Consider the following 56,138-nt stretch of genomic DNA (forward strand, 5'->3'; position numbering starts at 1 on the left):
ATGAATAAGCCCGCACCTAAAATCTACCGCACAACCAATTGGCCCGCATATAACCGAGCACTCATGAGTCGCGGAAATATTGCCATTTGGTTTGATCCTGCTACGCAATGGTATGCGCCATCAAAAGGCAAACAAGGGCGAAATCAAACCTACTCCGACGCAGCCATCCAATGCTGCTTAATGATTAAATCCTTATTTCGTCTGTCTTTACGTATGGTTACTGGCTTTGTGCAAAGTCTGATTAAACTTTGCGGATTAAATTGGATAGCTCCAGATTACACTACGCTTTGTAGAAGACAAAAGCATATTGATATTGTAATCAGCTACCAAAAAAGTAGAGATGGGCTGCATCTACTCATGGGCTCTACAGGCATGGAGTTTCTAGGTGAGGGTGAATGGAAGCGCAAGAAACATGGACCTGAATATCGTCGCCAATGGCGTAAACTACATATTGGTATAGATGCCAAAACCCTGCAAATACGAGCATTTCAGCTTACAACCAATAATGTCAGTGATTCACAGGTGCTTGGTGATTTACTTAATCAGATTCCACAAGATGAGCGGATTGACTCTGTTTATACCGATGGAGCTTATGACACCAAGCAATGCCGTCAGGTCATTGCAATTGCAGATCGGCAAGCGCATGCGGTGATTCCACCTAGAAAAAATGCGAAACCATGGAAAGATACAAAGAGTAGCTCGCTAGAACGAAATGAATTACTTCGAACAGTTAAACGTTTAGGCAGGATACTATGGAAAAAATGGTCAGGCTATCATTGGCGAAGTTGGTTGAAACTAAGATGCATTGCATCAAATTATTAGGAGATAAACTCAGTGCAAGGAGTTTTGATAGCCAAGTCAATGAGATTCATGCACGTGTAGCAGTGCTCAACAGATTTACGGAATCAGGTCGACCATTTACCCAAGTTACGCCTTAAATTTGGCTCAATTAGGGGCGCTTTGCATTTCAAATCTTTGTGCAACAAAGCCCTTAAAAACAAGAAAAAGAGGATTGATAAAATGATGATAAAAAATAAAAAAGCGCCTGATGGCGCTTTCCTTTAATCATATTTATGGCGTCAGAATTACTTTACGACAGTCTTCTTCTTTTTTATCAAAAATACGGTAACCTTCCGCAGCATCTTCCAGTTTCATGCGATGGGTAATAATCAGATCTGGAGACAGATCTCCATTTTCGATATGTTCTAGCAACTGCGGCAAGTAATTATGCACATGAGTTTGTCCCATTTTAAAGGTTAAACCTTTGTCAAAGGCATCACCAAACAGGAAGCCGTGAATTGGACCGGCATAAACTCCAGGTACACTCACCACACCGCCGCGGCGGACCGCTGCAATACATTGTCTTAACGCTGAACCACTCGAACCTTCTAATTTCAGGTTAGTCATTACAGTTTCCAGCATGCTGCCTTTGGCTTCAAAACCGACCGCATCAATGACGGCATCGACTCCACGATAACCCGTGGTATTTTGAATGATAAATTCAGCGGCATCGACTTCATCAAAATTGACCGGAATCACCCCATAGGTTTGATGTGCGAAACTCAGACGATAAGGATGGTGATCGACCATAAAAATCTGCTCGGCACCGAGCATCCGCGCACAGGCAGCAGCCAGCAGACCGACTGGGCCAGCACCATAAATCGCCACACTGGAACCTCGACCAACTTGGGCATTGTTCACTGCTTGCCAGGCGGTTGGCAGAATATCAGTCAGGAATAATACTTTTTCATCAGGCAGGGAACCTGGCACTTTAAATGGTCCGATATTGCCCTTGGGAATCCGTACATATTCAGCCTGACCACCCGGTATACCACCATACAGATGGCTAAAGCCAAATAAAGCTGCCCCTGGTGGAATCTGTTTTTTATTGAGAATTGCACCACGGCCGGTATTGGTATTTTCACAGGCAGCCATTAGTTCATGTTCACAGAAAAAACAGTGACCACATGCAATCACGAAAGGAATAATTACCCGGTCGCCTTTTTTGACTTCTGTGACTTCAGGGCCGACTTCTTCTACAATTCCCATAAATTCATGGCCGAAAATATCGCCATCTTCAGTGGCCGGAATTTTACCCCGGTATAGGTGCAGATCTGAGCCACAGATGGCAGTCGCTGTCACCCTTAAAATGACGTCATCTGGTTCCTGAATCACTGGATCTGGAACGGATTCAACTCGTACATCCCGAGCACCATGATAGGTAAGAGCACGCATGCGGATTTCCTCTTTCTAGTTCAACATTAAACAGACTCGTATCAAGGCTGCCAAAAATAAAAAACACTTTTATTAGAGCCTTATGCACCAAGAAATCGCTGTAAATTAATGTATGAAATAAGACATCCGAGTGTTTAAAAAATAAACTTATATAGGGTTTACGTAATTAGTGACCTTATGTGTCGAATGAATAGAAAAGAACAGAATTAAAGAAACATCTAGTAATTTCTATAACTTATAGATTGTTAATTCTGTGCTATCTATTATTTTTAGAAATAAATGTCCCTAACATAATCATAGAGGTACTAACTCCCCCTATTACTAAACTCATGAGTATTATTTCTATACTTAATATCTCTGTCCAATGGCTATGGTCACTCCACGGAATATATATGCCATGTCCAAATAAAAAATTTATAGTGCATAAAATAAGGAAGCTAATGAGAGTGGATATTATCAAGGTAACTATAAGATTTTTCCAAACCTCCTTATTTTTAGAAAGAGTTATTACTTTAATCGTTATACTCTGTAAATAAATATCGTAGATTTCAGCTCTAAAAATTTGATTTATTTAACAATATTTTAGTATTTGGCGTATTTTGCCAGTGAATATTATTTGATTAGTACACAAAATAGTGAACAGAAACTAGCTGTGGTTTCTTGTTGGCTTTCAAAGATCTTTAGTTTATAAGCCCACCTCACTTTCCTTGAGTGGGCTTTTTTTATGCTATTGCTTCGCTCGGCAAATATTTTTTAAACAAAAAAATGATAAAGAAGCCTTTTAGATACATCTTTTAAACATTTTGATTCATATTGCATTTATAATAAATATGCTAACTAGTTGTTCCATTCCCTCAGAGGTTAGTAAAAACTATTGTTTCAGCATGAAATAATGATTTGGCCCACTTCTGTGGGTTTTTTAATGCCTTAAAACGCTCTCGTTTGCCCTCTAAGGTCTTTTTCATTTCATATTTTTTACAATTATCATTAGTCAAGAAATGGATCAGATATGAAGTTAACGCGCTTAAATGGTTTAATCACTTATAATTGATTCATGAATCCTTTGTTTTTCCTTGTCATTTTCTATCTTAACGGCTAAGGCTAATACAATTATCATTGTGATGAGACAGATTATTTTGATCTTCATTTTTCTGCCTCCACTTAGAAATAACTTAATGAATATTAGCATTTTAACTCGATACTTTGAAGTATGATTAAGCCTTGTTTCAAAGTCGAGTTATTTTGCGAGGCGGTGATCTCATTAGTAATGATAAAAAATAAGTAAAGTACCACTCACCTGATATTTTTTAGGGTCGATTAGGCACCAGTCATAGGTTTTTTCTTTAATGTTATTCGGTTCAAATAAGTACACAGCTTTTTAGTCATAATTCTGATTAATATTTTTCCATTACACTCTTTGATTTGTAGCGGATATTTTTAAGTATAGTCATATCAACTCTATGTTCGTCTAGTTCATCTTTGCTTGGTACATACAGGAATATTGCCAAAAAGAACACCATAAGAGAGCTTGTAATCAGAGAAAAGGTAGGGGCAAAATTTTAATGCCAGTTGATCGCTCGTAGATACTCGCTCGGTTCGGCACTGTTGCAAATAGGGATCTGAGTCGATGATTTTCCCTTCAAAAAAGCTTAGAGACCGAAAACTTTATTTACTAGCCAAACTTCTCCTAGAATATTACCGTTATAAAATAATGAAGCTTGTGCTTTGCGTAGAGCACGCATAACCTCAATACCTTTAATTGTGGCATAAGCCGTTTTCATAGACTTGAATCCCAACGTAGCCTTGATGATCCGTTTAAGCTTGCCATGATCACATTCAATCACGTTATTCTTGTATTTAATCTGTCGATGCTCCAGATCTTCAGGACACTTTCCTTCGTGTTTTAGTCGCGACAAAGCACGGCCATAGGTATGAGGCTTATCAGTGTTTATGACTCGTGGAATCTGCCATTTTTTGACATGATTCAAAATCTTACCAAGAAAACAATAAGCTGAATGGGTATTTCGTCTAGCAGAAAGATAGAAATCAAGAGTATGGCCACGTTGGTCAACTGCTCGGTATAGATATGCCCATTTGCCATTCACTTTTACGTAAGTTTCATCCAGATGCCATAAATGTCGATCTTTAGGATTACGCCAATACCAACGTAAACGTTTTTCCATTTCAGGAGCATAACGCTGAACCCAACGATAAATCGTGGTGTAATCGACATTTACTCCCCGTTCAGCGAGCATTTCCTGAAGTTCACGATAGCTGATGCCATATTTACAGTACCAACGGACGGCCCAAAGAATGATTTCGCCCTGAAAATGACGACCATGGAAAGCATTCATCTGCTGATCCTTTAGCTAAAAGAGTATTTAGCTTACCATCAGCAGCTATTTGCAACAGTGCCACAATTGCCAATAAAGGGACAATCAACAAGTCTTCAAACAGCAGAATCGAGACAATTTTTTGTCCGCGTGGTTGAGCAATGTCTCCACGATCTCCCAAAAGTTGCATTACAATTGCAGTCGAGGTGAGTACAAAGCCTGCAGCACACACAAAACTCACTTGCCAAGAATAGCCATAGACCAAGCCTACAGCCGTTAGCCCCAATGAACAGGCACTAATTTGTAATGTACCTAATCCAAAAATTTCTTTTCTTAAACTCCATAAATACGATGGACGCATTTCTAGTCCAATCACAAACAGATACATCACAATACCAAGCTCAGCGATATGCAGAATAGACGCAGAATCGTAGAAAAATGCCAGTCCAAATGGACCAATAATTAATCCTGCAATTAAATATCCCAATACCGAGTTTAATCCTAGGCGCTTGATTAAGGGGGACTGCGATCACTGCAGCCGTGAGCAATATGACAGGGGATAGAAGGCTGATTGAAACGTACCGGGTTTGTCGGAGACTTTTTTATTTAAGTTAGGCCACCTGACCTAACGGGTTAATCTTATCATAGTACATTGCTTCAAACTCAAAAGGCGATACATAACCCAGTGCACTGTGTACACGCTTTTTATTGAACCAATCTACCCAGTTTAGTGTCGCAAGTTGTACATCTGCTAAACCTTGCCAAACTGCTTTTAGATATTCAATCACCTATGTTTTGTATAAGCCATTCACCGTTTCAGCCAAAGCATTATCGTATGAATCGCCTGTCGTACCGACTGATGCTCGTAAATTTGCTGCTTCTAAACGATTGGTATAGCGAATGGAAAGATATTGCACACCTCTGTCGGAATGATGAATCACATTCTTTGGCATGCCTCGATCATGCAATGCTTGCTCCAATGCATCGAGCACCATATCTGTATTCATCCGTGTAGATACTTTCCATCCAACAATTGCTCGTGAAAACACATCAATAATAAAGGCGGTATAGACCCAGCCTGAATGAGTTTGAATATACGTAAAAAGTCACCGACCCATAGTTGGTTTGGATGATCAGCACTAAAATTACGTTTCACTAAATCATCTGCCCGTTTTTGGTCATCTCGGCTACGGGTAGTTTGTTTATTCTTACCACGCCAAACACCTTGTATACCTAGCTTCTGCATCAATCGAGCAACTGTACAACGTGCAATCACATAGCCTTCACGTTTCAGTTGTTGCCAGACCTTACGCACACCGTATCGACCTGAACTTTCTTTCCAAATTCGCTTGATCTCCTCAGCATGATGCAAGTCATGTAAATCTCGTTTCGCTCGATGTTCTGGATTTACTGTGAGATCTAAAGTCCGGTAATAGGTTGAAGGTGCGATCGGTAAAATTCTACAAATCGCCTCGACTCCGTACAGCTGTTTATTATTATGGATAAAATCCACCATTATTTGTGTGGGCGGTCGAGCTCCGCGTGGGCGAAAAAAGCGGCTGCTTTACGTAGAATCTCATTGGCGCGTTGCAGTTCTTTATTTTCGCGTTCGAGTTGTTTGATACGTTCTTGGTCTGAAAGCTGCTGTACTTTAACTGGATTTTGTTTATCTAAATATTTTTGATACCAAACACGTAGTGTTTCAGGACTACAACCTATCTTGGGAGCAATAGCGGTGATCGCAGCCCAATTCGATGGATAATCTTTTTCAGATTCAATCAATAATTGAACCGCTCTTTCTCTGATTTCAGGGGTATATTTTAATTTTGTCATCGGGATAGTCTCTCAGAATATTGACTCTCCGACAAACCCGGTACCGTTCACTACGTTGAAAAGTGATATGTGCTGAAAAAAACAGGAGAAATTGTTACTTATGTTTGGGGTAAAAGAGATATAGCTATAGTCCAACGACTAAAGGAAAAGTTGAAACAGTTAAGTATTCACTATACCCGAATTTCAAGTAATCAATGGGATAGTTTTATCACTGCATTTAAAGACTGTCAGCAAAGTATTGGTAAGTTTTTCACTATAGGTATTGAGGGAAATAATTGCAAAATAAGGTATCGGATTAGATGTGTTAGTTCAGTATTGAGTGTGGCTTTAGCAAGAATACGGATATTAATGCTTCTCGCAATATTCTAGCGGTAGGACATACCACTTTGTCTGTGGAGGAAAGATGCGGTAAAGGTCGCTTTGTGAAGCAGAAAGCATGCCTAAATCCGTGAGGAAGTCGCCTAAGAGCTTTTGCTTTTAAAATCCCTGAGAAACATGTTTCGTAAAGAGTTAGTTGAAAGTGGGGGGAGTATGTTAGAAGTTTAATTTTATAAGCTATTGTAAAGATCCGGAAAGTTAATTATAGCATCCAGTTGCAGAGCCAATAGTGACTTCATTTAATCTCAGCATACTTTTTGAAACACTACCTAAATTTTTAAGGTTTATAAAAAATATTGTTCTTTTTTATACTATGGGGTACTATAGTATCAATGCTAGCAAATAAGGAGGTCTGATGCCTAATCAGGTCGAAGACAAAAAAAAGATTCTTCTACGCGTCAGAAAGATCAAAGGTCAGACACAAGCGATTGAAAAAGCGCTAGAAGACAATGTGGAATGTGGTGCGATTCTGCAACAAATATGCTCTGTGCGTGGTGCTATTAATGGTCTAATGAATGAGATGTTAGAGGTTCATTTAAAGGACACTTTAGTATCAGGTGAAACCACAGAACAACAACGAAAAGAAGAATTGGCTGAAATCGCCAAGATTCTAAAATCATATTTAAAATAGATCTGTATAAGGAATTATTCCATGAAGTCACGTGCTGCCGTTGCGTTTGGTCCTGGTCAACCTCTTCAAATTGTTGAAGTTGATGTTGCACCACCGAAGAAAGGTGAAGTATTAATCAAGATTTCCCATACCGGTGTGTGTCATACAGACGCATTTACTTTATCTGGCGATGATCCTGAAGGCGTTTTTCCGGCTATTCTCGGGCATGAAGGTGCTGGTGTCGTAGTTGAGGTTGGTGAAGGCGTGACTAGCGTCAAACCAGGTGATCATGTAATTCCACTTTACACCGCTGAATGTGGCGAGTGCCTATTCTGTAAATCTGGAAAATCGAACTTGTGTATTTCCGTTCGAGAAACTCAAGGTAGAGGCGTAATGCCAGATGGCACCACTCGTTTTTCCTACAATGGTCAACCGATTTACCACTATATGGGCTGCTCAACGTTCAGTGAATACACGGTAGTGGCAGAAGTATCATTGGCTAAAATCAATCCTGAAGCCAATCACGAACATGTCTGCTTACTAGGTTGTGGTGTAACAACGGGTATCGGTGCAGTACACAACACGGCTAAAGTACAAGAAGGTGATAGTGTTGCGGTCTTTGGTTTAGGTGGTATTGGTCTAGCAGTCGTACAAGCCGCACGTCAAGCTAAAGCAGGACGTATTATTGTGGTTGACATGAATCCAGATAAATTTGTGCTGGCAAAAGAGTTTGGCGCAACGGACTTCTTGAACCCTAAAGACTACGATAAACCAATCCAGCAAGTCATTGTCGAAATGACTGGTTGGGGTGTAGATCATTCATTTGAATGTATTGGCAACGTGAATGTAATGCGTGCAGCCCTTGAAAGTGCACACCGTGGCTGGGGACAATCTGTAATTATTGGTGTAGCTGGCGCAGGTCAAGAAATCTCTACCCGTCCATTCCAACTGGTTACTGGTCGTAAATGGCTAGGTTCTGCGTTTGGTGGCGTAAAAGGTCGTACGCAACTTCCAGGAATGGTTGAAGATGCCATGAAAGGTAAAATTCAATTAGAACCATTTGTGACACATACGATGGGCTTGGATCAGATCAATGAAGCCTTTGATCTAATGCATGAAGGTAAGTCAATTCGTACTGTAATTCATTACGAATAATTCCGTCAGACCTTATAGTTTTCCATGCATGTGCATCATGAATGACATGCATGGAATCCTCTAAAACGGCACATTATCTGTAAAACCCATCTATCTGTGTAGGCATCGTGTATAGGTTCAACAAACCTGCCTACATTTTAAATCTTAATCACTATTCTCTGTGGAGAATGACAGACTCTTTGTTTACTCGATTTCTCATGAAGTCTTGCTCAACATAGGTAATTGATTATGGAAATAATTGAGAAACATGCTTCTTTTGGTGGATCGCAAGAAGTGTATTGCCATCAGTCAACAGCATTAAACTGTTCAATGAAATTCTCAATATATCTGCCACCTCATGACAAAGATGAGCGGTTGCCAGTTTTATATTGGTTATCAGGGCTGACTTGCAACGAACAGAACTTTATTACTAAAGCCGGAGCACAAAAGTATGCGGCTGAACATAAAGTCATTATTGTTGCACCAGATACCAGCCCACGTGGAGAAGATGTACCAGATCATGCAGATTATGATTTAGGCCAAGGTGCAGGATTCTATGTGAATGCAACACAAGCACCCTGGTCACAGCATTTCAAAATGTATGATTATATTGTGGAAGAGCTCAGAAATCTGATTGACCTGAATTTTCCGACCAACCAAGTCCAAAGCATTATGGGGCATAGCATGGGTGGTCATGGTGCATTAGTCATTGGGTTAAAAAACCCTGAGCTGTATAAAAGTATTTCTGCTTTTGCACCAATTGTTGCACCTAGCCAAGTACCTTGGGGGAAAAAGGCTTTCACACACTACCTAGGTGAAAACGAAACTTTATGGAAAAGCTATGATGCGATTGAATTAATCAAAAACGCGGAAGTTCATTTACCTATTTTAGTCGATCAGGGAACAGCTGATGATTTTCTTGAAGAACAGTTAAGACCTAAGCTGCTTAGTGATATTTGTTTGGAACAAGAATATCCTCTTACACTTAACCTAAGAGAAGGGTATGACCATAGCTATTACTTCATTGCGAGCTTTATAGAGAAACATATAGAGTTTCACAGCAAATTCCTAGCAAAAAAACTTTCATAGATATGAGGATATACATGTTGTTCTTGAATGCTTCTTGAGCAATATAATCTCCAGATGAAGAGGTCAGCTTATAAATCTAAGGTAGAGTCAATTGATCCTTATATAACTAAGATTGAATTTAATCATCTCATATCTTGATTTTTGATTCAAATGTTAATGATATTAACTTGAATAAATTCATAGCATTATGTCGAAATAAAAATCTAAATTTTGGCTCAGCTATGGGAAATTTTTTTAACTTTTATACAACAAAACTTTCTGACATGCATACATTAGCAATGTCAGAATCAGTTTGAATTCTAATCAATTGTGGAGTTTTAGTCATGCTTAAAACAGCTTTATATGTGCGTCTTGAAGCTAAACCGGGTAAAGAAGAAGAAGTGGAAGCTTTCCTTAAAGCCGGTTTACCTATTGTAATGGAAGAACCTGCGACCGTTGCGTGGTTTGGCCTACGTCTTGGACCTACAACATTTGGTATTTTTGATGCATTTCCTGATGAGGCGGGTCGCCAAGCGCATTTATCTGGCAAGGTTGCAGCTGCTTTGATGGCTCAGGCCGAAGAGCTATTTTCAGAGCCACCGTCTATTGAAAAAGTAGATGTTTTGGCGAGTAAACTACCAGCTTAAACCGACGCTTAAATGTATGAGTGTGCTGCCTGAAATTTTGAATGAAAGGCAGCACTTCAACACTGTGAGGTTTGTCAGAGGCTTTTTATTCAAGTTGGGCTACTTTATTTATTGGCTTAATCTCATCGTTTACATGGGTCAATATCCAAAACAGGGTAAATAAACGAATGAATCCACATGCCTTATATTGAACCAATCTATCTAATTTAGCGCTGCATTTGTACATCTGCTAAACCTTGCCAATCTGCTTTTAAAATATTTAATCATTGCTATTTTCTATGAGCCATTCACTGTTTCAGCCAATGCGTTCATGACCATGTCAATAGTCATACGTGTTGATATCTTCCATCCAACAATCGCTCGTGAAAATACATCAATAATAAAAGTGGTATAGAACAAGCCTGAATTTGTTTAAGCATCACTCAAGTTGGCAAGCTGAAATAATTTTTTTAAAAAAATAGACGACTGGTCTATTTTTATGTATAGTTAGCACATGGTGTAGGCAAAAGCCACAGTATTGTCCAATTTTTTAAAGTTTATTTGATGAATAACGGTGGCTTTTCAAATCAATTAGCTGATCATCCTAGGATAAAAATATGCTGAATTTTAACTTTTATAATCCGACCCGCATTATTTTTGGTGGCGATACAATAGCTGAAATCAATGACTATGTGCCTACAGAAGCAAAAGTGTTAATGTTATTTGGTGGTGAAAGTGCACGTAAGAATGGTACTTTAGCTGAAGTGCGTGAAGCATTAGGTGCAAGAGAAATTCATGAATTTGGCGGAATTGAGCCGAATCCGAGTTATGAAACCCTCATGAAAGCTGTAGAGCTGATTCGAGAACAAAAGATTGATTTCTTGATGGCTGTCGGTGGTGGATCGGTAATTGATGGTACTAAATTTATTGCAGCAGCAGTCAATTATACAGGGGATACATGGGAGATTTTAGAAACCCATGGTACTAAAATTACTCAAGCTTTGCCTTTTGCGAGTGTACTCACCCTTCCGGCAACTGGTTCAGAAATGAATAGCGGTGGTGTAGTAACCAGAAAATCGACCCAAGCCAAATTGTCATTTAGCAGTCCCTATGTTTTTCCGCAATTTTCCGTACTAGATCCGAATAAAAGCTTTAGCTTGCCGACGCGCCAGTTGGCTAATGGCGTGGTGGATGCATTTGTTCATGTCATTGAACAGTACTTAACTTACCCTGTGAATGCACAAGTACAAGATCGTTTTGCCGAAGGTCTATTGCAAACTCTGATTGAGATTGGACCGAAAATCTTGGAAGATTCAGCAGATTATGACACGCGTGCGAATTTGATGTGGTCTGCTAGCATGGCACTGAATGGGCTGATTGGAGCTGGTGTACCACAAGATTGGTCAACCCATTTGATTGGACATGAGCTCACGGCTTTACATGGTATTGATCATGCTCGTACCTTGGCCATTGTGTTGCCGGCCAATCTACAAGTGCGTCGTCAAGAGAAGCGAGAAAAATTACTACAGTATGCAGCTCGTGTCTGGCAGATTGTCGAAGGTGATGAAGAACAACGTATTGATACGGCTATTGCTCGTACTCGAGCCTTCTTTGAGCAACTTGGATTGCCGACTCGTCTTAGCGATTATGGACTGGGGGAGACAGATATTGAGATCATCATTACGCAACTTAAATCACACAATCTGACACGGCTAGGCGAACACAAAAATGTTTCATTAGAGATCAGTCGCCAAATTCTTGCGACGAGCATCTAAATAAGCTATCTGGCATGCTCACGCCACACAGCAAGTGATCATGCAACAATGCTCCTCAATCATGAAAATTATCGGAGAAATAACATGAAAATTTTAGTCGTTTTAACCTCACATGATCAACTTGGCAATACTGGTAAGAAAACAGGTTTCTGGCTAGAAGAACTTGCTGCACCGTATTACACCTTTATTGACTCTGGTGCTGAAGTTACGCTGGCGTCGCCTCAAGGTGGGCAGCCACCACTAGATCCTAAAAGTAATTTAGCCGATGCGCAAACTGAAGCCACTCATCGTTTTGAAGCTGATCCAACTGCAATGCAAGCATTGGCACAGACGCATAAACTTAGCGAAATTTCTGTAGCTGATTATGATGCGGTGTTTTATCCAGGCGGGCATGGTCCATTGTGGGATTTAGCAGAAGATCCGATTTCAATTTCTCTGATTGAACAGGCGATTCAGTCTGGCAAACCTGTTGCAGCAGTGTGTCATGCCCCAGGTGTTCTTCGTCATGTGAAAGCGAGTAATGGAGCGCCTTTAGTCAGCGGTAAATTAGTCACTGGTTTTAGCAATACTGAGGAGGCTGCTGTAGGCTTGACTGAAATTGTACCATTTTTAGTCGAAGACATGCTTAAAGAAAATGGTGGTCATTATTCTAAAGTAGATGATTGGCAAGTACATGTTCAAGTAGATGGCTTGCTGGTTACTGGACAAAATCCAGCCTCTTCTGCTGCAACTGCTACAGCATTACTTCAATTGTTGAAATAAAGAGTAGCTAGCGTCTGTTGTGGTGCTTAGCAGTGAATAACTTCTGACTCTGAGCAACGGGTGCAATAAGCAAAATAACCCTCACTTAATGGTGGAGGGTCTGAGTTAATAGCTTTCTTTCCTTTATTTTTCTATATACAGGAAGGAAGGGTATTTTTTAATTTAGATCAATTAAGTCATGATTACTTGGATACAATGAAATGAAAGACAGCATACTTTTTCAAAACTTAAGCTTAGGCCCTTATGTTTTGCGAAACCGTATTGTATTGCCACCATTAACGCGGTCGCGCAGTACTCAGCCAGGGAATATTCCAAATGAACTGATGGCAACCTATTATCAACAGCGTGCCGGGGCAGGATTTATGGTCACCGAAGGTACGCAAATCGAGCCACGTGGTCAAGGCTATGCTTGGACTCCCGGTATTTACAGCCCTGAACAGATTGCTGGATGGCGTAAAGTGACTGAAGCAGTGCATGCTAAAGGAGGCATTATTTTTGCACAACTTTGGCATGTTGGGCGTGTTTCACATACATCTTTGCAACCTAATCATGCATCACCGGTCGCACCCTCGGCTATTAGGGCTGATAGTAATGTTAAAGTGTTTATTGAGACCGGGCCTAATGCTGGGACCTTGGCTGATCCTTCAATGCCACGTGCTTTAAGCAATGCAGAAGTTAAAGAATTAGTGCAACTCTATGCTCAAGCAGCACGCAATGCCTTGGCTGCTGGTTTTGATGGAGTTGAAATTCATTGTGCAAATGGTTATTTGGTGAATCAATTTATCTCTGCACATAGTAACCACCGTGAAGATGAATATGGTGGATCACTAAACAATCGTTTGCGTTTTTTACGTGAAGTAGTAGAGGCAGTTGCTGAGGTGGTTGGTGCAGATCGTTTAGGAGTGCGTTTTGCCCCGCTATTTGAAAGTACAGAGGAAGATCGTGTTTACATAGGGTTGGTTGAAGATGATCCACATGTGACTTATATTGAAGCCATAAAAATACTTGAAGAAGTTGGGATTGCCTATTTATCGATTGCAGAAGCTGATTGGGATAATGCACCAGAACTTCCTCATGATTTTCGTAGAGATGTCAGAGACACTTTCAGTGGTCGGATTATTTATGCAGGTCGATATACGGCAGAAAGAGGGACTCGAATTTTAGAGGCAGGACTGGCCGATTTAATTGCATTTGGACGCCCATTTATTGCGAATCCAGATTTACCCGATCGCATCGCCAATGGCTGGCCATTGAATCCAGTAGATGCAAGCACTATGTATGGTGGGACAGAAAAAGGCTATATTGATTATCCAGCTTACGCAGATTAGTATTGACTAAGTGAGTTATTTTGCCAACCTTTGTGGTTGGCAAAATAAGGACTTAGGATTGCTGTTGCCAGCATAAATTCTTCTTAAAACAAATTCTTAAAATTTTTTAGCTGTGTAATGAGCCAACCTGCCAGTGGGAAAGAAATCAGTTGCGTTACTGGCACTAATACTATGACTTCAATCAACACCATCATCGGGAAACTTTGATGCTGAGTAATTGGCTTTAATAAAGTGAGTACCAGTAATAGTGTGGGATATAAGCCTAAATATCCGACTAAAATACGAGTCATGAGGGCTTTAGAAGGAGAATTCATTGTGCGCTATACTCATGGATTGTAAATTGATCTAATAGCAACACATTAATAAGTAATCATTGGGCTGCTGTCATTAATTATGTAATTGATATTTAATCTAATTTTTACGAAACTTCACTTTTTAATAGAAATTTAGTTGCTCTCAGAGCTTGATGTAATGGTGTTTTATCTTTTTGCAACTTACTCAGTAATGCTGCACCTAACCACATTTGGTAAAGTACTTGTGCCAAAGTCGAGGCCTCAGTATCTGCTTGGATAGACTGATCCTGTTTTCCCAAATCAATTAAACCAGCAATACGCTCGATTACATCATCCACGCCAGCGGACATAATGGAGCGCATATCTTCAGATAGATCGGCAACTTCTGCGGCAAGTTTCACAATTAAACAACTATCCGCCCAACCACACTGTGTTTCAGGATCTTCTATCCATAAATTAAAATACTCAATCAGCTTTTGATAAGGAGATTTATCGCTACGCCATACATCATTTAAACGGACTTGGTAATTATCCACATAATGCTGTACCAATTCACATCCGAAAGCTTCCTTGGATTGGAAATAATGATAAAACGAGCCTTTGGGGATCTCACAGCTCTGTAAAATTTCCTGTAATCCTACACCAGTAAAACCTTTATGCAAAATCAGGTCTGAACTGGTGTTAAGAATGTGTAAGCGCTTCGCTTCAGACTTTTTAATAGGATTAGGCTTCATATTAATTATTTACTCTATTACAAAAAATAGACCAGTCGTATTGTTTTTTATTATAACTCCTCTACAATGGATGTAAAGAAATTTTAATCATAATTTTTGATTGTGAAGGGAAGTAATTCTAAATAAAACATGGAGTTATGTGTGTGAAAACAGTTATTAATCAACGCATCGTTTTAGCTAAACGGCCAGTGGGTGAGCCAAAACACAGCGATTTTCGTATTGAACAAGTTGAGCTCAATGAACTTAAACAAGGCGAGATATTGTTAAAAACCATTTACTTGTCACTCGATCCTTATATGCGTGGTCGCATGAGCGATGCTCCTTCATATGCAGCACCGGTTGAAATTGGCGAAGTGATGGTCGGTGGAACAGTCAGTCAAGTAGTGGCCTCTAAAAACCCAAAATTCAAAGAAGGCGAGTGGGTTTTTTCAGGAAATGGCTGGCAGGGCTACGCAATTTCTAATGGGACTGCATGTCAAAGCTTAGGTATGCAACCTGAACATCCATCTTGGGCATTGGGTATTTTGGGAATGCCAGGATTTACTGCTTATATGGGGTTGTTGGACATTGGTCAGCCTAAAGCCGGTGAAACTTTAGTCGTTGCAGCTGCAACGGGACCTGTTGGTGCTACGGTTGGACAGATTGGCAAACTTAAAGGTTGTCGCGTGGTTGGCGTCGCAGGTGGGCCTGAAAAATGCCGTTATGCAGTAGAAGAACTCGGCTTCGACGCTTGTATCAATCATCATGATGAAAATTTTGCAGAACAATTACAACAAGCAGTTCCGAACGGTATTGATATTTATTATGAGAATGTAGGGGGTAAAGTGTTTGATGCGGTATGGCCATTGCTTAACTCTGCGGCACGTGTACCGGTGTGTGGTGTGGTTTCCCAGTATAACGCTACCGAGCAAGTACAAGGGCTAGACCGTTTACCGGGCTTTATTTCCACCCTTTTAAAAAAGCGTATTCGCATGCAAGGCTTTATTATTTTTGATGATTATGGCAGTCAGTATCCGGAATTCTATCAGCAAATGTTTGAATGGTTGAAAGACGGAAAAATCAAATATAAAGAGCATATGGTGCAAGGTTTAGATAACACGATCAATGCTTTCAATGGTATGTTGAAAGGCGAAAACTTTGGCAAAGTGGTTGTAAAAATTTAAAAAAATAGGAATTATCATGATTAAACTACATCATTTAGATCAATCACGTTCTTTTCGCATTTTGTGGTTACTTGAAGAAATCAAGCAGCCCTATGAGCTGAAACGCTATTATCGTGACTCAAGCACGCATTTGGCCCCTGAATCTTTAAAAACCATCCATCCTTTAGGGAAATCTCCAGTATTGGAATGGGATGGCAAAGTTATTGCAGAGTCAGGCGCAATCGTTGAGTTATTAATTCAGAAACTTGCGCCGCATTTAGCACCAGATATGGATGAATCTACTTATGTCGATTATCTACAGTGGATTCATTTCTCAGAAAGCTCTGCCATGCTGCCATTTTTGTTAAAAACGTTTAATGCGATAGAAACCAAGCAAGGTACGAAGTTGGTATTTCTAGAAAATTATACTCAAGTTGAGTTCGATAAGGTATTTGGCCATTTAAATGAATATTTAAAAGATAAAGAATTTCTAGTGGCAGACCGTTTAACCGGTGCTGACTTTATGATGGGCTTTGGACTACATGCTTTAGTTTATCATATGGGACAAGGTGAAAATTATCCCCATATCCAACGTTATGTAGCAGGTTTAAGCCAACTACCTAGCTGGCAAGTCGCAGTACAAATTGAACAAAATGGTGTGAAAAGTCAAAAATAGCAAAATTGTTTTTTTAACGCAATTGAGAAAAAGAATCATGATTGACAAGTACATATGATTATAAAATAACCTGACACTTATTTAAAGTAAACGCCTAATGAATTTCATCGGGCGTTCTCTATTTTAAAGATAAGGAATTACCATTATTTAAGACAAGTTTCGCCTATTCTTTCACTGCAAATTCCTATCAAAAGAGCTTGAATATCACGACGGTTACGTTGAAAGATATAATCAACTTTTGAAAGAAAAGTGACTAACGCACAGCAACATTAAATTATTCCTTGGGGTATTAAACAAGTAATCTATATCATTTTAATAACATAAACACATATGCGTAAAAATCACGCCCCGCTTAACTGGCAATAGTTTTTGAACCCTCGTATAAAAGCTTAAAAGAATCTAGCAAGTCTTTATTTAATGTTAATACTCATCCAGTATTGAGGTTTTTTATCTTTTCTTGCCTGTGATCTAGGTTGTAATACTCTAATTTCATACTCACCTGAAGCAGGTAAAATATAAATACCATTATCATCAAGCTCTGGAGAATATTCTCCAATATTGATGGAGTCTTTTAATTGATTACCCCGTAAGTAAGCTTCAACATTTCCTCCAGTCAACTTCACTTTTAACTTTTGCCCTTTTTTAGCATAAAATTTGTAGGAATCATACTTGTATCCCTCTATCCTTCCGTAATAATTTGCAGAGTAAGCTTTTTTTGCAAACTTAACTACAACAGTCTTTCGTATATCATTGTTATCATTTGCAAGTACGGCTGGGCTAAGCATAGTTAAAGTTAGGGCCATAAAAGCACCAGCTAGTAATTTCGTATTCGCTATTTTCATAAGGTTACCTTAATTCTTGTATCGCCCCTGACATAGTAACATAAGTAATAAGTAACCATGAATCATGGAACAGAACTGTGAATAGTCATAACATAGAGTTGCACTTCAAATGCTAATTTAAGACTTGCGAAATCAATGGTTAATTAATTGGTCACTAAGGAATAGCCAATCTAGATATAAAGTTTATTTAACAAATACTTATAAAAATATATGATGCGTATCATACGCATCATATATAAAGCGTTCTATTTTGATATAATTGATCCAATCAACCCCTTATTAGGTTTCATTTAAATTCCATGAGTCTTACTGATATTAAAGTTCGCCAAGCTCATTGCAAGGAAAAAACCTGTTTTTTATCCGATGAAGATGGGCTTAGCCTGAAGATTGAGCCGAGTGGAAGAAAATCTTGGTGCTATCGCTATACAGATCCACAAACTAAAAAACGTCGACGCATTCAGTTAGGTCTTTATCCTGATTTATCGCTGAAAAAGGCACGACAAGTCAGAGATGACTTTAAAGACAATAATTTCTGTTTTGAACATGATACTGCCTCTAATCTTATCACCTTTGGTAAGGTCGGGGAGGAGTGGTTACAGTTCAAACTGAAGAATGCCTTCAACGATCTACCCCGCTGTGGTGTACTACAGTTAGCAGAAAGATGCTTACAGCAAGATATTTATCCAGACCTTCAGGATTTACCTTTTCAAAACATCAAGCGCTATGACCTGGTTTCAGTAATCAAAAAAATAGAGGGACGCCAAGTAAAAGAACCTGTCAAAAAAGCTTGTAGTTATTTGAACCAAATTTATGACTACGCTGTAGCGATGGGTTATTGTGAGTTCAACATCGCTCATGGTTTAAATAAAATCACCATTAACAGCAAAATCAAGAAAAATTATCCGTATTTGAAAGCGGAGGAAATATCTGATTTTAAGAATAAATTACAAAAATTGGATGCCCATCCCATTATTAAAAAAGCACTGATGTTCAAATTACATACTGGCGTGAGAGGGGCCGAATTGTTATTGGCTGAGCCTCATCATTTTGATTTAAATGAAAAAATCTGGAAAATACCTGCCTTGCATATTAAACAGTTTCGACGAAAAGTTATATTAGGCCATGAGATTCCAGATTTTTTAGTTCCACTTTCAAATCAGGCTTTAGAGATTTTGAAAGACGTCATGCAGTGGTCATACGGTGAAAAATACCTTTTTGCTAGCCCTCGCAAACACAATCAACCGATTCATTTTAATACTCTAAATATGGCCATACGTAAGATGGGGTATGGCAAACATCAACTATCTTCTCATGGATTACGTTCTACTTTTAGTACCATTTTGAATGACTCAGGTTTGTTCCAAGATAATTGGATTGAGGCACAACTTTCACATATTGATAAGAACCGTACCCGTGCCAGCTATAATCACGCTGACTATTTAGCTCAACGGACTGAAATGATGCAGTGGTGGGGTGATTATTTAAGTACTAGTAAGTGAAAATCGTACTTTTATACATAAACTTAAAACATGATGGGGTGTTAAATGGATAGTAAACAATATACTTACCGTGTTAAATGGTCAGCTGAAGATAATGGGTATGTTGGAGCCTGTAAATTATTTTGTGTAAGTTCCATTTTTTATAAATGATCTTTTAATCGATCATCGAACTGAATCGTAAACCAATTCATTGCTAAACGCCAATTTTGAATTGGCATCGTCCATTTCTTCGCAGCATTTGATGTTGCTAAGTAAATGACCTTCTTTACTGAGTCATCAGATGAAAAGATTTTCCTTTTCTTCGTTGAATGGCGTATTACGCTATTCAACGACTCAATCGCATTTGTTGTATAAATTGCATGACGTATTTCGGCTGGATAGCTAAAGATCGTTCGGATATTTTCCCAATTGGCCCGCCAGGATTCTCCAATTTTGGGATACTGGTGATTCCATTGATCACAGAAGATGTCTAGGGATTTTAAAGCATTTTCCTCTGTACTTGCCTGATAAATCGCTTTCAGACCCGACGTAACAGCTTTGTAGTCTTTCCAGCTTACAAATCTCAGGCTATTGCGTACAACATGCACGATACACAGTTGAATATCAGTATGAGGGTAAACAGAGGCTATCGCGTCAGGGAAGCCTTTTAATCCATCTACACAGGCAACAAGAATGTCCTGTACTCCTCGATTTTTTAGCTCTGTCATGACTGACAGCCAGAATTTGGCACCTTCTGTCTGAGCAATCCACATACCCAGTAATTCTTTTTGCCCATCCATATTGATGCCTAAAGCAAGGTATACGGACTTGTTAATCACATTGGAGTGCTGACGGACTTTGACAACAATACAGTCAAGATAGACAACAGGATAAAGGCTATCTAAGGCTCTATTTTGCCACTCAGTCACTTGCTCAATCACAGCATCGGTAACTTTGCTGATGAGAGATGCTGACACATCGGCATCGTACATTTCTTTGAAGAAGGCTACAATTTCCCTATTAGTCATTCCTTTTGCATACAGTGAGAGGATTTGGTCATCCATACTGGTGATGCGTGTTTGGTGCTTTTTGATAATTTGTGGCTCAAATGAACCTTCTCGATCACGGGGAATATCTAAAGCCAGTTGTCCATCTTGAGTTGTAATGGTTTTAGAACTAAACCCATTACGGCTATTTGAGCCTTTCTTGGGCTGATGCTTTTCATAACCGAGATGGTCTGAAAGTTCAGTATTGAGTGCAGTTTCAATCATGAATTTTTTAAAGACTGCTGTCATTTGGTTTAAGTCTTCTGGTGTTTTTAGACCTTTAGCCAATTCGGCAGCCATACTTTTGATTGTTGCTTCATCCATGTGAAGTACCTTTTGTAATTATCCTCTGAAGGATAAATGAAAATTAAGTACTTACACAAAATTTAGAACAGTCCCTTTTTTGGCTTTGACGAGCGTTGTGTAATAACCGTCCGCTACTGCTAATTCATTATCTTTAATTGCAGCTTTCACATATTGGGCCGTCTCGCCTTCAAGAAGTTTTCCTTTCTTTTCCTCTTCCCAAGTTGGGCAGTCAGCCACGACCATAAATCGCATCTTTTTACCCAAACGAATATCTGGATGAACCTGTCCAGCAAGGTCGCAACCGTTACATTGCTTGCAATCGCGCATATGCTCGACCAACGAAGCTCGCAGGAATGGCTCTGAGGTATCTGTGTATCTATCTGCTTTTACAGAATCAATAATTAATCCTGGTAATAGCCTCATTTGATCCTTTCGTCGTGAGAGGTCTTTCGCTGAAGGCTCACTAGGTTCAATGCTTGCAAACGCCCCAATTGCTCTGAGATTTTCAACGATTGTTTTATTCACTTTCGAGTTTGGTTGAGATGCTGCTTTCTCGAACTCGTCAAAGCTATCAAAACGTTTTTTTGGTGGAACTGAACCATCAGGACCATAGATCGGTGTGGTTTCACCTGTCTTTCTCGACTTCTTGTAGCGAACGACTTTCCAAGCCCGATTCTTCTCTCTCAATTTCACAATCGCTTTGGCAATCGTTTCTGAAATACCTTTGACTGCATTGAAAGGCGCCAAGATTTCAGTATTGGATTTAATCTTATAACGATCGGCTGAATAATTAATATCAGGAGGAAGAATCTCAATGCCGCATTCACGCGCATCTTTCACAAGTCCAGTGAGCTTATCTTCTGTATCAACCACGCTGAGACTTGCGGCAAAGTATTCAGCAGGGTAATGAACGCGAATATATGCGCACCAAACCGAAATGATTGAATACTCGACCGAGTGAGACTTGTTAAAGCCATATCCGGCAAACGCTTCGATCTTGTCAAAGATTTCACCTGCGAAATCTGGCTCTACACCTGATTTGGCTACTGCGCCGTCTACGAACTTTTGACGCATTTCGGCCATTTTGTCTTTGTCTTTCTTACCCATTGCTTTACGCAAACTGTCTGCTTCTGCATTGGTAAAGCCAGCAAAGTCGACCGACACTTTCATTACCTGTTCTTGATAGATAATGACCCCTAAAGTGTCTTTCAAAGCATCGATCATGTTTGGATGATCATACTCAACGTTTTTCAATCCTTGTCTAACGGCCACATAGTCATCAAGCAGTCCTGAATCCATCGGACCAGGGCGATAAAGAGCGGTTGCTGCGGAAATATCCTCAAAGGTCATCGAACCACTTTTGGCGATTTCCCTTAAAAGGTTTTTCATCCCCTTACTTTCAAACTGGAAAACACCTGTCGTTTCGCCCTTGGCAAATGCATCAAGTGTTTTTGGGTCGTCTAGGGGAATAGACAGCAAATCAATCTCTTTGCCATGACGGTCCTTGATATATTCGCAAGCAATGTTTAATACATCTAAGGTGGCAAGACCGAGCAAGTCCATCTTGATCAATCCCCAATCCTCAACTACACGCTTGTCCCAATTGACGACTGGTGACTTTCCTCTAGTCTCGAGCACGGCTCGATTAACGATAGGTTCGCCTGCAACAACAATACCTGCCGCATGTTGGCCAAACGATTTCATTGTGCCTGCAAGCTTAGTTGCATGCTTCCAGATAACAGGATGTTCATTGCGGAACTTGTCTAGCTCAGGCACAGCGTCCGCAGAAGTATTCAGGTCAAGTGACGTTCCATGTTCTTTAAGCACAAGCTTGGTCGCACTTAATTGCATGTTGTTCAAACCGCTGATACGACCTGTATCACGTAGGGCTGAGGCTGAAGCTAGTGTTGAATAGTTCGAGATACCAGCGACATAATCTTCACCATATTTTTCAACAAGGTAATCAATCACCTTGTAGCGACCGCTTGAAGCGAAGTCCAGATCGGCATCAGGCAAGTCAAGACGTTCAGGATTGATGAAACGTTCGAAGATCAATCCAAAACGTATAGGATCAACGTCCGTGATCCCAAGCAGATAAGCGACTAATGAACCTCCAACAGAACCTCGCCCAGGGCCTACAATCACGCCGTTGTTTTTAGACCACATCACCAAGTCTTCAACGAGCAGGAAGTAGGACTCAAAGCCCATCTTTTTTAATATTGAAAGCTCATAGCCTAAGCGAGATTTATATACTGTATCTAATTCAGCTTTCGTTGGCTTATATCCAAGAATCTCTTTAGAAAAGCGTTTCTTCCAGCCTTCCAAGCATTTCGCGCATAGTGTTTTAAATTCGTCAGTGCTTAGCTTAGGTAGGGAAACTGGCTGCTTCTCAAAAATATATTGGCATTTGTCCACCAGCTCAGAAATATTCTTTAGACCTTCTTTCCAAGCTTCCGCTGAATTGACGCGCTCATATTTAGCCATACGCTGAATAGCAGCTTTTGTATGGTCTAAAATGAATTTTGGCTCTTTAAAACCAAAATCTTTTACGTATTGAATAGGACGATAGTGCAAATCAAGTTGGGTATTGGTTGCGATAGCGCTCAATACATCCAAAGTGTCCGCATCTTCATTCTCAAGATAGTTAAAAGGATAAGTGACGACGGTTTTAATTTTTTCGCGTTCATACGCCAAATAGCCTAAGTAGTTTAAGCGGTCGAACAATGGCGTATTGATCGGACTAAATTCAATATATAAATCATCACCAAATCTCGCTTTTAATACATTTAAAATTCTTTCGTGATCAGGGTGACTAAACAGACCGTACATATCACCAGTTGTTACGACCACATCTTCCAATTTGCATAGAGCATCCAGATCAGTACGGCTGTGGTAGTAATATTGCTCTTTAGAGTTTGCGTCTGTAAGAAGTTTGAATAAGCCTTTAATGCCTTTTTCGCTTTTTATGTAGACTTTTGGGCAGAACATCAAGTTGCGTTTTTCAGCAATACCAGATGAGGCAGGGGGCTTACGATATTTAGAATCGTCATATACACGCAAACGACAACCAAACACCGGTTTGATATTGGCTTTGGTGGCTTTGTTCGAAAAATCTACCAATGCATGTAAGGACATGTCATCAACGATTGCGACCGATGAATAGCCTAAGCCTTTTGCAGCTTCGACAATTTTGTCTACCGTTAATAATGATTTTCCTATCGAAAAGTCAGATTGCACTGACATTGCGTGGTTTAACATAGAGAATCCTATACAACTAATCTCTTACAGCTATTAAATTAAAAATCATTTGGAAATTAACAATTTGGAAGACTCTTCTTTCGCAATCCCAAAACAGGTCAAAAGAACAAAAGCTAACGACACATGGCTTTGTGCAGTGTTTTCTTTCCAGTTGAGTTCTTCCATAAACGCTTTTTTTAGTTCACTGCGCGTATATCCACCCAAAAGAAGCTTTTCGACGGCAAGACTGAGCCAAACTGGAGTTTTTCCTTTCATGGCATTTTCGTTTTTGGCCAATCCATCCTTAATCTCGGTCACTAAACCGCTCTTAACTAAGGTCAATGCAAACGATTGAGCTTTTACAGGCAGCTTCACGATTAATTCCTGCTGTTCCGGTGTAGGCTCAAAAAAGACTTTCTCTACCTTGGTTGCTCGTTCAACGAGAGTCGGTTTCTTTGGTTGGATCCCACCCGAAGAAAGACTTTTGGCTGCATTCATTTCTTCACGTAAGGCTCTGCGTTTAGCTTCTTGCGCCATCCGAGCTTTTTCATGCTGTTTGAGTAAATCGTTTACATTAACAACCTGCTTGATCGCGTTAAGCGTTTCATATGATTTCTGCTCACAAGCCTCAAATGCCGGGCATCGTTGGCAATATTCGCTATCACGCGAAAAACATGAGATTGAACCAAAACAACCAAAAGCCTTTGCTTCAATAAAATCTATTCTTTCGTTTTCGTTTGATTTCATTTAAAACGCTCTCTTTTGCGCTATATACGCTTTTAAAGTGTTGAAATGATTTAGACAGCAACTCGCGTAACGGCTTCTTCAACTTCTTTCACAGCGTCACGAATGAATCGTTTTTCTTTGTTTGTTTCGGCTGTTTTCATGATGCAATTAGCCACAAAACTTAGATTCAATTTGCGACGTCTTGGTCCCCGCGATTCATTTTTCTCAGGCGTATTGAGGGAAAGCTGATATTTGGCTTCTTGTGCCAACAACTCTCTTTCAATGAAATCAGGCGGATTTAAGGTGAATTTGAGTAAAATTTTTGCGAACGGTGAAAGCTGCTGCATTTCTTCTGTAAGAGTCTGCATCAACTCATATGGGCCTAAAATATTTTGGCTCTGGTGATCAACAAAAACGTCATAATCACAGTCATCTTCACCATCACCCATACGATGCAAAATGTCGGACTCGTATTCCGTTCTGTTATCGCCCAAATGGTATTTTTTCAGTAATCTCGATACCATGTTGAGGCAAGCAGTAGTTAAATAAGTCGTTAATTTGCCTTTGCTTTCATCCCAAGTCTGAATCGATACCACGAAAACTTCACAGAAAATGGCATACAGCTCTTCAACGTCAATGCAATAGCCGACTGAGGTAAGTCGGCTAATATTCCGGTGTGCCAAATGACGAAGAAGCTTGTCATGATCTCTGAAAAGCTGATCTTGATTTCTTACCATAGCCCACCCCCAAAAAGTGTCCGAATTAACCGAACACTCGTTGAGCCAAGTCTTCCGCAACTTGCTGATCGACTTGAGTGAGCTTGTTAGTAAACGCCAATTTGAGACCGTGCTTGTAATCGTTACGACGCAAGCCAATCATTGCTGCGTTGATTAATGAACGTGGTGAGATGGTGTCGCTGATCTTAGAGTTTGCATATTGCTCGCGTACCAAGTTTGCATAATCCACTAACTTGTCAGCATCCTCTGCGCATAAACCTACACGTTTCTGGATAATCAAGGACTCATCTTCTTTCTTCATGTAGCTCTTATAGATCACTGAGCCAAAACGGTCGTAGTTCGCTGAGTTCTGTAAGTTAGTACCCTGATAAAGACCAGTTTCATCACCTGAACCGTTCGTGTTACCTGTTGCAGCAAAACGGAAGTTTGGATGTGGTTTGATGACACGGTTAGCTGCATCTGCTTCTTTGATATATAAAGGTTTACCTTCTAGTACAGCTTGATATACAGATAAAACGTTTGGTTGCGCGAAATCATATTCGTCAGCCAAATACATCCAGCCATGCTTCATCGCTAAAGCTAATGGCCCAAGCTCAAAGATGGTTTCACCATTTTTAACCGTCCACATACCTACAATGTGAGATTCTTCTGTATTTGAAGTGTGCTGAATACGAACAAGAGGACGGCCAGTTCGAGCTGCGATCTGGTCAAACATTTCTGATTTACCAGCACCTTTGTGTCCCCACACGTAAGGGTTGATGTTTAGCTCCAATGCAATCATGACATCCTTCAGCTCGTTCACGTTCCATACATACGTATCATTAATTTCTGGAATCATTTCCGGGAAGGCAGAGTTCTCAATGCATGAGATTGGAATCGGTTTACCTGAACCACTAAGCGCGCTTTTACCTTTCAGATCAAAGATTTCATGAAATGGTTTAGACACCACAATATCGTTTGGTTTTGCCTCGTTATTAGTAAGCGCTAACTTTACATTGTGGTTATTAGTAGACACTGTTGTTTCTTCCTTAGATGTTGAAGTATCTGTTGCTTTTTCTTGTTGCGCCTTTGCCAACTCTGCTTCTTTAGCTCTTTTCAGTTCAGCCTGTTCTTGCATCTTTTTCTGCGCTAAAGGCGACAATAAAGGGCTATCTGGATACTGTTTCTTGTACTCTTCATACGTAGTTTCAGGATGTTTTTCTTTTAAATGCTTAGCAATTACGTGAGTTTTTCCACCACAGATTTCACAGATAATAGGATCGTTAGACATTTATAAGCTCCAAAAACGGATTCGATCATTTATGAAAAAGTATCACTAACTGATATTGAAAGTTTATAAGATTGCATCATAAAAATAAAGTAAGTGCTTACTAATATTTTATAATACCCAAATGATGCAATCTCCACCCAAATTCTACGCTAACAACATACTGCGTAAACGCGAGATTACTAGGCTAGGTAATTGCTCAACGTCATGAATCACCACATGTTTGTCATAGAATCTACGAACAGAATCATCTTCAATTCCAATACCAATGACGTCTACCTTGCTCTTCTCGATTTTCTTCACCACTTCTTTTAAGTGATATTCCAGATCTCGACTGTTACCTCCACCCGCAGGTGAGCCATCAGAAAGCACCATCATGATTTTACCTGCTTCCTTACGCCCCATTAGACGACGTGCAGCAATTTCTACACATTCACCATCAATGTTACTCGCCATTAAACCTGAGTGAGGAAGCCATCCAAATCGACGTTTTGTTTCAGTATTAATGCGCTCGTTGTAGCCTTTAATGACAGGCATATAAAGGTTTTCATAGCGTGAATAACTAACGCCATATTTTTTTTCTGCTTCACGAATTTGCTTTAAACGCTTGTGGTAAGTGGCTGAGTCTGTATGAGTAGTAAAGCAGATCACTTCATGAGGAATCTTGAGACGATCCAGAACATTTGATAGTGCGTAACTCGCAGCAGCGGCAGTATGGATTTTAGAACCGCACATTGAACCTGACATATCGACGACCAAGCTCACAGCAACGTCTTTGGTTTTTGATTCAACGCGCTTACGAAAAATTCGACAATCACCAGTTGAAGCCAGTCGTGCTAAAGATGAACTGTTTAATTTTCCTTGTTTTAATCCATTTTCCCATACAGATTTACTTCGTGCCTGAATTGCCCGCTCCATATCTTTCTGCATAGGACCAACCATTGAAGCTACCTTGTCTTCAAGACGTTTAAACATCTTGTCATCGTAATGAAGTTTAGGAACTTCAAGCGGTTCAATGACATCACCTTCATTGGTAAATACTGCGTATTTAGATTTTTTAACGTCCGCTGCTGTGCGTTGTGCAATCTTCTTGCTTAGTTGCTCACTGTAGTTGTTTTTGGTGTCTTTTAACGAGTCCAGAATTGCAGCCACAAATTCACTACGAGGAGGGGCACTCTTCTTATCGTCACTTTCTAGTGAATGCTTAACTGCATTAGGCCGTTGTTTAGCTTTTCCACCACTACCGCCTTCGCCTTCTTCATCTTCGCCCTCATCGGCACCAACAGCTCCACCTAGAGAACCACCTTCATCATCATCTTCTTCATTCTCATCTTTGCTATTGCCTACACCAGCGCTTTTACCTGGCGATTTTGGCACTGGTAAGCTGTCGCTATCTTCATCATGCTCGCTGTCAGGGAGTTCTGGCAATTCAGGCTCATCTTTCAGTACCTTATAGATACGCTGAGCCAAATCCATTGTGTCTTTTGTGGACTTTAATTTTTCAATCTCTGGCTTAAAAGGAGTAAGCATGTCCCACACAGGTTTAATATGCTTCATTTTGTCTTTTAAGTAATGTTCAAAGACTTCCTGACCACTTAACGCACGTAACATTGGCAACATTAAATGTTGCGTAATTTCTTCATCAGAAGCTTTTTCCTTTACAAGTTTTTGGTATTTATCGTCAATCAATTCATCAATGAAAAATTGGCTCGCATTTTTCATATTGATATTTGAACCGCGATATTTTTCAGCCATGCAACGTTCTACACGCGCTTCTTCTAACAATGAAGTTAAAGTCTTTACCTCTTCAGATCCTTTTAGCTTGAGAGAAAAATCGGTAAAAAGATACTTCGCTACCTCTTGATCAAGAAAACCTTGAACCGCATCAATCAGCGAATCTGGTGAATTGTCCGGAAGATATGGAAGGTTAATTCGCACAGGTTTGCCTGTCTTTGGATCCTTATGCACACCTGCCTCAATGCCTTCTTGTGTTACTGCAATATCAGAGTTAGTCAGTGCTTGGGTAACGACAACAATTGCTTGTCTTAAAATATGTATGCGCTCATTCATTGAAAAATCTCAATCTGAAAAAGTCATTATTGGATGTCTATATACAGACCTGACAGTATATTAACAAGTGCTTACTAATATTAAAAAGCATTATAAAAATATTTATTGAAAAATAAAGAGTGAAATTGGGGAGATTTTGAGTTTTAATAGAGGGTTTATTTTGACCGTGGCCAGCATCAAACCTTGGACACTAACCACAGAGAAGGGTCAAGTGAGGGATTTTTAATTATTTAGGTAGACTCATAAGACTATATAGCTAAGTTTAATAAACAAATTTTCGCCAAGTGCATTGTTAATCACAAGGAAATCACCGCATTCCTCATTTTTTCCTTTAATTACATTAATTTGATTTCCCTTAAAGATCAGTTCAGAACCCTGCTCTGCCAAGAAATCTGCTACGGTTTCAGGCGTAATAACTTCAACACTTTTCGACATTTTTTACTCCTATACTCTAACTATCATACTTTTTTGACAAATAATTGGCTTGAATGAGGCTTATACTTCCTCTTGGTATCAGTCGATACGTTGTCATTATAGTATGATTGTCTGCATCAGCTAACAAATTGCCTGTACTTAAAATGAGCATCTACTCACCTATAGTCTGACCATTAGTTTAACCCAAAAATAAGAAAATATTAATCAATGCTTACTTACTAAATTTTTCCGTTAATTGTGACCGATGTCATGTTATCCAATCCTATACAAATCTGTACTTTTCTTGAACTTGGGTAAATCAGCACTTACTGATATACTTTACCTAAACCGCAAATATTTTAAGTCTATAATGTTGTATCGAGGATACATTCCGACATTATGACTTTATATCTATTAAGAATATTCTAAGGAAAACGTTACTATGAAATCAGCAGCTACTAACACCAAACGCAAACTAACTGTCGCCCAATATCTCGACGCTCAACTAAATGCATCGGATCTGAATCAGTCGCAATTGGCAGAGATTATGGGTATCAATCAAAACATGGTTAGCTTCATTGTTCGTGGTAAAAGCAAATTGCCTCTTGAACGTGTGCGCGCTATGGCTGAAGCTTTAAAAATCGATGCTAAAGACCTCTTCATGCGCTGCCTAGAGGAATACATGCCTCATCTGCTTGAAGAAATGGAAGCCATGATTGAGCAACCTCTTATTACTGATGCAGAATCGAATTTAATTAAACAAATTCGCGAAGCAAATGATGGCCATAATTTTGAGTTTTTCACTAACCCTAGACAGAAAGAAGCTTTTGATGCTTTCCTAGAAACACTTAAAGTCAACTAATCTGTTTTTATTCTTACTGCCCGATCAAGTTCGGGCTTTTTGCTATTCATACCCTTTAAATTACTGTTTTTAAATTTTTCTTTCATAGCTCCTCCTAAACTTGAAAACGTTACAAAATCAAGATTGGTATAGATTACCAATTTAAATCAAACTTTGAAATACCACTCTTAATAGAAAAGTACGTATACGACAGGATATGACGCCCTGCCTTTTTGCACCCCCAAAAAATATAATAAAATGTATCTTTTATTACATTTTTTATTTTTCGACATGTGGTAGACTGTTTTTATATCCTTTCCGTTTTTGGAAAAATGTAATAAAAAATTATTTGGTCGATTTATGGCAAGAACAACAACTGGAAAAGCCCCATATGTGTCAGAAGATGATCTTGAGATTACTTTAGCCACTCAAACGGGCGTAAATGCATTACGGAACAAATGTGTTTTGTATTTCTCACACTTCCTTGGGCTTCGCGCTAAAGAATTATCAATGTTAAAGGTCGGCGATGTTTACGACGTGAAGAAGGGCAAGCTGAAGGATATTATTCGATTGCTCGGTAATATTACTAAAGGCAACCGCTACCGTGAGGTATTCCTAGTCAATCCAATCGCTAGATCACTGGTAGAAGAATACATAACAAAAGAAAGACCAAAGGATCCCGACGCACCTTTATTTTTATCGCAGAAGGGCGGTCCATTCTCACCAAATAGCATGGTGACCATGATTAATAACTGTTATAAGAAGGCTGGTATTCAAGCAACCAGCCATTCCGGTCGACGTTCCTTTGCCACAAGGCTAATAAGAAAGGGCGGTGATATTTATTCAATTCAACAATTGATGGGGCATAGCTCAATCCTGACCACGCAAAAATATTTTGCATCGGATCCGGAATTGCTCCGCCAAGTTGCTGAAAAGTTAAATTAAAATTTCAAAAATCTAGTTTTGTGCAGCAGGCTTTGGATTTCAAAGTCTGCATATAGATAGGTTGCAGTCTCACCATTATCTAGGTAATCATCCATTCGCTGCTCAAAATCTTTTTGGTTATAGAATTTTAATTCATTAATATCAAAGTGGTTTTTATCAAATTCAACGGCAACGGCTTCGTTTTCATTCATGAGCTCCAGAACCTTATTGGCACCTTGAATGCCGCCAAGCATATCAATTTCACTCTTTGCTAATTTAAATTCCTGATCATCCAACTCATCAGCAATCTTGTTTGCTTCTTCTAAAGTTTTCGCACTCGTAGCATCAAAGAACACAACTTCACCATTTGCATTCTGAATCCAAGTACCTATTTCAAAAGTTCCATCTTCTAATTGTCTGATTTGATTCTGCATTTTAAGCCTATGAATTTATATGTAAGCAATTAGAACTAATAAACATTTTGTTTTGGTTAAATACAATCTAATTTTTAAATTAATAATCTATATAGATTTCTATATAGATTTCTACATATCAATGAATACAAGTTTATACATTGTTATCTAGCGCATTTACTATTACACTACGATTTTCGCCAACGTTTATGTTGAGGATTTAATGAAATTATTGATCGCCAATTCAAAAGGTGGCGTCGGCAAAACAACTACGGCTACCAATTTGGCTGCATGGATTGCCAATAATGAAAAACAAGATGTAGCTCTTGTCGACCTTGACGCCAATAAAAATTCGGTTAAATGGGGGATTTATCGTCAAGCCCAAACTTTCTTAGAAAAGACCGGCTCAATCAAAACTTATCATTTGTTTGGTCAACCTGAAATTGACAAAGTCATTCCAAAAATTGAAAGTGAAACACCCAACGTAATTCTCGATTGCGGTGGTTATGACTCTTCTGGCTTCCGTGAAGCGCTGCTTTGTTCCGATGCCATTCTTATTCCAACTCGCCCTAACCAAGCTGACGTAGAATCAACTGGGGAAATTTTGGAATTAATTGAAGAAGCAAATAATATCCGTGTAAATGAAAGGGACCTCGATCCACTTCATGTCTATATCTATATCACTCAAGTCCCGACAAATGCACGTATCACAGCTTTAGACGATGCGCGTAATGCGTTTAAAGAAGTTGAAGATTTTGCAAAAGTTCTCGATTCCGTAAATTACGACCGTATTGCATATTCAAGAGCTTATGGCATGGGTCTGGGTGTTATTGAGTTAAATATTGGTGCCTCTAAGGCAGCAGAAGAAGTAAATGCATTGGCTGAGGAGTTGTTCAAATGAGTGGACGTGGTGGATTATCATTAGGCAAAGCTGCAAAAGTACAAGCTGAAAATTCAAATGCATCCGATTTTACCAAGAGTGCTCCAGTACAAACTGCCACAGCAACGCCAGAAGCTAATGAAAAACCTGTAGACTTTGATAAGCTTGATGAACTATCAGGATTAAGCAAACCTAAAGAGAAAAAGGACCGTGAAGCGCCTTGGCGTCAGGGCATTAATATTGCTCCTGAAGACTTGAAATTAATTCAACGTCCTTTTAACAACAATATTAGCCAAGAAATGTACCTTCGTTTGAACTGGCTTAAATCTATCAGCTCCATTGGCATGGGTTCTAACAAGACCACTTTTACAACCATGCTCAATGAAGCTTTAGAAGAATATACGGCTCGTCGAATCAAAAAACTCGGCGACAATTACGACGTCTGACCAAGAAATTCAAACCATTCGTCATAAATAATATTCTCGTATTTTAGGGCAAGCAGTTTGAAGTCAAAACCAAAGGCTTCAAACACAGCTTGCTCTAAATTTTTGAGCTTTTCATGCTCCTTTTCCTCATTTGATTCCCAAAATAAATAGTTTGTTTTGATACTCACAGGGCAATTTTTAATAATTTCTCTCGCTAGTTTTGAGTTTCTAGCTGCCACATTGGCTTGTCTAACTTCCAAGTTTGTCACTTCATCAAGGCTTAATCCTGATTCTAATGAGAACAACACAGCCTTTCTTTCAACTTCCTTCAGCTTCAATAAACCAGCAATTAGGTTGCTCACCGTAATGGAATGATCTTTTTTTAATTTAAATCGAGCAATTTTTACCGAGTTGATTTGGCGGTTATAAATAGCGTCGTTGATCTGACTAACCGCGTATTCAATTTCCTTATCAATTTGACTTTCTTCATTTTTAAACTTGAATTTAGCAATTACGGCGTTTAATTGATAATTTGTAATTCTTTCAATGTGAGTGGTCCATAATTTCGTAGTTGCCAAATCGCTATTTTTAAGTGCAGGCAAAACACCAGGAACAGATTTTAGTAGCATAAAAAAACTCCGAAATTATTGAAATTATCGGAGCATTCTATTTTAGGAAATTTTAATTGTTCATCAAAATGCTTAGGCTATTTTATCTAAATGTCCTGCACGGCGCACATGATCTAAAATCGGCTCTAAGGCATCTTCAATTGTTTCATCATTCTGAATCAACATATCGTACTGGTTGATTTCGTTTATCCAATGAGATTCGACCTGAATCATGACCTCTAAACGTTCCGCAAGTTTCTGATCTGCTCGAACAATTAAACGTTGTAGACGGCTTTTAATATCAGCGTCGACAAAAACCCCAAGATATTTAATTTCATTTGCTTTCAGATAACGCTTAATCTTCTTATATCCATTTGGGTCGACAATAATTATGGCATTTCGATCATCTGGCAAGGTTTTGAAATTATCAATCGTTACGCCATATTCATAATTACCATGTTTATTTGTCTCAAGGAACTGATCAGCCTTTTTTAGTGCATCAAACTCTGTTTGAGTAATAAAGTGGTAGTGCAAACCCTCAACCTCACCTTCCCGTTTCGGCCGTGATGTTGTGGTAACAATACGATTAAACCCATATTTCTCGGTCAGCGCGTCAGCAATGGTTGTTTTGCCGCTGCACGTTGTTCCAGATAACAATACAAACATCGTCATACCTCATAAGAAGAGGCGGTAGAACCGCCCCAATTAATCCCGATCAATACACTTCCAACCTTGGAAACTTCCGCTTGAATAAGGGATGCAATCTGTAAATGCATAGTAATCATATTGGAAACCAATCTTACGCGATTTCTTCTGTGTAGATGAAGAAGAAACAGGCATCGGTTTAGCAGGCGTTGTAACAGGCTTCACAGAACGAATCGTACTAGGTTTTGTCACAGTCTTAACTGGACTAGAACGAAAACTTGTAGTGGTCGGAGCGCGTGTGGACGAGCTGCTGTAAGACCGCGCAAAAGATGTCGAAGGACGAGCTGAGGATACAGACGCTGCTCTCGCTACCACCGCTGCATTCGCTTTAGCTCCGCCAATGCAAAAATACCCGATAACTGTAAGAATAATGGCAAAACCAATAGTTGCGATAATTTCCCATTGTTCAGTAGAAGGACGTAAGGCTTTTTGACGATGTAGTTTTTTAGCTTTTGATAACATCAATATATGCTCCATATTTATGCTGTCGCTGTATTGTCAATCACCATCGCTTCACTTTCTGCCAGCTTCTTGGCAGCTTCGATAGCGTTTTTGAATTGCTCTTCAATACGTTTTAAATCATCAGCTTCCGTTTTATCGATTCGATAGCAGTCCTCAACCATACGCGGCAAATACAACGAGTAATTCTGGTTACTGTTGGATGGACGCATAATGGCATTTGAACGCACAGTGATTATTCGACCAATCCAGTCACTAGGGTTTGCATCCACTTCGTCGCGCATTTTTTCATTCTTGATGGCGACATCCACAATGACTTGACCACATGCAGATTTACAATGCAAAGCTCCAGCTCGCCCTTGGTTCTTTGAACCCACCTTACCCGGATTAATGCTCACGACCTCCAGTTCACAATCCGCATCAAGTTTTAATTTAACTTGGTGTTTACTTGTACCGTCTCTCCAGTGACCTTCTGGATGCTTGATTACCAGCCCCTCTTTGCCCTGCATAAGTACATTAAAGAAGTGATCGTAAGTCTCGCTCAATGAGTGGACAATATGCGTATCGATAAGCCGCACATAATTAGGCTTAAACTTGGCCAGCATCGATTTAATCAGTGCAATACGGCGTTTATAGGCTGCTTCAAATTTTCCCTTTGACTTAACAGAGCTAAGCGGAATGAAGTCCCAAATCATATAGATCGGTTTTTCATTTTCAGCAAATGAGCCACCCTTTGTGACCGAATTCAAGATGCCATTTCCTACCTTGCGCGGCAGAACTACACCATCACGCTCGACAAGTAGTTCGCCATGATATTGGACATCTTTGATCAGCATATCCATTTCCGCAGTAAGGTCGGAAAAATGCTCCATAGGTAACGGCATGCCCTGACGTGAGGACAAGAAGAACTTATCTTCTAAATTGGTCCCGTTGGCAAACATGCCATCAGCTTTTTCTTGCAAATAAATGCCATCTTTCCACGGCCATGCCTTCAGCTTTACTTCACTAGGCAATGAACAGCGTTGGTATGGAAATACAGGAATCAAATCAGGCACGACTTTGTTGATCGTTGCATCACTAAAACCTGCACGTAAATCTTTTCTTAAAATTCGAATTAGAAGCTCGCCTGACTTCTCTGATAATTGAGCCAGTTGGCTACGCAGCGCTTCGCGCGCTGCATTGCCTGTTAGTTCACGGTTATTAAGCTTAGATAGGAACTCAAGGGTATCAACCTCATCAAACATTAATTCCCCTGTTCCTGCATCTTCTGCTTTTGGCAAAATTCCAAAGACAATAAACGGGTCATATGCCAAACGCAGAACTTCTCTGAACAACCCCTTTTCTGCTTCAAAATCCATGAGTAAAGCTAGTTTTTCATTTTTTGAGCTTTCAGATGCAATTTGGTTTAAAGCCTCTAGTAACTGATCGCTATTCATTGCTACACCTTATTACTGCTTTGCAAATGAAGGAATAAATGAATCTTTAAATGGGGAATCGCCTTCTTTGGATTTCAGCATTTCGCTTTTAGCGTTTTTAATCACTTCTCTAACATGGGCTTGATGAGCTTTAAATACTTCTTCGCCGAAATGCTCTTTTGCAGCTTGCAGAAAGACCGCTAGCCAATGATTGGTAAAATCACGAAGCATGTGACCTAGATCAAGCAAATATTCATCTTCTGATTTTTGAGCCAATAATTGTGCATATTCCTGAATTGATTCTGTGCCGGTATTCACGACTAATGCTGCTTGAACCTGTGCAACCACCCCCATAATGGCTCTCATGTAAACTTCAAGCTGTTGTGGACCATTAACGTGAGCTTTTACAAACTCTTCGGTTAAATCCTGAATCTTGCGCATGTGATCAGGAAGCAAGGTCATGAAGCGTAATTCCTCGGCATCTACATTCGAGTCTTTTAATGCCTTGATTAAAGCTTCTAATAAATCTTCTGCGTTGCTCATAATTTTTCCTGTGGGTTTGCTTTGAAACGGTTAGCAATTTCTAAAAGCGATAATCCGCTCTCGATACTTGGTACAGTTAAGCTCTCACTCTCATTATATAAGTTAGCGCTTACTTTATTTTCTTGTTGCGATTCTACATGAACATCTTTGGTATTCAAACTATTTTTCTTTAGTTTAGTATTGATTGCATCACTTAATGAATAATTACCCTTTGAATTAACTGGAATTTCTTTTTCTGGTTTTTCACCATTAATATTAGTAAGTTCTAACTTATAATCAAATTTAGAAGAAATAGAAATTCCTTGTTTAGCCAGCCGCTTCCCAACTTGTTTTCGCATTTCTGAACGATCAATGTAATAGAGAGGCTTACCTGCCTCAATTTCACGTTCACGCATTTCGGCAGCTTCACAGTGATGTCTATGGATAGCGACTACACAAACTGCATCCACCTCGCGTTCATTTCCCTCCTGAACATTATGGATGCGCTTTAGGCATGCGGCATAATTAGGACGGTTGCCAGTATGAGGGCAAAAATCGCAGTAATAGGCATTTGTTCCGCTTCTGGATAATTCCAAATCGAGTTCAGGAAGAGTTTTAGTTACCATGATCCTTGTACTCCTTTATAGGCAGCATACTCATCTGTATCAAGAATTAATTCGCTCAGTTCGCTTCTGATAGGTCCAAAATAATTTTGAAAAATTGACTTGATCTCAGCTTCTCGCCCTTTGTCAAAAATATTGGATGCTTCGCGACCGAAAATTGATTGAGCATATTCAATTGGATTAATCGAATCCGAATTGGTAGACAATTCATCAACTAGATTACGTACAGCAGCCTTACTTAAATTCTTTACCCTTTCTGCTACTGTTGAGTAAGAAAGTCCTCCGTATTTTTCAAGAATTTCGACCGTTCGGTGATAACCGCCCTTGTTATCATGGTAATCAACAGCCTTGATCGCCAAGCCTAATACTTCATCTTGAGTATGCTTGTGGACAGCAAAATATTCTGTCAGCTCCAAAACCTTTTCATTCGTTGTGGTCTTTGTCACCATAAACCGACAATGTGGAACCCCAATAATTACTCTGTTCATTACCATGACCCCAAAACTTCACCATAAAATTCTTGTCGTTGTGCCATGAGCTGAGCCGCTTTACGCTCTTCCTCTTCTTGTTTTCGTTGCCGTTCTTCCTCTGTTTCATATCTGAATGTAAATTTGTACATGTCATCAACTGGAATCCCGAACGTTTGGGACAAGGTTTCTAAATATTGTTCAAAACCCTTTTCGGTAATCGCTGATGCGAAAGGCGCTCTAATGGCATTAATCGGAGAGTCGAGAGTCAAGTAAGTAATAAAATCATGGAAATTATCAAATTCATGCAGGATTTCGCTTTCACGTAAATCGCTATATTCACCTGCTTTACCTTTCGCTTTTAGTGTTTTATTAAATTCGGTATCAAGTGTTTCACCCTTACCTTCTGAATGGTGTTTGACTTGAGCCGTTTGATTTACCGCTGAGCCATAAATTTTGAATAATTGCGTGTTGCGTTTAGCTCCGTCCTGTACAGATAACAAGAACATCGAATAATATTTTGTCCCACTCGTATGCAATGAGTAGGCACTTCTGACCACAATTTTTAAACTCATAGTAAAAGCACCTTGAAAACTTCAACAATATTTTAAAAACAATGATTTGGAATCAAATACGATTCAGACTTTACCCATATACTTAATGCGTAAACTTACTGCGCTAATTGGCGTAATTGGTATCGCTTTTCGATACGCTGTGCGAACGATTTCAGGGTCGACTTCATTGGGGTCACATCCAGCAGGCAACGTGGCCAACCTTGCCTTTATGCCAAAGCTATTTATCTTTAAACATGCATCGATCGCAGACAGAATTGCGGCAGGCTCTCCATCCCACATAATTGTCACGCACTCCAATCCCTCATCTTTGAGCTTTAGTAATTCAGCCATTTGCGATTCATCACCACCTACCGAAAGATGCTTACCAAATGACGCGACAACTCCAACATTGCAAAGGAACTCGTCTTCCTTGAAGGCTTGATATATCGCCATAGCGTCAAAAGCGCCCTCTCCCATGACGATTTCAACGTAACCTAGGGCATTATGGCCGTTATATAGGTAAGTGCCCGTAGACGCGAAACCAGGAGGAAATAGATACTTCTTTTCAGCCTTTCCTGTAATATCCCGACCCTGAAAAGACACAAGCTTGCCTTCAAGGTCCCTGACAGGAATGATGATTCTCATGCTGTAGTTTTGGTATTGCTTTTCACCCGTTGGACCTATGTATGCAAACCAACCCTTTTGACAGAATTTCAGTCCAAATTCACGACACGTATCGAGCGTTATATTTCGATCTTTCAGGTACTTTAGGTTCTGACCCATGATCGGCAAGTCATAGGCTTTTGGAAGCTTTAGATCGCCAATTTTGGTTTGTGTGGGTTCACTTTTGCGCTTTGGCTGCCAGCCCTGCTCCTGAGCAATTGCTTTAACATGCTCGACAATCTCTTTATTGCTTAGGCTATTACCACCTATACCAGCCTTAATAAACTTCCATTTCGAGAATTTGGTTTCGCAATCACCATGAAAGCAGTTACCCAAACCCGTATCCTGATTCAGATAGACTTTCCAGCTTGAGTTACCACATACCGGACATTCCTTAACATTCAACTGGATTCCGTTTTTTCCGCGAGTTACTTTGTATTCAAACCCTTCGCGGTTAAGCCAATACTCCATATCAATGCGGTCTAATATCTCCGCTAAACTTTCTTGATCTCTCATATTGCAAAATCGCATTAGATAAAATTAGCGCTTATTTATACTAGCACAAAGTTATAAATAAGCGCTTACTATAATAATGGGTTAAATTTATTCGACGCTAATCACTTCTTCCAAGAACCTCATCATGGACACATTCTGCTTAATCACCACAGTAACCCCCATCTCTTGGTTACGAGAAGCTGCAAAGTACAATCGAGCCTGACCTTTCGCTCTCTCTTCCTCTGTAATGTTGATGGAGATTGCAACGTCAGCGGTCCTGATTTTGTTAAAGTCCTCAGCTACGTGCTCTGCCTTGGCTACCGTTGACTTAAAGCCCTCACGGTTGGTCTGAGTAGCTGTCAGTAACGCCACATTCTCTTCAAAAGCAATCGCGCGTAAATCAACATAGATAGCTCTTGAGTTCTCTTTTGGGTCATTTGTACGAATATCTGGACGCATCAAATCTGCATAGTCCACAATGATCATATCGAACTTGATTGGCGGTCTTATCGTTCCATCAGGGTTCCGCCCAGGATTCTTATACCTATCAATTAACGCTCTTAGCTGTGACGGAGAAAATGTACCGGAACCAAATTCATGAATAATAAATTTGCCCGCCGTCTTGGCTACCGTCTCGACCGCAGTTGCAACACTTGCAGCCTTCGACGCCAATTCTTTCATGATCACTTTTGAAATAGAGGCATCTAAACGGTCTGCAATAATGTCTTTACCAACTTCTAGCGTTACATATAGAACGTTGTATTTAGCAAAGCTTGCGATACGGCCAAAGTGAATAAGCGCTTGCGTCTTACCTGCTTTTGCACCGCCCATTAATAGAGACAGCTCCTTGCGTCCCCAACCTCTGTGATAGAGCAGATCATCAAGTTCTTTACAGCCAGTAGTAATGCCTGTCGGAGGTACTTTGCCTGTCAGCTTCTCGATACGTGCCAGCTTACGATTCAACGCCTGAGCGAAGAAGTCATAACCAACACCCTCTTCATTCAATCCGACCGCAATAGCTTCCTTGATACGCGCTTCAATCTTGGCGTAATTACCTGCCTCAAGATCAGGAACAGAATTAACAATCGCATTGGATACCGCCTGTTTTCGCGCGAACTCAACAACCTTTTCTTCAACGAAAGCCTTGTCAGTGACATAGATGCCAATTAATTTCTTCCTTGCTTCCACAATTGCCGCTAATGTTTCTCGCTTATAAACTTTAGAAGCAGCTTTATCCTTGATAATTTGGACAACAGAAGCGGGATCAGGAGAACATCCATATTTATTGAAGTGTTGGAGCGCAATATCGACCAGACATGCTTCACCCTGATTTTCGAAAAATTCTGGCTTCAGAATATGGGCGGCTCTTCTAAGAAACTCATCATCACGTAAAGTTAAAGCCGCAATTTTTGATTGAAACTCATCGTCGTAATCAAACTTTTCTTCGGTGAAGCCTTCGAGTTCTTTATCAACGACCTCTTCTTCATGAATTTCGGCCACAGCAGTAGACATATAAGATAATCCTTATAGAAAATAGATGGCTTACGTTTAAGATTTAGATTTCGACTTTCTCTCTAGCTCATCAACTAGGTCTTCAATCCCCTTAGTTGGTGAGAACTCGGAAATTTGGTGTTTAAAAAGAACACGCGCACGATAACGACCGTTTTTATCACCATTCAAATAACAACGAAGCGAGATCGTTTCTGCATCCGCAGCACGGATGTATCCACGTACAACTTCGCCGTCTGTTTTAATGACTACAATTTCCTGTTCTTGCTCTTGCAGCTTACGAACAAACTTCATGTAGCCCATTTCTTCAATTTCGCATTCGTTCGCTGGCAGCCTACGCCCATACGTTTTACGCGGCTGAAATTGAAGTTTTTGCTTTTCTTCCGTATTTAAGTAAATAGACTCCTTTGAAATTGGAGCGCTATTGCCGAACTTGTTTTGTATCGCAAGTTCTTTCTGCCATTCGCTCATTAAAACCTCGAAACATTAGTAATTACTATAAAAACGATATTATCAAATTATAGTAAGCGCTTATTAATATTTTAAGAGAAAAAAGCATTAAATACTGGATTTAATAGCTTGGTTGATGATTGAAATATCAAAAGACTCTAAAGCTTTTTCAATTCGAAGCGCATCATAGCGATAAATGCATGTCCCTAATGCGTAATGCTGCACTTGACGCATCCGCACCTGCTTAACAATAAAATCTTCATAATCAACTTGCATTGGACTGTTATGAAAAAGTGTAGCGGTAAAATATGGACTTTTAGCGATCTGGAGCGAAGCTTCACAATAAGACTCCCACTCATGGAAGACTTCAATTAACAGTTCTTCTTTTTTTAGTTGAGCAGGTCTAGGTGGCAAAGGTCTACCATTCGCAATCACCTTAAAGCATTTATCAAATGCGGTTTTTAAATAGAAGTCATAACGCATTCCCAAAGCATCAACCGCCTGTCTGAGTCGCCAAAATGACAAGGCCTCACGACTGAGTAAGAAATCTCGCTCCTTAATGGGTTTAACGAATTCGGCCGCCTTATGATCAATAGCTTTTCTATAAAAGTTTCGATATTCATTTTTGAAAAGCCGAAAGAAGTAATAAGTGGCTTGCATGGGATGCATCAGCCTATAGTCAAACCACTTGGTTGTCATTAACTGCGTTTCTAGCTTCCGCTCTTTCTTGGGAATGTACTGAATGGTGAGAATTTCGTAATGTTCTAAATCAAGGTCATTGCCATAAAAGTGACCCGCCCAATCTAAATACTTGGGTATTTGTTTTTCAACTTGGGACATCCGATCGTTTCCGAATAATTAATATAAAAACTTAAATATTATAGAAAGTATTATTTAATTATTCGTTAGCACTTCAAAAACCCAAGTTTTCGGAAAAGACCCAAGTACCGGAATGTTTAAGCCGGTCTTTTAGAGTTATAAAGTTCAATTAATGCGTGTTGTAGAGTTACGCCTTTAATCTGGGCATATTCGCGGACGTATTCCTTGGTTACGCCCTCATCCAGCTTTAATAGTGCCTCATACAGTCGTTTTATGCCATTTAATTCAAATTCATCCTTTTCTTCTACTGGCTTTTCAATAGCAGACTTATAAACGCCAGATTCAACGATAAATTCTTTTAATGGGTTCTCTTTGTTAAGGTCCTCTTCGCTGAGATCACTACCCAAAAACTCTTGGGTCGATACTTTTGGAAGCCTAATGTTTTCTAAAGGAGCGCCTGTCTTTTTAGCTGAATCGGAAGAAGGCTTGCTGTCATGGATTTCTTTCGCTTCGCCTTCAATGAAGTTATCGGTTTTTAAACTTACTTCAAAATAAATGCCCGTGATATTACGTCCTGTCTTGATTTTCTTTTCAGTAATAAACAGGTCAGTAAAACTATTAATCTGATCAATTGCCGGCTTCAATACACGTTTATTGAAGTTGGTCATATCCGTACTTTCGGGATTTTTCTTGTCTCTATACTCATGAGGAAGAAGGCCCATCTTGGCACGGAAGTCCTCAAAGTCATAAACAGGAGTTTTTCGTATATCCGAATTTTTCCAACTAGCGACCAACTCATACAGACGGATGCCATATTTACTGGTCACATCGCGTAAATTGTCGATGGCATATTTGGTAAAGGTTCCTTCTAGCTTGGTTACTAGAGGAATCACATCAGGAGCTAGGGTGATCGTTAATAATGCATCATCCTTAACGTATGAAACTCGTGATACCCAACGTGACCGAACCACCTCAATCTTGCCATTTCGCATTGTGGTGTAAGAAAAACGTCTTTCAAATAAGGTATCTTCGGCTTCCTTCAGTGTTTTATATGCCGCGCTCACTGTTGTATTAAATTTTTGGGCATATAAGGAAGCCGGAATCTCGATAATCGTTTCGGCAGTCAGATCTGCATTCTTGTTTCTGGAAACTAAAATGGCGAGTAGAATTATTCTTTGCTCAGCAGTGTCCAAAGCGTAGCTTGCATTAATCAATGCATTCGCTTTATAAACATCTGAATTCCTAATAAGTTCTGCCATATATTCCGTTTCAGAAAGGTTTTATTGGTTTTCGTAAAAGGTACATGATTAGATAATGTTTGTAAATCTAGTTAATCAGTCAGAATTGAGCGGATTTATATTTAAGGATTTTGACCAAAACATGACAATGTAATGACATTACCGGAGTTTTTGTACCTTTATAGGCATTCCTTCGGAATTTTTGTACCGTTATCGCCTGTTTTGAACGGAAAAAATGTACCGTTATCACTCCCCTATCGGAGTTTTTGTACCGTTATGATGATTTTGGCTATTAGTTTAGCGGAGAAAATGTACCTTTATAGGGGTGTAAACGGAGAAAATGTACCGAAATCCTTTTATGTATTCTTTAAGTTAATGGAAAAATGGCTTTAAAAGGTACTTATTCGGAGTTTTTGTACCTTTATAGGACTTCTAACGGAGAAAATGTACCGTTAAAGGCGATTTAACGGAGTTTTTGTACCTTTTAAACTATTGAAAATACAGGACAGAATTTTTGTACCGTTAAAAAGGAATATTTGTACCGTAATTAAAACTTTTTGTACCGTTAAAACGGAGTATTTGTACCGCTCAAACGGAGTTTTTGTACCTTAATAGGCTTTGAAAGTATTTGATAGCAATCGTTTCAGAGCTTCTAAAAGAAAAAAAGAAAAGATTTTAAATTCAAATAGGTTTTAAGTTATCCACAACGGAATTTTTGTACTGTTATTATTAGAACTCTTGTAATTCAAAGCATAGAGCGTTTTTAAAAAAAAGAGTTCACAGGAAGAAGTAAAATTGGGTTTAGTTTTAAATTCAAATTAAGATTTGTTTTGAAGATAAGAGTACATAAGGATAATGCATGTTGTTAAAAACATTATTCCCCCTACCAGATGCCAAAGAAATGAAATCATTGTTCTATCGGCTCATCATAGGTGCACACTGTAAACAGACAGTGACATGGATATTGTTTTGAATTGTTGAAGCTGTACATCCTGAAAACAGGATGCACAGCATTAATGTACCGAAATGCTTCATGATAAGAATAATTTCTTTTCAGCAGCACGGCGGTTAACTAATCCATTAATACGTTTGCCATTGTCAAAAATCCAACGATCAAACTGATTTGCAGCAGCAATATAGTTCCCTTGGTTAAGGACAGCCAACATTGTACTTTTGACAAATGCAGTTTCACCTACGTTGTAAACAAACGAAGCAAGCGCATCAAATTGATTTTGAGTTACCTTGACCTTCACATACTTATCAAGACAAGCATCAACCCACTTACAATCGTTTTTAAGCCATTCTTCTGCTTGAACACGAGTACAAGTATCACCCATTTTTACAGGTTGGCCGTTTGGATATTTGATTGTGCCGAAGCCAATAGTCGGGACGCTACCAGTATCCAGATATGCCGTATTCCTGAAACCTTCAAATCCACGTATAAGTTCATATCCTTTTTCGGAAATATCCCATTGCCCTGTAACGCCAGATTCAAGTTTGTAACCAATGAGTTTGGCGAAAGTTTCTAATCCCGCCTTCTCGATAATCTCGTCACCAGCAGTTACTTGTTCCTGAGTTAATCTGCCTCCTGACATCGCCCGAAGCCAAGAATAAGTTTGCGCAATCTGAGCCATTTGCACTGATGCAAGTGCGGATACCATGCTACTCATTAATCTTTAAACTCCTTCAGGTCGTTTTTAATATCAGTTGCAACTTCGAAAATGTCGGAATCCTCCTTCTTTTCGATATAGTTGAAAATCCAACGGACAATAGCCCACCCCGGCAAACCACATGTGAAGAAGAAACCGCCAAGCGCGATCATTCCCCATACGTCTGTTGCCCAAGCATGAAGGTTAAATTTGATGATGATGAAAGAGCCGCCAGCCAAGCTTGAAATTACTGTGGTAATCAAGCCAACTCCCCACTCTCTCGGAGATCTCGGCATCCGCATCATGAGCACTACAGCCGCAACTGCCATCACACAGATTGCGACTACGATAGTCATGCCAAATGCCTTCCAAGCAGCGAATCCACCGATAGTAGTTGATACTGGTTCGGTCATGATTTTCTCGCCTTAGATTAGTTGAGAAAATATAACATTTTTACTATATTTTATAAATAAGCACTTACTAATAATTTATGAGTGTGTAAAAATTATCGTTGTTCAATTTTTAGGATGTTTACTATGGCATTAAAGCAGATCACGAAAGATGAAGCTAACCTTTTGAACGTTCTTTTAGGGCAAGTCAACTTGCTCGAAGGTCAAAATGGAAAGCCGGTTGAAAACTTGACCTTGATTTACGATCGGAAGACTCCTGGTCTAGCTTCGGTCGGACTGGTTTATGTAGATGAAACCACTACCACTGAAGAAAATGGCGGTACTGCGTAACCATTCGACTTCATTAAAAAGGCTTCCAACTGGAAGCCTTTTTATTACATATTAGTGACGTCAATTGCCATAGCAATACAAGTGGCATTTCCGACTGCGGCTGTGCTAGAGCCTCTATCCTTTGCTACTTTATTCCAAATATATTGCAAATTAAATGTACCGTTTGCTTCGTCAATCCAGAAAGCAGGAATGCAGAAATTTAATCCAAAACTATTTCTGAGAATAAAACATTTACCTTGATACCCAAGTTGAGTAATAACAATAGCAATTTTTTTGCCCACAGTTCCGCCAGCAATTGGCTCAATGTAAGTGGCACTTGGAGTTGTCAGAGGCATATTGTAATTTTGATTCATCCTAATAGCTTGAAGATAACTTACTGGACGGAATATTGGCATATTGGAGTTAAAAATTGGTCGCTCGCTTTCATCGTAGATTTCAATGCCAAAGTTTGTTGCGCTACTTGCTACAAAAGCCTCTCGCATATTCATAAACTCATAAACTGTAAACGTTCCTTCCTCTTTGTAATGAGCATTATTTAATATCTCGATAGAATAGACACGATTAACGCCTACGGGAATATTGTCCTGTAAATCGAATCGCAATCTTCTGTTTGCGTAGTCATGCAAATAGATGGCAATAATTGATTTAGGGGTTAGACATGTGTAGTCCCCTTGCCTGTTGAATTTAGTGGGTCCTCATCGTCGCGAACCACTTCATGAATCAGCATCCAGTTTAATTTGCCGTGATCATCAAACGAATAATCCAGCATTTGAAGCGGAGTGATGATGTAGGCGTAAGCAGATAGCCCAGCTTCCTTTTCTTCCCGTTTGTTTAAGGGTCTTTGATCTTCTGGTACCGCATCCATATCAATAACTACCCCAATACGACCGTAAATTGAGGTTTTCTTACTGATCTGGCGAACGAAATCATTAATCGTTAAGCCGCTCTTGGTGCAGTTTTTCCAAAACTTCACCACGTCGGCAGGAGCATCTACCTTATTGCGGGTGATTTCCTGCTTGAATAAATATTTATTAATTAAATCTACAACTTCGCGGGTATGGTTGAAACGATAAGCGCGTGAGATACGATCCTTGAATTCGGCATCACCCTCTTTGATGTATTTGAAGATATGATGATTAAACCATTCTCTGCCACCGCTATAGGTGTCATCCATAAACATCCAGTGTTTGGACATGGCTTCATATAGTGGATGACGACGTGATACTAAACGTACAAGAGGGTCATTCGCTTCTTCTGAGGAAGCGGTCGAACTTATTGCATGTCGGTCGTATGAGGATAGTTCGGTTGTCATCTTATCGCCTTCAAAATATTAGTAAGCGCTTACTAATAATATAGGTTAAATTGAAACGCCTTTAATTTCAATCTTACGAAGTGGGAATTGGTGCTCGATTGCATATCCAATGGCATCGGCACTGTGTTCTACACCACCTGATTTATCAACATCACGTCCACCTGGTTTGTAGATGGTCTGTTCAAATGAATTGATCAAATGCTTACATTTTTCATCAACCCTTAATGCAACTGTTCCATCCGCAGTTCTCAACATGCGGTTAACTGCATTTACCCTGTCGGCAATTGCAGGGTGCTTTCTTCTGTAAAGAATTTTCTTAAATCCCTTCTCGCGCATGATGTCCAAGTCGGACTCACCACGAGCATGTTGGCGTTGACCGCCAGCAGGATCGGGGAAAATGACAATCTGTTTCATATACCGCCAGTATTTCCGTTCAATCTCTTCACAAATCTCTTCCGTGTTAGAGCCGAACTGGACAATCTCATCAACCACCCAAACTTCGCCATTTGGTTGCGGCTGCATGATGACGGTACTCATTGGGTCGATGTTAAAGTCCATGCCGATCCAGATTGGCAGTTTTGGATCAAAAGGATATTTCCCGACATGTTCCTTACGATCAAACGGGTAATAAACACGTCCAGACATGGTTTCGAAGGAAGCCAAAAATTCCTGCTTGAATGATTTCTCATCCATATCGGCTCTAGCCGCTTCAATTTCCGATTCAGGAATAAATGGAGATGTAATGGTTGGGAACTGCCATGACTGCCATTGGCCAGCTTCGACCTTTTTCGGGTCTTGTCCCTGCATATAGACGGTATATAACTGGTTATATGCTTTAGGTGTGCCGATAAAGATGGCATGACCACCTGTAGAGGCAAGGGTAGGACGCAAACATTGTGTCCATGCCTCTTCGCTAATGTCTTGGAATTCGTCCAATACCAAGAAATCGATACCCACACCACGCAAAGAGTCTGGGTCATCAGCGCCTTTAAGTTCAATCAGGGTGCCATTAACAAGTTCAATAGATAGACTTGAATGGTTAATCTTAACTACCCACTTCCGAGGAATGGCTTCAATCAAATCCTTCCACATGATTTGTTTTGCCATTCGGTAAGTTGGCGCTACGTACCAGATTCTTTGTCTTGGCTTTCTACTTTTACTGATAATCAGAGTACGCGAAAGGCTGGTCTTACCCCATCGGCGACCAGCAACCACTACGCGAAATCGAGCATTTGAAAGATAGACTTCCATTTGCTTTGGATGCAATGAAAGCCGAACCTTATCTGCCATCTAAAACCATCATTCCCCTGAATCATTTGATGGCTCTAACATGTCCTCATCTTCAAAGTCGTAATTACCATTGTTGAAATCACGCTCTTTCAATTGTTGAACCTGATCGGCCGTCAATTCTTCAATTACCAATTCCGGAAGTTGAGTAGCATCTACAGCATCAGGCTTATCCAAACCTAAAACGGCGTACCGTTCTTGGCGGATCTTTGCCAAAACATTCGAAGCGATTTCTAGTGCTTTTAAATTTTGTTGAATCGCCGCATAGGCACCGCCCTTTGCCTTGGCAGTGACAATTTCATTCCAAGTCAGGCGAGCTAGGCCCGTCGCCATCTTGTAATGTTCTTCTTTGGTTTCCTTAATTCTTTGGCTATGTACGGTCCCTTCTGACAAAATATCTTCGGCGACCTGTTTGGAGATACGCTCGGAATGTTCCTTGGCCTTCTCCCCTTTCGTGATTTTCCGCTTCTTCATGTGAAGGGAAACAGAAGTTGCGCTTACCCCGACTTTCTTGGCTAAGTCCTCTAGTGTCACATCACCAGAAGCCCATAACGCCTCTGCTTCTGCCCAAGCACTTGCTGAAGGGTATCTGCGTTTGTTGGCTGTTTCTTCAGTCATGCAATCACCTAAAAAAAAGGCGCGTACCAGCTACTAAATGATATGCGCCCTCTAAAAAGTCAGACACGCACCATTTCAAACATGTCCGATGGCCTCTAGGATAAGCAAAATAAAACCAAAAATAAATAATAAGCGCTTATTAATAATTTTATTTAAGAGTAATAAGCAAGCGCATACCAAAGCACGCAAGCTAGTGCTGTATTTTCACTTTCAAATGGTCTGGTTACGTAAAATTCAGAGCCAAGAATAAAGACTGCAACAAACTTGTCTTGAAGCTGTTCGGCTTTCTCTAAAGCTTTTTTAGAGCGTCTTTTGGAGGATTCATGGCTGGCTGGAAGGATGAGTGGATGTAAGTTTAATTTGTATAACTCCCTGAAAGTTATATTCTTATCCTCGCAATAGTCCGGACAGTGTGTATAGCCATCTTCCTTCCTGATTGCGAACTCTCCACAGATCGCCGTGTCATGGCCCAATAAAATATCAATTTCAGAATTTCCGACGATGCCTGGCTCAAAATCTTCGCCGATAAGAAAGATTTCCTGTACTTGGGACATTTGGGAGTTCCGCAGTTTTCCGAATATATTAATAATACAATAAAGTAAGCACTTATTAATAATATATTATTCGAAGAGTTGCGGAAAACCCAAATTACCCAAATGTCGGAATTAAACAAGGTCGGGCTGTTTTTTATGTTTAATGGCTTTACTCTCGGTATGGGCTTTATTGATTTCCACTAACTTGCGGTATTCAGTCAGGACGTTTCCAAAAATCTCATCAATGGTATAAGCCTCAAATTCACGCGAAGGCTCGTGTTCATGTAGGCTTTCCGCGAATTCCTGCCATATGTGAACACACTCATGGCAAAGCACGGTTAGTACCTCATTTTCGTCAGCGTCAAACATCCTCGGATAATAGATCGCGGCAATCAACTCGCCCGAATTGTTGGCGGCATAGAAAGTGATGGCTTTAAAATGGGACTGAAAATGCTCTTTAGCAATCTCGTAAAGCGCATGATGGCTTTCATCTTCCATAGCCAAGAATTGTTTTGGGTCTTGGACCAAAACATACCATAAGCGATTGTACGGAGTGCGGAACCAACTTGGCGAGGTTTTCTTAACGCTTTTTACCTTAGAAGATTTTTTCAATTTCCTCATCCTCATTTTCTACAAGTACCTGCCGTAGCGAAGGTACATAGGCGTTTAGTATTTCCTCGCCCAATGGCTTGATGCTGACGACCGTAAATCTACGCCCGTTTCTCACCACGTTTTGCCCGCTCTTCTCAATCAGGCCTCTTTTAATCAGAAAATTTAGGCTGCATGTAATGGCTTGTCGGGTGCAGGTGTAACTCACGGCGTCATGAAGCTGTTCGATTGAGAGCAAAGAACCGTCTGGATTTTTATCGCGAATCTTTGTCAGTAATTCGATCTGTTTTGGGGTTAGACCTAATTGCATTCGAATAAAAGCCCTCTTGATTTAATGAGTTCAACATTTAGGGGTTCGTCTGGTTTCTGACAGTCAAATGCCAAAATTGATACCCGTTTGGGAATCTCGTGCTCAGGATGTTTGGCTTTGTAGATCAAGTCAGGATTGGTATAGACCCCATATAACGGAGACGCAAAAACCAGTTGTTGAATGTTCTTTAGCAGCTTTTCGACAGGCATGCTCTCTACACGGCTAAAACCATTCAGCCGGTTATTGCCGGATTTTTCCAAAGAGCTGTATTGGTAATAGAACTTCCGCATTTCAGCGATGATCTTCTTTTTGATAGGTTCGGGTTTGGAGCTCAGCTCCTCCAGAATCCCCACAACATCTGTCGGATGCTTGGTTTCAAACCATTTCACAAAGAAGTCCACACCGCGTTGATAATTGGTCGCCTGCTTAGGCGAGGTGAACTTGATGCCTGCCCTTTCCACGAATGGATTGAATTTCGACATCGAGCTTTGGAACTCGGTATGTTTTCTATCCACCATGCGCATCATTAAATTTTGGGCACGATACGCAATCCCGCAACCACGGTAGATGGTGTCCAGTACAAGTCGGCTATTGGTGCAGACATTTTCGTTTAGCCATTCAGCCCGACTTTTATTGATCAGGCGGGTATCCTTGCCGTTGACGTTTGGACGTAGATATTTGAACAAGTCATTACGACCCGAAAGCAACATTTTGGGAACAGCCAGAATCCCGACACCAATGGTCTTGCCATGCAGGGTTACTTTCCAGAACCTTGAACCGATCGGCAGCGTTTCTGCCTTGTAGTGCAATTCGTGCAGAAGGTCCCAGTCACTCTTGTCACCCGGCTCCACAATGATGTCCTTGAGCAATGACAGGTTGTGGTTTTGCTTAGGTGATTTACGAGTAACGAGAATATCTGGTGTATCGAGTAAAACCTTTTCCATACCTTTCTCAATCAAGTAAGGGCGTTAAACGCCCTTTGTTAAATCACTTCCCAAGCTTTCAAGACATCGAGTAGCGGTCGAACACCACTGTATCCCGATAAACGACCTACCTCTTTGCCATCTTCCTTGCAGATCAGGGTAGGCACTTGCGTTACGCCCGCTTCTTCAAACTGCTGTTTGATTTCAGGTTCGATATTGTTTGGATCAATGGTCAGCACATGGTATTCGGTTGCGCGACCTAGCATTTGTTTTTCCAGAATCGGCTTGATGGTCTTGCAAGGTGAGCAGACGGTTGAAGAATATAGGGTTAATGTGCGCTTGGTTTGCGCTGGTTCGCTCTCAGAACGCTCCACAACTTCTGCTTGAACGATTTGCTCTGCAACAGTTTCGGATGCTTCTGACGCGAATTCATGAGCATCTACAGTGTCTTTAGTTACAACTTTTTTTGATCGATTAGTCATACTTGTTTAAATCCTTCAGGTGCTTTGGTGATTACCACTTTTTCGCGGTATCGCTTATCAATGAAGAGGCTTGGGTTGAGGTCTTCAACCATGTCGTCATGCGTTGTGGCAACCAGTACGGTTGTTCCGAGTTTTCGGGCAATTTTCTGAATGTTGTACGCAACAACTTTGGCAACAGTTCGATCAAGAACGGCAAGAAATTCATCTGCAATCCAGACGTCCGCCTTGCTCTCAATCAGTTTTGCCAGTTTGAAGCGATAACGTTGGCCGTCCGAGAGGGCATCAAACTTGTTTAGCCAGATATAGGCATCAGTGATGCCGGCAATGGTGAGTACATCCAGAGCGTCTTTTAGTGTTTCGCCAATCTGGTCGACGATTGGACGGTCATCATGCTCAATGGCATTCAGGTCAGCGACTTTTAAGCCGCTTTGTTCCATTTGTTCCGCCAGCTTCCGTAGCAGGGTCGATTTACCGCCACCAGACTGACCAGTGATGTAAACGATGTCTCCCTGCTCGATTTCAATTGGCGTGTTATCGAAAACCACAAATTCCTTCGCATCTAAGCCCAACCCGAACGACTCGGCAATTTCCAGTACACGTTCGGTACGCTCAACTGACGTTTTGTATCGGACATCGATGTTATAAACAGCCATTAAGCGCTCTCCACCAATTTGCTGATATACGTTACGAAAGCGTCCTTCCCTTCTAGTCCAGTTGCATCTTCTGCAATGGCCATAAAGTAGTGAATGGAACGTGATTCTTTGCCCGATACTTCGCTGAACCCTAAAACCTTGTCGATTCGGATAGGTTTTTCGTTCGATTCCGATACTGCATTTGCCGTATGGCGCTGTTGCTCGGCTACCGCGCTGTCCAGATCATCAACAATCACATCGACGTTCATTTCGGAGAGGTCGGCTTGCATGAACTCCAGCTCCTTGCTGTCGAAGATGTCCTCAAGGAACTCGATGTTGATGGATTGCAGCTCCAGCTTGAGCAGGTCGGCATCAATGTCACCAATGGCAACTCGGTTATCGGCCAAGCGTGCAGCTTTCACCTGTTCTTCATTCAAGTCATCGCGGACCAGAACAGGTACTTCGATTAAACCTAACTTGATGGCTGCAAGACGGCGACCATGCCCCTTGATGATTACGCCATTTTTATCTACCACAATGGGTTGATCCCAACCGAAGCGGGCAATCGACTCGGCAATCTTGGCGACTTGTTCTTCACTGTGGATTTTGGCGTTGAGTTCGTAAGGCTTTACATCGTCAACAATCCACATTTGGATTTTTAGTTCGCTCATTCGGCCACCCGCGTATCGGTTTGCTCAATCAACTGCTTGTTGATCTGGTAGAACTTTTCGCGTTGCCGATCCCTGACGGTAGTTAATTCCCAAGGGAGCGCTACCCATCCGAAGCCACCTTCAGGTTCGATATAGAGACGACCTTCTACGTTGGCTTCTGCAATCTGCAATTCTGTTAGGTCGCATGTTGAAACGATGCGGTATCCATTGCAGAACTTCTTCAAAAACTTCAAGGCGCCGTCATCTACTTCGGGAACCGCCCCTTCATGTTCCTGTTCAGGCGTGTTGAAAGTGATAACTTCCTGAAACTCGCTCTCGAAATAGTCTGGCTTGAGGATGACCACCGTTCCATCTAGGTTTTTAGCGATGTAATCACCTGCCTCGGCTGTACCAATGCCGGGAATGACAAGGGAAAAGTCTTCATCGGTATTTCCCCCTACTCTGGCTACTGTTTTCATTTGGGTTGAGCAGTGAACCCCAAGCCAGAGTTCAATTTCGGAGCCGTTGTTTCCATTAAACTGGATTGCTTCAAGGTCTACAGGGTATTGGCCACCCCGTCGGTACATTCGAACCTGCCCTTTTTGAGATAAATCGGTCATTAGCCATCCCATCCTTCATATGGTTTCATTACTTGCTTCCCAAGAGATAAACCAAGGCATCCCCTGCATTCGTCAAGCTGTCGGATTCGGTAAAGCCCTGTGCCTTAATGGTCTTCTCGATGAGTTTGGTAATTGCGTCTACGTCCTCGATCGGAACCTTGAAACGCATGATTTGGTGAGTTTGAACTTTGGTTGTCTTGGGTAATTCAACTTCCTCTGATGGCGAATCGAGATCGCTTAGAGCGTCCAGCGCTATATTAGTGCTAGAGAAGATGTCGATTTCTTCACTTGACCAAGGCATTACATCGATCAATTCATCGATACCGCCAAGATCATGAAGAATTTCGTTGAGCTTAACGATGTCATCTTCGCCATAACGACCGTTGTCGATTAGACCGATCTCTTTTGCTCTGGCTTCGTCAATGCGCCCAAGGTTCATTACCGGCACAGTGAGTAGACCAAGACGTTTAGCAATCATTGCTCGGTGCTGACCGCCAATGATCTGTAAGCGGCCATCAAGAAGGGTACGAACGATAATTGGCTTAAACATACCGTGACGTTTAATACCTTCTTCGATTTTTCGCTCGTTTTCAGGTGATACGACGTTTGAATTCCAAGGATTAGGCCAAAGCTCTCCTGGGTCGATTTCTAAATATTCAACTGACATAGGAAACTACTTTGAAATATTAGTAAGTGCTTACTTATAATTTAAGCCAAATATTAAGCAAATGCAAAAGGTATTGAAATGGGAAAAGTTGTAACAATCGCTTATGACGCCGTAAATGCCATCCTACACAAGCCTCCTGTTGAGGCGAAACTTGAAGTACAGTCGGCGCTTAGTTATTTGGTGGATGGCGCCGAAGAAACTCTAGCGTTTAGACAGCACCGTTGGGATGGCAGATCGTCATTTTTTGACTTTGCCAAGTGCTCTTTTCCAGCAGGATTTGTAGTCCATGTTACGGATCGACTCAAGAAGGCAGGTTTTGAAGTAAAACTCGCACGAAAACCCCTCCCCGCTCCACTTGGACCTGCCCGACCAGTGGTAGATAGTTACGGATATGACCCTCGTTACGATTACCAGCCGGAAGTTATGGATCGTCTTGTACGTCATGGCCAGATTATCGCTCAAGTCGCTACTGGTGGCGGTAAATCACGCATTGCCATGTTGTGTCAGGCCCGAATTAACCGCCCTACCTTGTTTTTAACAACCCGTTCGATTCTGATGTATCAGATGAAAGATGCATTCGAAGCAAATGGCGTTGCATGTTCGGTCATTGGTGATGGCAGTTTTGGACAGGTGAATGAAAAAGGTCAGCTCTCCATCAAGAAAATGACGGTCGGAATGGTTCAAACCCTCGCCGCCAAGCTGGAAGAGACGACTTTAGAGAAGGAATTTCAGATCCTTTATGACAACGTAGTCAAAAAACACGAAAAAGAGATTTCGGACACTAAAAAACAGCTAATTAAGGTCGGTAAAGTCGAGTCCGAAATCAAAAAAGTGCTTCATAACCTTGCACTGCAACATGAAAAGGAGCTTCAGGACAAGGCACCTGCGATGCAAGCCAAGGCAGAAGCAAAATTCAAGGAAAAATCACTCGTTAGACAGCAAACCATCAAGCTTTTGGAGCTTTTTGAGTTCGTAATTCTCGAAGAAGCACATGAGGCAGGTGGAAATTCGTATTACGAGATCATGCGCCACTGTAAAAACGCCTATTACCGCTTGGCATTGACCGGAACGCCGTTCATGCGTGAAAGCCAAGAGTCAAATATGCGTTTGATGGCTTGTTCCGGACCGATTGCCATCAAGGTTACGGAAAAAATGCTGATTGATCGCGGAATCCTTGCTAAGCCTTACTTCAAAATCGTCGAATTGAAGAAAAAGCCAGCCAAATTACACTCTATTACCCCTTGGCAAGCTGCCTATCGCTTGGGAATCGTGCAAAACGAAGAGCGGAACAATGCCATCTGTATGGAAATTCTCAAAGCCCGTGAATATGGCATGACGGCGATGGTTCTCGTCCAGCATACCTCGCATGGCGACACCCTATTGAAGCTGTTTGACGATATAGGTATCAGAGCGAGATATATTCGCGGTGAAGATGATCAGGGAGAACGTAAATCTGCGCTCACCGAACTTGCCAATAAGGATATTGATGTACTGATTGGAACAACAATTCTTGATGTGGGTGTGGATGTCCCTGCTGTCGGGTTGATTATTCTTGCCGGTGGTGGGAAAGCGGAAGTTGCCTTACGCCAGCGTATTGGGCGCGGGTTACGTGCTAAGAAATTCGGTCCAAACGTTGCGTTTATTGTTGATTTCACAGACCAGCACAATTCAACGCTCAAATCTCACGCTAGACAGCGTTTACAGATCATCAGAGAAACACCCGGCTTTGGCGAGAATATCGTTGCGAATTTCGAGTTTGAAAAGCTCGGTTTCAAAAAAGCTGCATAGTGTTCTGGGCTTGTTCAATGTTTTGGGCAAGCCCGTTTTATTTTGTGGTATTTCAGCGTGATCAATGCAATAATAACTATAATATGCAAGTTTTAATTTTCATCAAATTTTAATTGGAGCAAATAATGGCAGCTACTAACTCTTCCAAATTTTATAAAGAAAAAGGTTTAGTTCGAACATCCATCACTTTGCGTCCAGAGACAATCCAGACCTTAGAAAATATGGCAAAACAGCATAAACTCACTCAAGGCGAGATTG

The 56,138-nt window shown here is 40.5% G+C and carries 58 protein-coding genes, 6 pseudogenes and 1 other annotated feature (1 of these 65 running past the window's edge); of the genes and pseudogenes, 20 read left to right on the forward strand and 44 right to left on the reverse strand.

Annotation, left to right across the window (positions count from 1 at the left end; genetic code table 11):
- A pseudogene (locus AC52J8_RS18345) lies at nt 1-938 on the forward strand (IS5 family transposase).
- 133 nt (nt 939-1,071) lie between these two features.
- On the opposite strand, the gene AC52J8_RS18350 reads toward AC52J8_RS18345, so the two are convergent.
- The 4 genes and pseudogenes from AC52J8_RS18350 to AC52J8_RS18365 all read right to left on the reverse strand — a co-directional run bounded on the left by AC52J8_RS18350 (nt 1,072) and on the right by AC52J8_RS18365 (nt 6,401).
- Complete coding sequence (locus tag AC52J8_RS18350; RefSeq protein ID WP_001202406.1) at nt 1,072-2,235, reverse strand: zinc-dependent alcohol dehydrogenase; 1,164 nt, start codon at nt 2,233-2,235, stop codon at nt 1,072-1,074.
- 1,649 nt (nt 2,236-3,884) lie between these two features.
- Entirely contained in the window at nt 3,885-4,589 is a 705-nt protein-coding gene (locus AC52J8_RS18355; protein ID WP_025464939.1) for an IS6 family transposase, read from the reverse strand.
- Between the two features lie 52 nt (nt 4,590-4,641).
- A pseudogene (locus AC52J8_RS18360) lies at nt 4,642-5,140 on the reverse strand (cation:proton antiporter domain-containing protein); the annotation flags it as partial.
- A 39-nt stretch (nt 5,141-5,179) separates the two neighbouring features.
- Nucleotides 5,180-6,401 (reverse strand): annotated as a pseudogene (locus AC52J8_RS18365) (IS3 family transposase).
- Nucleotides 6,010-6,126: a sequence feature (AL1L pseudoknot), on the reverse strand. It overlaps the preceding pseudogene by 117 nt.
- Nucleotides 6,402-6,476: 75 nt before the next feature.
- Here AC52J8_RS18365 and AC52J8_RS18370 point away from each other — a divergent pair.
- The 6 genes and pseudogenes from AC52J8_RS18370 to AC52J8_RS18395 all read left to right on the forward strand — a co-directional run.
- A pseudogene (locus AC52J8_RS18370) lies at nt 6,477-6,701 on the forward strand (IS1 family transposase); the annotation flags it as partial.
- 14 nt (nt 6,702-6,715) lie between these two features.
- Nucleotides 6,716-6,866 (forward strand): annotated as a pseudogene (locus AC52J8_RS18375) (RNA-guided endonuclease InsQ/TnpB family protein); the annotation flags it as partial.
- A 268-nt stretch (nt 6,867-7,134) separates the two neighbouring features.
- Nucleotides 7,135-7,410: a metal/formaldehyde-sensitive transcriptional repressor gene (locus AC52J8_RS18380; protein ID WP_001133624.1), complete on the forward strand. Its 276-nt coding sequence runs from the start codon at nt 7,135-7,137 to the stop codon at nt 7,408-7,410.
- A 21-nt stretch (nt 7,411-7,431) separates the two neighbouring features.
- Nucleotides 7,432-8,544 (forward strand): S-(hydroxymethyl)glutathione dehydrogenase/class III alcohol dehydrogenase, encoded by a 1,113-nt coding sequence (locus AC52J8_RS18385; RefSeq protein ID WP_000842147.1) that lies wholly within the window; start codon nt 7,432-7,434, stop codon nt 8,542-8,544.
- Between the two features lie 228 nt (nt 8,545-8,772).
- Complete coding sequence (gene fghA, locus AC52J8_RS18390; protein WP_000402508.1) at nt 8,773-9,612, forward strand: S-formylglutathione hydrolase; 840 nt, start codon at nt 8,773-8,775, stop codon at nt 9,610-9,612.
- Nucleotides 9,613-9,935: 323 nt separating this feature from the next.
- Nucleotides 9,936-10,238 carry a putative quinol monooxygenase gene (locus AC52J8_RS18395; protein WP_000920559.1) on the forward strand — a complete coding sequence of 101 codons (303 nt, stop codon included), beginning with the start codon at nt 9,936-9,938 and terminating at the stop codon, nt 10,236-10,238.
- A gap of 85 nt (nt 10,239-10,323) precedes the next feature.
- Here AC52J8_RS18395 and AC52J8_RS18400 read toward each other — a convergent pair.
- A pseudogene (locus tag AC52J8_RS18400) lies at nt 10,324-10,649 on the reverse strand (IS3 family transposase); the annotation flags it as partial.
- Nucleotides 10,650-10,834: 185 nt separating this feature from the next.
- On the opposite strand from AC52J8_RS18400, the gene AC52J8_RS18405 reads away from it, so the two are divergent.
- The 3 genes from AC52J8_RS18405 (at nt 10,835) to AC52J8_RS18415 (ending at nt 14,082) form a co-directional block, all read left to right on the forward strand.
- A complete protein-coding gene (locus tag AC52J8_RS18405) occupies nt 10,835-11,992 on the forward strand; it encodes an iron-containing alcohol dehydrogenase (RefSeq protein WP_000931662.1) in 1,158 nt (385 codons plus the stop codon).
- Between the two features lie 84 nt (nt 11,993-12,076).
- A complete protein-coding gene (locus tag AC52J8_RS18410; protein WP_000699624.1) occupies nt 12,077-12,754 on the forward strand; it encodes a type 1 glutamine amidotransferase domain-containing protein in 678 nt (225 codons plus the stop codon).
- A gap of 200 nt (nt 12,755-12,954) precedes the next feature.
- The gene (locus tag AC52J8_RS18415; RefSeq protein WP_000655271.1) at nt 12,955-14,082 is read left to right on the forward strand and encodes an alkene reductase; all 1,128 of its coding nucleotides are present in this window, start codon (nt 12,955-12,957) and stop codon (nt 14,080-14,082) included.
- Between the two features lie 83 nt (nt 14,083-14,165).
- Here the strand turns inward: AC52J8_RS18415 and AC52J8_RS18420 are convergent, their stop codons facing one another.
- Together AC52J8_RS18420 and AC52J8_RS18425 are read right to left on the reverse strand one after the other, a co-directional pair.
- Nucleotides 14,166-14,396 (reverse strand): hypothetical protein, encoded by a 231-nt coding sequence (locus tag AC52J8_RS18420; RefSeq protein ID WP_001087973.1) that lies wholly within the window; start codon nt 14,394-14,396, stop codon nt 14,166-14,168.
- A 104-nt stretch (nt 14,397-14,500) separates the two neighbouring features.
- Nucleotides 14,501-15,109, reverse strand: a complete 609-nt coding sequence (locus AC52J8_RS18425) for a TetR/AcrR family transcriptional regulator (protein ID WP_000804053.1) — start codon at nt 15,107-15,109, stop codon at nt 14,501-14,503.
- 143 nt (nt 15,110-15,252) lie between these two features.
- On the opposite strand from AC52J8_RS18425, the gene curA reads away from it, so the two are divergent.
- Together curA and AC52J8_RS18435 are read left to right on the forward strand one after the other, a co-directional pair.
- Entirely contained in the window at nt 15,253-16,272 is a 1,020-nt protein-coding gene (gene curA / locus AC52J8_RS18430; RefSeq protein ID WP_000859511.1) for an NADPH-dependent curcumin/dihydrocurcumin reductase, read from the forward strand.
- A 16-nt stretch (nt 16,273-16,288) separates the two neighbouring features.
- Nucleotides 16,289-16,927, forward strand: a complete 639-nt coding sequence (locus tag AC52J8_RS18435; protein ID WP_000593330.1) for a glutathione S-transferase family protein — start codon at nt 16,289-16,291, stop codon at nt 16,925-16,927.
- Between the two features lie 410 nt (nt 16,928-17,337).
- Here the strand turns inward: AC52J8_RS18435 and AC52J8_RS18440 are convergent, their stop codons facing one another.
- On the reverse strand, nt 17,338-17,769 hold the full coding sequence (locus tag AC52J8_RS18440) for a PPC domain-containing protein (protein WP_000684950.1): 432 nt from the start codon (nt 17,767-17,769) through the stop codon (nt 17,338-17,340).
- Nucleotides 17,770-18,068: 299 nt separating this feature from the next.
- Here AC52J8_RS18440 and AC52J8_RS18445 point away from each other — a divergent pair, with 299 nt between their 5' ends.
- The gene (locus tag AC52J8_RS18445) at nt 18,069-19,268 is read left to right on the forward strand and encodes a tyrosine-type recombinase/integrase (protein ID WP_000059636.1); all 1,200 of its coding nucleotides are present in this window, start codon (nt 18,069-18,071) and stop codon (nt 19,266-19,268) included.
- Nucleotides 19,269-19,408: 140 nt separating this feature from the next.
- Here the strand turns inward: AC52J8_RS18445 and AC52J8_RS18450 are convergent, their stop codons facing one another.
- The 7 genes from AC52J8_RS18450 to AC52J8_RS18480 form a co-directional block, all read right to left on the reverse strand.
- A complete protein-coding gene (locus tag AC52J8_RS18450; protein ID WP_000343018.1) occupies nt 19,409-20,617 on the reverse strand; it encodes an IS256-like element ISAba26 family transposase in 1,209 nt (402 codons plus the stop codon).
- Nucleotides 20,618-20,668: 51 nt separating this feature from the next.
- Complete coding sequence (gene dnaE / locus AC52J8_RS18455) at nt 20,669-23,857, reverse strand: DNA polymerase III subunit alpha (protein WP_000931854.1); 3,189 nt, start codon at nt 23,855-23,857, stop codon at nt 20,669-20,671.
- 45 nt (nt 23,858-23,902) lie between these two features.
- Nucleotides 23,903-24,583: a hypothetical protein gene (locus tag AC52J8_RS18460; protein WP_000840050.1), complete on the reverse strand. Its 681-nt coding sequence runs from the start codon at nt 24,581-24,583 to the stop codon at nt 23,903-23,905.
- A 50-nt stretch (nt 24,584-24,633) separates the two neighbouring features.
- Entirely contained in the window at nt 24,634-25,299 is a 666-nt protein-coding gene (locus AC52J8_RS18465) for an RNA polymerase sigma factor (RefSeq protein ID WP_000252085.1), read from the reverse strand.
- 25 nt (nt 25,300-25,324) lie between these two features.
- Entirely contained in the window at nt 25,325-26,569 is a 1,245-nt protein-coding gene (locus AC52J8_RS18470) for an AAA family ATPase (RefSeq protein WP_000063933.1), read from the reverse strand.
- 144 nt (nt 26,570-26,713) lie between these two features.
- Entirely contained in the window at nt 26,714-28,636 is a 1,923-nt protein-coding gene (locus tag AC52J8_RS18475; RefSeq protein ID WP_001005719.1) for a cobaltochelatase CobT-related protein, read from the reverse strand.
- Between the two features lie 240 nt (nt 28,637-28,876).
- The gene (locus tag AC52J8_RS18480) at nt 28,877-29,071 is read right to left on the reverse strand and encodes a hypothetical protein (RefSeq protein ID WP_000047262.1); all 195 of its coding nucleotides are present in this window, start codon (nt 29,069-29,071) and stop codon (nt 28,877-28,879) included.
- Between the two features lie 421 nt (nt 29,072-29,492).
- Here AC52J8_RS18480 and AC52J8_RS18485 point away from each other — a divergent pair, with 421 nt between their 5' ends.
- Together AC52J8_RS18485 and AC52J8_RS18490 are read left to right on the forward strand one after the other, a co-directional pair.
- Nucleotides 29,493-29,912, forward strand: coding sequence for a helix-turn-helix domain-containing protein (locus AC52J8_RS18485; protein ID WP_000833467.1), 420 nt, complete (start codon nt 29,493-29,495; stop codon nt 29,910-29,912).
- 339 nt (nt 29,913-30,251) lie between these two features.
- Nucleotides 30,252-30,836: a tyrosine-type recombinase/integrase gene (locus AC52J8_RS18490; protein ID WP_000124734.1), complete on the forward strand. Its 585-nt coding sequence runs from the start codon at nt 30,252-30,254 to the stop codon at nt 30,834-30,836.
- Here AC52J8_RS18490 and AC52J8_RS18495 read toward each other — a convergent pair.
- Entirely contained in the window at nt 30,833-31,249 is a 417-nt protein-coding gene (locus AC52J8_RS18495; RefSeq protein WP_001180909.1) for a hypothetical protein, read from the reverse strand. The genes AC52J8_RS18490 and AC52J8_RS18495 overlap by 4 nt on opposite strands.
- 202 nt (nt 31,250-31,451) lie before the next feature.
- Between AC52J8_RS18495 and AC52J8_RS18500 the strand changes: the two genes are divergently transcribed.
- Entirely contained in the window at nt 31,452-32,129 is a 678-nt protein-coding gene (locus AC52J8_RS18500) for an AAA family ATPase (RefSeq protein WP_000770709.1), read from the forward strand.
- A complete protein-coding gene (locus AC52J8_RS18505) occupies nt 32,126-32,554 on the forward strand; it encodes a hypothetical protein (protein ID WP_000016663.1) in 429 nt (142 codons plus the stop codon). The genes AC52J8_RS18500 and AC52J8_RS18505 overlap by 4 nt, the downstream gene beginning before the upstream one ends.
- On the opposite strand, the gene AC52J8_RS18510 is transcribed toward AC52J8_RS18505, so the two are convergent.
- The 15 genes from AC52J8_RS18510 to AC52J8_RS18580 all read right to left on the reverse strand — a co-directional run bounded on the left by AC52J8_RS18510 (nt 32,542) and on the right by AC52J8_RS18580 (nt 45,122).
- Nucleotides 32,542-33,162: a hypothetical protein gene (locus AC52J8_RS18510; RefSeq protein ID WP_002125265.1), complete on the reverse strand. Its 621-nt coding sequence runs from the start codon at nt 33,160-33,162 to the stop codon at nt 32,542-32,544. The two genes, AC52J8_RS18505 and AC52J8_RS18510, sit on opposite strands and share 13 nt — an antisense overlap.
- A 72-nt stretch (nt 33,163-33,234) precedes the next feature.
- Nucleotides 33,235-33,807, reverse strand: a complete 573-nt coding sequence (locus tag AC52J8_RS18515; RefSeq protein ID WP_130119934.1) for a guanylate kinase — start codon at nt 33,805-33,807, stop codon at nt 33,235-33,237.
- Nucleotides 33,808-33,846: 39 nt separating this feature from the next.
- Nucleotides 33,847-34,308, reverse strand: a complete 462-nt coding sequence (locus AC52J8_RS18520) for a hypothetical protein (protein ID WP_000949172.1) — start codon at nt 34,306-34,308, stop codon at nt 33,847-33,849.
- A 17-nt stretch (nt 34,309-34,325) separates the two neighbouring features.
- Nucleotides 34,326-35,741, reverse strand: a complete 1,416-nt coding sequence (locus AC52J8_RS18525; protein ID WP_097355485.1) for an ATP-dependent DNA ligase — start codon at nt 35,739-35,741, stop codon at nt 34,326-34,328.
- Between the two features lie 12 nt (nt 35,742-35,753).
- The gene (locus tag AC52J8_RS18530) at nt 35,754-36,263 is read right to left on the reverse strand and encodes a hypothetical protein (protein ID WP_004832935.1); all 510 of its coding nucleotides are present in this window, start codon (nt 36,261-36,263) and stop codon (nt 35,754-35,756) included.
- Complete coding sequence (locus AC52J8_RS18535) at nt 36,260-36,868, reverse strand: hypothetical protein (RefSeq protein WP_130119935.1); 609 nt, start codon at nt 36,866-36,868, stop codon at nt 36,260-36,262. The genes AC52J8_RS18530 and AC52J8_RS18535 overlap by 4 nt, the downstream gene beginning before the upstream one ends.
- Nucleotides 36,862-37,353, reverse strand: a complete 492-nt coding sequence (locus AC52J8_RS18540; RefSeq protein WP_004832937.1) for a hypothetical protein — start codon at nt 37,351-37,353, stop codon at nt 36,862-36,864. The genes AC52J8_RS18535 and AC52J8_RS18540 overlap by 7 nt, the downstream gene beginning before the upstream one ends.
- On the reverse strand, nt 37,353-37,907 hold the full coding sequence (locus AC52J8_RS18545; RefSeq protein WP_004832940.1) for a hypothetical protein: 555 nt from the start codon (nt 37,905-37,907) through the stop codon (nt 37,353-37,355). Before AC52J8_RS18545 ends, AC52J8_RS18540 begins: the two co-directional genes overlap by 1 nt.
- 63 nt (nt 37,908-37,970) lie before the next feature.
- Complete coding sequence (locus tag AC52J8_RS18550; protein WP_004832942.1) at nt 37,971-39,065, reverse strand: hypothetical protein; 1,095 nt, start codon at nt 39,063-39,065, stop codon at nt 37,971-37,973.
- Between the two features lie 87 nt (nt 39,066-39,152).
- On the reverse strand, nt 39,153-40,556 hold the full coding sequence (locus AC52J8_RS18555) for a DnaB-like helicase C-terminal domain-containing protein (RefSeq protein ID WP_000102026.1): 1,404 nt from the start codon (nt 40,554-40,556) through the stop codon (nt 39,153-39,155).
- Nucleotides 40,557-40,592: 36 nt separating this feature from the next.
- A complete protein-coding gene (locus AC52J8_RS18560) occupies nt 40,593-41,024 on the reverse strand; it encodes a hypothetical protein (protein ID WP_000005905.1) in 432 nt (143 codons plus the stop codon).
- Nucleotides 41,025-41,111: 87 nt separating this feature from the next.
- Nucleotides 41,112-41,843 (reverse strand): hypothetical protein, encoded by a 732-nt coding sequence (locus AC52J8_RS18565; protein WP_000084438.1) that lies wholly within the window; start codon nt 41,841-41,843, stop codon nt 41,112-41,114.
- A gap of 116 nt (nt 41,844-41,959) precedes the next feature.
- Entirely contained in the window at nt 41,960-43,081 is a 1,122-nt protein-coding gene (gene repM / locus AC52J8_RS18570) for a replication initiation protein RepM (RefSeq protein ID WP_000818856.1), read from the reverse strand.
- A 1,010-nt stretch (nt 43,082-44,091) separates the two neighbouring features.
- Nucleotides 44,092-44,730 (reverse strand): lysozyme, encoded by a 639-nt coding sequence (locus AC52J8_RS18575; protein WP_004832954.1) that lies wholly within the window; start codon nt 44,728-44,730, stop codon nt 44,092-44,094.
- Nucleotides 44,730-45,122: a hypothetical protein gene (locus tag AC52J8_RS18580; RefSeq protein WP_000138815.1), complete on the reverse strand. Its 393-nt coding sequence runs from the start codon at nt 45,120-45,122 to the stop codon at nt 44,730-44,732. Before AC52J8_RS18580 ends, AC52J8_RS18575 begins: the two co-directional genes overlap by 1 nt.
- A gap of 162 nt (nt 45,123-45,284) precedes the next feature.
- Between AC52J8_RS18580 and AC52J8_RS18585 the strand changes: the two genes are divergently transcribed.
- Nucleotides 45,285-45,449: a hypothetical protein gene (locus tag AC52J8_RS18585; RefSeq protein WP_227553890.1), complete on the forward strand. Its 165-nt coding sequence runs from the start codon at nt 45,285-45,287 to the stop codon at nt 45,447-45,449.
- A gap of 44 nt (nt 45,450-45,493) precedes the next feature.
- On the opposite strand, the gene AC52J8_RS18590 is transcribed toward AC52J8_RS18585, so the two are convergent.
- The 13 genes from AC52J8_RS18590 to AC52J8_RS18650 form a co-directional block, all read right to left on the reverse strand.
- A complete protein-coding gene (locus AC52J8_RS18590; RefSeq protein ID WP_130119936.1) occupies nt 45,494-46,051 on the reverse strand; it encodes a hypothetical protein in 558 nt (185 codons plus the stop codon).
- A gap of 50 nt (nt 46,052-46,101) precedes the next feature.
- A complete protein-coding gene (locus AC52J8_RS18595; protein ID WP_227555463.1) occupies nt 46,102-46,761 on the reverse strand; it encodes a hypothetical protein in 660 nt (219 codons plus the stop codon).
- Between the two features lie 45 nt (nt 46,762-46,806).
- Nucleotides 46,807-48,051, reverse strand: coding sequence for a phage terminase large subunit (locus tag AC52J8_RS18600; RefSeq protein WP_002125703.1), 1,245 nt, complete (start codon nt 48,049-48,051; stop codon nt 46,807-46,809).
- A 9-nt stretch (nt 48,052-48,060) separates the two neighbouring features.
- A complete protein-coding gene (locus AC52J8_RS18605) occupies nt 48,061-48,666 on the reverse strand; it encodes a hypothetical protein (RefSeq protein ID WP_000134192.1) in 606 nt (201 codons plus the stop codon).
- 152 nt (nt 48,667-48,818) lie between these two features.
- The gene (locus tag AC52J8_RS18610; protein ID WP_000084570.1) at nt 48,819-49,220 is read right to left on the reverse strand and encodes a hypothetical protein; all 402 of its coding nucleotides are present in this window, start codon (nt 49,218-49,220) and stop codon (nt 48,819-48,821) included.
- Nucleotides 49,221-49,331: 111 nt separating this feature from the next.
- Nucleotides 49,332-49,820 (reverse strand): hypothetical protein, encoded by a 489-nt coding sequence (locus AC52J8_RS18615; protein ID WP_001228682.1) that lies wholly within the window; start codon nt 49,818-49,820, stop codon nt 49,332-49,334.
- The gene (locus AC52J8_RS18620) at nt 49,795-50,118 is read right to left on the reverse strand and encodes a helix-turn-helix domain-containing protein (RefSeq protein WP_001175928.1); all 324 of its coding nucleotides are present in this window, start codon (nt 50,116-50,118) and stop codon (nt 49,795-49,797) included. The genes AC52J8_RS18615 and AC52J8_RS18620 overlap by 26 nt, the downstream gene beginning before the upstream one ends.
- Entirely contained in the window at nt 50,109-51,062 is a 954-nt protein-coding gene (locus tag AC52J8_RS18625) for a hypothetical protein (protein ID WP_130119937.1), read from the reverse strand. Before AC52J8_RS18625 ends, AC52J8_RS18620 begins: the two co-directional genes overlap by 10 nt.
- A gap of 38 nt (nt 51,063-51,100) precedes the next feature.
- Nucleotides 51,101-51,523: a thioredoxin family protein gene (locus AC52J8_RS18630; RefSeq protein ID WP_000184979.1), complete on the reverse strand. Its 423-nt coding sequence runs from the start codon at nt 51,521-51,523 to the stop codon at nt 51,101-51,103.
- The gene (locus AC52J8_RS18635) at nt 51,520-52,176 is read right to left on the reverse strand and encodes an ATP-binding cassette domain-containing protein (protein WP_000312034.1); all 657 of its coding nucleotides are present in this window, start codon (nt 52,174-52,176) and stop codon (nt 51,520-51,522) included. The genes AC52J8_RS18630 and AC52J8_RS18635 overlap by 4 nt, the downstream gene beginning before the upstream one ends.
- Entirely contained in the window at nt 52,176-52,826 is a 651-nt protein-coding gene (locus AC52J8_RS18640) for a ParB/Srx family N-terminal domain-containing protein (RefSeq protein WP_001292430.1), read from the reverse strand. The genes AC52J8_RS18635 and AC52J8_RS18640 overlap by 1 nt, the downstream gene beginning before the upstream one ends.
- The gene (locus tag AC52J8_RS18645) at nt 52,823-53,425 is read right to left on the reverse strand and encodes a hypothetical protein (protein ID WP_000131110.1); all 603 of its coding nucleotides are present in this window, start codon (nt 53,423-53,425) and stop codon (nt 52,823-52,825) included. The genes AC52J8_RS18640 and AC52J8_RS18645 overlap by 4 nt, the downstream gene beginning before the upstream one ends.
- A 28-nt stretch (nt 53,426-53,453) precedes the next feature.
- Nucleotides 53,454-54,092 (reverse strand): ParB/RepB/Spo0J family partition protein, encoded by a 639-nt coding sequence (locus tag AC52J8_RS18650; RefSeq protein ID WP_000110211.1) that lies wholly within the window; start codon nt 54,090-54,092, stop codon nt 53,454-53,456.
- Between the two features lie 78 nt (nt 54,093-54,170).
- On the opposite strand from AC52J8_RS18650, the gene AC52J8_RS18655 reads away from it, so the two are divergent.
- Together AC52J8_RS18655 and AC52J8_RS18660 are read left to right on the forward strand one after the other, a co-directional pair.
- On the forward strand, nt 54,171-55,880 hold the full coding sequence (locus AC52J8_RS18655; protein ID WP_000521251.1) for a DEAD/DEAH box helicase: 1,710 nt from the start codon (nt 54,171-54,173) through the stop codon (nt 55,878-55,880).
- 125 nt (nt 55,881-56,005) lie between these two features.
- A protein-coding gene (locus AC52J8_RS18660) for a hypothetical protein (protein WP_000741665.1) crosses the window boundary here: on the forward strand, nt 56,006-56,138 show its 5' end (the start). It continues 161 nt past the right edge of the window; 133 of the gene's 294 nt are visible here — the first part of the coding sequence; its start codon is at nt 56,006-56,008; the stop codon falls past the right edge of the window.

Source organism: Acinetobacter sp. S-1, assembly GCF_059579785.1.

Excerpts from the sequence above, each read along its gene's own strand:
- AC52J8_RS18350 (WP_001202406.1), bottom strand. The coding sequence starts at position 2,235 with ATGCGTGCTCTTACCTATCATGGTGCTCGGGATGTACGAGTTGAATCC.
- AC52J8_RS18355 (WP_025464939.1), bottom strand. The coding sequence starts at position 4,589 with ATGAATGCTTTCCATGGTCGTCATTTTCAGGGCGAAATCATTCTTTGG.
- AC52J8_RS18380 (WP_001133624.1), top strand. The coding sequence starts at position 7,135 with ATGCCTAATCAGGTCGAAGACAAAAAAAAGATTCTTCTACGCGTCAGA.
- AC52J8_RS18385 (WP_000842147.1), top strand. The coding sequence starts at position 7,432 with ATGAAGTCACGTGCTGCCGTTGCGTTTGGTCCTGGTCAACCTCTTCAA.
- fghA (WP_000402508.1), top strand. The coding sequence starts at position 8,773 with ATGGAAATAATTGAGAAACATGCTTCTTTTGGTGGATCGCAAGAAGTG.
- AC52J8_RS18395 (WP_000920559.1), top strand. The coding sequence starts at position 9,936 with ATGCTTAAAACAGCTTTATATGTGCGTCTTGAAGCTAAACCGGGTAAA.
- AC52J8_RS18405 (WP_000931662.1), top strand. The coding sequence starts at position 10,835 with ATGCTGAATTTTAACTTTTATAATCCGACCCGCATTATTTTTGGTGGC.
- AC52J8_RS18410 (WP_000699624.1), top strand. The coding sequence starts at position 12,077 with ATGAAAATTTTAGTCGTTTTAACCTCACATGATCAACTTGGCAATACT.
- AC52J8_RS18415 (WP_000655271.1), top strand. The coding sequence starts at position 12,955 with ATGAAAGACAGCATACTTTTTCAAAACTTAAGCTTAGGCCCTTATGTT.
- AC52J8_RS18420 (WP_001087973.1), bottom strand. The coding sequence starts at position 14,396 with ATGAATTCTCCTTCTAAAGCCCTCATGACTCGTATTTTAGTCGGATAT.
- AC52J8_RS18425 (WP_000804053.1), bottom strand. The coding sequence starts at position 15,109 with ATGAAGCCTAATCCTATTAAAAAGTCTGAAGCGAAGCGCTTACACATT.
- AC52J8_RS18435 (WP_000593330.1), top strand. The coding sequence starts at position 16,289 with ATGATTAAACTACATCATTTAGATCAATCACGTTCTTTTCGCATTTTG.
- AC52J8_RS18440 (WP_000684950.1), bottom strand. The coding sequence starts at position 17,769 with ATGAAAATAGCGAATACGAAATTACTAGCTGGTGCTTTTATGGCCCTA.
- AC52J8_RS18445 (WP_000059636.1), top strand. The coding sequence starts at position 18,069 with ATGAGTCTTACTGATATTAAAGTTCGCCAAGCTCATTGCAAGGAAAAA.
- AC52J8_RS18450 (WP_000343018.1), bottom strand. The coding sequence starts at position 20,617 with ATGGATGAAGCAACAATCAAAAGTATGGCTGCCGAATTGGCTAAAGGT.
- dnaE (WP_000931854.1), bottom strand. The coding sequence starts at position 23,857 with ATGTTAAACCACGCAATGTCAGTGCAATCTGACTTTTCGATAGGAAAA.
- AC52J8_RS18460 (WP_000840050.1), bottom strand. The coding sequence starts at position 24,583 with ATGAAATCAAACGAAAACGAAAGAATAGATTTTATTGAAGCAAAGGCT.
- AC52J8_RS18465 (WP_000252085.1), bottom strand. The coding sequence starts at position 25,299 with ATGGTAAGAAATCAAGATCAGCTTTTCAGAGATCATGACAAGCTTCTT.
- AC52J8_RS18470 (WP_000063933.1), bottom strand. The coding sequence starts at position 26,569 with ATGTCTAACGATCCTATTATCTGTGAAATCTGTGGTGGAAAAACTCAC.
- AC52J8_RS18475 (WP_001005719.1), bottom strand. The coding sequence starts at position 28,636 with ATGAATGAGCGCATACATATTTTAAGACAAGCAATTGTTGTCGTTACC.
- AC52J8_RS18480 (WP_000047262.1), bottom strand. The coding sequence starts at position 29,071 with ATGTCGAAAAGTGTTGAAGTTATTACGCCTGAAACCGTAGCAGATTTC.
- AC52J8_RS18485 (WP_000833467.1), top strand. The coding sequence starts at position 29,493 with ATGAAATCAGCAGCTACTAACACCAAACGCAAACTAACTGTCGCCCAA.
- AC52J8_RS18490 (WP_000124734.1), top strand. The coding sequence starts at position 30,252 with ATGGCAAGAACAACAACTGGAAAAGCCCCATATGTGTCAGAAGATGAT.
- AC52J8_RS18495 (WP_001180909.1), bottom strand. The coding sequence starts at position 31,249 with ATGCAGAATCAAATCAGACAATTAGAAGATGGAACTTTTGAAATAGGT.
- AC52J8_RS18500 (WP_000770709.1), top strand. The coding sequence starts at position 31,452 with ATGAAATTATTGATCGCCAATTCAAAAGGTGGCGTCGGCAAAACAACT.
- AC52J8_RS18505 (WP_000016663.1), top strand. The coding sequence starts at position 32,126 with ATGAGTGGACGTGGTGGATTATCATTAGGCAAAGCTGCAAAAGTACAA.
- AC52J8_RS18510 (WP_002125265.1), bottom strand. The coding sequence starts at position 33,162 with ATGCTACTAAAATCTGTTCCTGGTGTTTTGCCTGCACTTAAAAATAGC.
- AC52J8_RS18515 (WP_130119934.1), bottom strand. The coding sequence starts at position 33,807 with ATGTTTGTATTGTTATCTGGAACAACGTGCAGCGGCAAAACAACCATT.
- AC52J8_RS18520 (WP_000949172.1), bottom strand. The coding sequence starts at position 34,308 with ATGTTATCAAAAGCTAAAAAACTACATCGTCAAAAAGCCTTACGTCCT.
- AC52J8_RS18525 (WP_097355485.1), bottom strand. The coding sequence starts at position 35,741 with ATGAATAGCGATCAGTTACTAGAGGCTTTAAACCAAATTGCATCTGAA.
- AC52J8_RS18530 (WP_004832935.1), bottom strand. The coding sequence starts at position 36,263 with ATGAGCAACGCAGAAGATTTATTAGAAGCTTTAATCAAGGCATTAAAA.
- AC52J8_RS18535 (WP_130119935.1), bottom strand. The coding sequence starts at position 36,868 with ATGGTAACTAAAACTCTTCCTGAACTCGATTTGGAATTATCCAGAAGC.
- AC52J8_RS18540 (WP_004832937.1), bottom strand. The coding sequence starts at position 37,353 with ATGAACAGAGTAATTATTGGGGTTCCACATTGTCGGTTTATGGTGACA.
- AC52J8_RS18545 (WP_004832940.1), bottom strand. The coding sequence starts at position 37,907 with ATGAGTTTAAAAATTGTGGTCAGAAGTGCCTACTCATTGCATACGAGT.
- AC52J8_RS18550 (WP_004832942.1), bottom strand. The coding sequence starts at position 39,065 with ATGAGAGATCAAGAAAGTTTAGCGGAGATATTAGACCGCATTGATATG.
- AC52J8_RS18555 (WP_000102026.1), bottom strand. The coding sequence starts at position 40,556 with ATGTCTACTGCTGTGGCCGAAATTCATGAAGAAGAGGTCGTTGATAAA.
- AC52J8_RS18560 (WP_000005905.1), bottom strand. The coding sequence starts at position 41,024 with ATGAGCGAATGGCAGAAAGAACTTGCGATACAAAACAAGTTCGGCAAT.
- AC52J8_RS18565 (WP_000084438.1), bottom strand. The coding sequence starts at position 41,843 with ATGTCCCAAGTTGAAAAACAAATACCCAAGTATTTAGATTGGGCGGGT.
- repM (WP_000818856.1), bottom strand. The coding sequence starts at position 43,081 with ATGGCAGAACTTATTAGGAATTCAGATGTTTATAAAGCGAATGCATTG.
- AC52J8_RS18575 (WP_004832954.1), bottom strand. The coding sequence starts at position 44,730 with ATGAGTAGCATGGTATCCGCACTTGCATCAGTGCAAATGGCTCAGATT.
- AC52J8_RS18580 (WP_000138815.1), bottom strand. The coding sequence starts at position 45,122 with ATGACCGAACCAGTATCAACTACTATCGGTGGATTCGCTGCTTGGAAG.
- AC52J8_RS18595 (WP_227555463.1), bottom strand. The coding sequence starts at position 46,761 with ATGACAACCGAACTATCCTCATACGACCGACATGCAATAAGTTCGACC.
- AC52J8_RS18600 (WP_002125703.1), bottom strand. The coding sequence starts at position 48,051 with ATGGCAGATAAGGTTCGGCTTTCATTGCATCCAAAGCAAATGGAAGTC.
- AC52J8_RS18605 (WP_000134192.1), bottom strand. The coding sequence starts at position 48,666 with ATGACTGAAGAAACAGCCAACAAACGCAGATACCCTTCAGCAAGTGCT.
- AC52J8_RS18610 (WP_000084570.1), bottom strand. The coding sequence starts at position 49,220 with ATGTCCCAAGTACAGGAAATCTTTCTTATCGGCGAAGATTTTGAGCCA.
- AC52J8_RS18615 (WP_001228682.1), bottom strand. The coding sequence starts at position 49,820 with ATGAGGAAATTGAAAAAATCTTCTAAGGTAAAAAGCGTTAAGAAAACC.
- AC52J8_RS18620 (WP_001175928.1), bottom strand. The coding sequence starts at position 50,118 with ATGCAATTAGGTCTAACCCCAAAACAGATCGAATTACTGACAAAGATT.
- AC52J8_RS18625 (WP_130119937.1), bottom strand. The coding sequence starts at position 51,062 with ATGGAAAAGGTTTTACTCGATACACCAGATATTCTCGTTACTCGTAAA.
- AC52J8_RS18630 (WP_000184979.1), bottom strand. The coding sequence starts at position 51,523 with ATGACTAATCGATCAAAAAAAGTTGTAACTAAAGACACTGTAGATGCT.
- AC52J8_RS18635 (WP_000312034.1), bottom strand. The coding sequence starts at position 52,176 with ATGGCTGTTTATAACATCGATGTCCGATACAAAACGTCAGTTGAGCGT.
- AC52J8_RS18640 (WP_001292430.1), bottom strand. The coding sequence starts at position 52,826 with ATGAGCGAACTAAAAATCCAAATGTGGATTGTTGACGATGTAAAGCCT.
- AC52J8_RS18645 (WP_000131110.1), bottom strand. The coding sequence starts at position 53,425 with ATGACCGATTTATCTCAAAAAGGGCAGGTTCGAATGTACCGACGGGGT.
- AC52J8_RS18650 (WP_000110211.1), bottom strand. The coding sequence starts at position 54,092 with ATGTCAGTTGAATATTTAGAAATCGACCCAGGAGAGCTTTGGCCTAAT.
- AC52J8_RS18655 (WP_000521251.1), top strand. The coding sequence starts at position 54,171 with ATGGGAAAAGTTGTAACAATCGCTTATGACGCCGTAAATGCCATCCTA.